This is a genomic window from Pseudomonas sp. PDM19, from assembly GCF_014852215.1.
In the GTDB taxonomy this organism is placed as follows: domain Bacteria; phylum Pseudomonadota; class Gammaproteobacteria; order Pseudomonadales; family Pseudomonadaceae; genus Pseudomonas.
In genome coordinates, this window is the sequence record NZ_JACVBG010000005.1 from 673,719 (window position 1) to 731,389 (window position 57,671).

General features: G+C 64.8%; 44 protein-coding genes and 1 pseudogene (2 of these 45 cut by a window edge). 28 read left to right on the plus strand and 17 right to left on the minus strand.

Annotated elements, in window-relative coordinates; all coding sequences use genetic code 11:
• Positions 1 to 1,233: the 3' portion of an MFS transporter gene (locus IB273_RS29595; RefSeq protein WP_192225664.1), read on the plus strand. The gene continues 57 nt to the left of window position 1, outside the view; 1,233 of the gene's 1,290 nt are visible here — the last part of the coding sequence; the start codon falls outside the window, past its left edge; it ends in the stop codon at positions 1,231 to 1,233.
• 124 nt (positions 1,234 to 1,357) lie between these two features.
• Positions 1,358 to 1,909, plus strand: coding sequence for a GNAT family N-acetyltransferase (locus tag IB273_RS29600; protein WP_081519008.1), 552 nt, complete (start codon positions 1,358 to 1,360; stop codon positions 1,907 to 1,909).
• Positions 1,910 to 1,934: 25 nt separating this feature from the next.
• On the opposite strand, the gene IB273_RS29605 is transcribed toward IB273_RS29600, so the two are convergent.
• On the minus strand, positions 1,935 to 3,308 hold the full coding sequence (locus tag IB273_RS29605; RefSeq protein ID WP_192225665.1) for a M16 family metallopeptidase: 1,374 nt from the start codon (positions 3,306 to 3,308) through the stop codon (positions 1,935 to 1,937).
• Between the two features lie 207 nt (positions 3,309 to 3,515).
• Between IB273_RS29605 and IB273_RS29610 the strand changes: the two genes are divergently transcribed.
• The gene (locus IB273_RS29610; protein ID WP_151188821.1) at positions 3,516 to 4,472 is read left to right on the plus strand and encodes an NAD-dependent epimerase/dehydratase family protein; all 957 of its coding nucleotides are present in this window, start codon (positions 3,516 to 3,518) and stop codon (positions 4,470 to 4,472) included.
• Positions 4,473 to 4,556: 84 nt separating this feature from the next.
• On the opposite strand, the gene IB273_RS29615 is transcribed toward IB273_RS29610, so the two are convergent.
• Positions 4,557 to 5,591 (minus strand): AraC family transcriptional regulator, encoded by a 1,035-nt coding sequence (locus IB273_RS29615; RefSeq protein ID WP_081519011.1) that lies wholly within the window; start codon positions 5,589 to 5,591, stop codon positions 4,557 to 4,559.
• A gap of 98 nt (positions 5,592 to 5,689) precedes the next feature.
• Entirely contained in the window at positions 5,690 to 7,414 is a 1,725-nt protein-coding gene (locus IB273_RS29620) for a Na/Pi cotransporter family protein (protein ID WP_081519012.1), read from the minus strand.
• A 339-nt stretch (positions 7,415 to 7,753) separates the two neighbouring features.
• On the opposite strand from IB273_RS29620, the gene IB273_RS29625 reads away from it, so the two are divergent.
• Positions 7,754 to 9,061 (plus strand): PQQ-dependent sugar dehydrogenase, encoded by a 1,308-nt coding sequence (locus IB273_RS29625; RefSeq protein ID WP_192225666.1) that lies wholly within the window; start codon positions 7,754 to 7,756, stop codon positions 9,059 to 9,061.
• Between the two features lie 17 nt (positions 9,062 to 9,078).
• A complete protein-coding gene (locus tag IB273_RS29630) occupies positions 9,079 to 9,552 on the plus strand; it encodes an LEA type 2 family protein (RefSeq protein WP_081519014.1) in 474 nt (157 codons plus the stop codon).
• A gap of 90 nt (positions 9,553 to 9,642) precedes the next feature.
• On the opposite strand, the gene IB273_RS29635 is transcribed toward IB273_RS29630, so the two are convergent.
• The 6 genes from IB273_RS29635 to IB273_RS29660 form a co-directional block, all read right to left on the minus strand.
• On the minus strand, positions 9,643 to 10,401 hold the full coding sequence (locus IB273_RS29635; protein WP_081519015.1) for a TerC family protein: 759 nt from the start codon (positions 10,399 to 10,401) through the stop codon (positions 9,643 to 9,645).
• Between the two features lie 17 nt (positions 10,402 to 10,418).
• The gene (locus IB273_RS29640) at positions 10,419 to 11,723 is read right to left on the minus strand and encodes a CitMHS family transporter (RefSeq protein WP_081519016.1); all 1,305 of its coding nucleotides are present in this window, start codon (positions 11,721 to 11,723) and stop codon (positions 10,419 to 10,421) included.
• Positions 11,724 to 12,011: 288 nt separating this feature from the next.
• Positions 12,012 to 12,548, minus strand: a complete 537-nt coding sequence (locus IB273_RS29645) for a hypothetical protein (RefSeq protein ID WP_218035500.1) — start codon at positions 12,546 to 12,548, stop codon at positions 12,012 to 12,014.
• A gap of 109 nt (positions 12,549 to 12,657) precedes the next feature.
• Positions 12,658 to 13,632, minus strand: coding sequence for an AEC family transporter (locus IB273_RS29650; protein ID WP_192210497.1), 975 nt, complete (start codon positions 13,630 to 13,632; stop codon positions 12,658 to 12,660).
• A 79-nt stretch (positions 13,633 to 13,711) separates the two neighbouring features.
• A complete protein-coding gene (locus IB273_RS29655) occupies positions 13,712 to 16,105 on the minus strand; it encodes a carbohydrate-binding family V/XII (RefSeq protein ID WP_192225667.1) in 2,394 nt (797 codons plus the stop codon).
• Positions 16,106 to 16,245: 140 nt separating this feature from the next.
• On the minus strand, positions 16,246 to 16,425 hold the full coding sequence (locus IB273_RS29660; protein WP_139791602.1) for a hypothetical protein: 180 nt from the start codon (positions 16,423 to 16,425) through the stop codon (positions 16,246 to 16,248).
• On the opposite strand from IB273_RS29660, the gene IB273_RS29665 reads away from it, so the two are divergent.
• From IB273_RS29665 to IB273_RS29680, 4 genes are all read left to right on the plus strand, one after another.
• Positions 16,424 to 17,398: an ABC transporter substrate-binding protein gene (locus IB273_RS29665; RefSeq protein ID WP_138213492.1), complete on the plus strand. Its 975-nt coding sequence runs from the start codon at positions 16,424 to 16,426 to the stop codon at positions 17,396 to 17,398. The two genes, IB273_RS29660 and IB273_RS29665, sit on opposite strands and share 2 nt — an antisense overlap.
• A gap of 58 nt (positions 17,399 to 17,456) precedes the next feature.
• Positions 17,457 to 18,263 carry an ABC transporter permease gene (locus IB273_RS29670; protein WP_024764976.1) on the plus strand — a complete coding sequence of 269 codons (807 nt, stop codon included), beginning with the start codon at positions 17,457 to 17,459 and terminating at the stop codon, positions 18,261 to 18,263.
• Positions 18,251 to 19,084 carry an ABC transporter ATP-binding protein gene (locus tag IB273_RS29675; protein WP_081519020.1) on the plus strand — a complete coding sequence of 278 codons (834 nt, stop codon included), beginning with the start codon at positions 18,251 to 18,253 and terminating at the stop codon, positions 19,082 to 19,084. The genes IB273_RS29670 and IB273_RS29675 overlap by 13 nt, the downstream gene beginning before the upstream one ends.
• Before the next feature lie 140 nt (positions 19,085 to 19,224).
• On the plus strand, positions 19,225 to 20,853 hold the full coding sequence (locus IB273_RS29680; protein ID WP_192225668.1) for a GMC family oxidoreductase: 1,629 nt from the start codon (positions 19,225 to 19,227) through the stop codon (positions 20,851 to 20,853).
• A 216-nt stretch (positions 20,854 to 21,069) separates the two neighbouring features.
• On the opposite strand, the gene IB273_RS29685 is transcribed toward IB273_RS29680, so the two are convergent.
• The gene (locus IB273_RS29685) at positions 21,070 to 21,540 is read right to left on the minus strand and encodes a DUF1348 family protein (RefSeq protein WP_192225669.1); all 471 of its coding nucleotides are present in this window, start codon (positions 21,538 to 21,540) and stop codon (positions 21,070 to 21,072) included.
• Between the two features lie 201 nt (positions 21,541 to 21,741).
• Entirely contained in the window at positions 21,742 to 22,701 is a 960-nt protein-coding gene (locus IB273_RS29690; protein ID WP_081519023.1) for a GlxA family transcriptional regulator, read from the minus strand.
• A 228-nt stretch (positions 22,702 to 22,929) separates the two neighbouring features.
• On the opposite strand from IB273_RS29690, the gene IB273_RS29695 reads away from it, so the two are divergent.
• The 11 genes from IB273_RS29695 (at position 22,930) to IB273_RS29745 (ending at position 42,147) form a co-directional block, all read left to right on the plus strand.
• On the plus strand, positions 22,930 to 23,868 hold the full coding sequence (locus IB273_RS29695) for a choline ABC transporter substrate-binding protein (protein ID WP_081519024.1): 939 nt from the start codon (positions 22,930 to 22,932) through the stop codon (positions 23,866 to 23,868).
• Between the two features lie 87 nt (positions 23,869 to 23,955).
• Complete coding sequence (locus tag IB273_RS29700) at positions 23,956 to 24,840, plus strand: 3-keto-5-aminohexanoate cleavage protein (RefSeq protein WP_151188814.1); 885 nt, start codon at positions 23,956 to 23,958, stop codon at positions 24,838 to 24,840.
• A 124-nt stretch (positions 24,841 to 24,964) separates the two neighbouring features.
• Complete coding sequence (locus IB273_RS29705) at positions 24,965 to 25,930, plus strand: L-carnitine dehydrogenase (RefSeq protein WP_192225670.1); 966 nt, start codon at positions 24,965 to 24,967, stop codon at positions 25,928 to 25,930.
• Between the two features lie 100 nt (positions 25,931 to 26,030).
• Entirely contained in the window at positions 26,031 to 26,504 is a 474-nt protein-coding gene (locus IB273_RS29710; protein WP_192225671.1) for a thioesterase family protein, read from the plus strand.
• 6 nt (positions 26,505 to 26,510) lie between these two features.
• Positions 26,511 to 27,440: an alpha/beta hydrolase gene (locus IB273_RS29715; protein WP_192225672.1), complete on the plus strand. Its 930-nt coding sequence runs from the start codon at positions 26,511 to 26,513 to the stop codon at positions 27,438 to 27,440.
• 13 nt (positions 27,441 to 27,453) lie between these two features.
• Positions 27,454 to 28,632 (plus strand): gamma-butyrobetaine dioxygenase, encoded by a 1,179-nt coding sequence (locus IB273_RS29720; RefSeq protein ID WP_192225673.1) that lies wholly within the window; start codon positions 27,454 to 27,456, stop codon positions 28,630 to 28,632.
• A gap of 278 nt (positions 28,633 to 28,910) precedes the next feature.
• On the plus strand, positions 28,911 to 29,159 hold the full coding sequence (locus IB273_RS29725; protein WP_081519030.1) for a hypothetical protein: 249 nt from the start codon (positions 28,911 to 28,913) through the stop codon (positions 29,157 to 29,159).
• Between the two features lie 167 nt (positions 29,160 to 29,326).
• The gene (locus IB273_RS29730; protein ID WP_225610322.1) at positions 29,327 to 31,027 is read left to right on the plus strand and encodes a ShlB/FhaC/HecB family hemolysin secretion/activation protein; all 1,701 of its coding nucleotides are present in this window, start codon (positions 29,327 to 29,329) and stop codon (positions 31,025 to 31,027) included.
• A 56-nt stretch (positions 31,028 to 31,083) separates the two neighbouring features.
• On the plus strand, positions 31,084 to 41,163 hold the full coding sequence (locus IB273_RS29735; protein WP_225610323.1) for a filamentous hemagglutinin N-terminal domain-containing protein: 10,080 nt from the start codon (positions 31,084 to 31,086) through the stop codon (positions 41,161 to 41,163).
• Between the two features lie 421 nt (positions 41,164 to 41,584).
• Positions 41,585 to 41,830 carry a hypothetical protein gene (locus IB273_RS29740; protein WP_192225674.1) on the plus strand — a complete coding sequence of 82 codons (246 nt, stop codon included), beginning with the start codon at positions 41,585 to 41,587 and terminating at the stop codon, positions 41,828 to 41,830.
• Positions 41,827 to 42,147: a hypothetical protein gene (locus IB273_RS29745; RefSeq protein WP_192225675.1), complete on the plus strand. Its 321-nt coding sequence runs from the start codon at positions 41,827 to 41,829 to the stop codon at positions 42,145 to 42,147. Before IB273_RS29740 ends, IB273_RS29745 begins: the two co-directional genes overlap by 4 nt.
• A 43-nt stretch (positions 42,148 to 42,190) precedes the next feature.
• On the opposite strand, the gene IB273_RS29750 is transcribed toward IB273_RS29745, so the two are convergent.
• Entirely contained in the window at positions 42,191 to 42,517 is a 327-nt protein-coding gene (locus tag IB273_RS29750) for a hypothetical protein (protein ID WP_192225676.1), read from the minus strand.
• A gap of 479 nt (positions 42,518 to 42,996) precedes the next feature.
• Here IB273_RS29750 and IB273_RS29755 point away from each other — a divergent pair.
• The 4 genes and pseudogenes from IB273_RS29755 to IB273_RS29770 all read left to right on the plus strand — a co-directional run.
• Positions 42,997 to 47,241 (plus strand): annotated as a pseudogene (locus tag IB273_RS29755) (hemagglutinin repeat-containing protein); the annotation flags it as partial.
• Positions 47,238 to 47,828 (plus strand): hypothetical protein, encoded by a 591-nt coding sequence (locus IB273_RS29760; protein ID WP_192225677.1) that lies wholly within the window; start codon positions 47,238 to 47,240, stop codon positions 47,826 to 47,828. The pseudogene IB273_RS29755 and the gene IB273_RS29760, both read left to right, overlap by 4 nt.
• 185 nt (positions 47,829 to 48,013) lie before the next feature.
• Positions 48,014 to 48,427: a hypothetical protein gene (locus tag IB273_RS29765; RefSeq protein ID WP_192225678.1), complete on the plus strand. Its 414-nt coding sequence runs from the start codon at positions 48,014 to 48,016 to the stop codon at positions 48,425 to 48,427.
• Positions 48,428 to 48,599: 172 nt separating this feature from the next.
• On the plus strand, positions 48,600 to 49,061 hold the full coding sequence (locus IB273_RS29770) for an SMI1/KNR4 family protein (protein ID WP_151188809.1): 462 nt from the start codon (positions 48,600 to 48,602) through the stop codon (positions 49,059 to 49,061).
• Positions 49,062 to 49,260: 199 nt separating this feature from the next.
• Here IB273_RS29770 and IB273_RS29775 read toward each other — a convergent pair whose 3' ends face one another.
• Complete coding sequence (locus tag IB273_RS29775; RefSeq protein WP_192225679.1) at positions 49,261 to 49,665, minus strand: type II TA system antitoxin MqsA family protein; 405 nt, start codon at positions 49,663 to 49,665, stop codon at positions 49,261 to 49,263.
• 2 nt (positions 49,666 to 49,667) lie between these two features.
• Positions 49,668 to 49,967, minus strand: a complete 300-nt coding sequence (locus IB273_RS29780; RefSeq protein WP_192225680.1) for a type II toxin-antitoxin system MqsR family toxin — start codon at positions 49,965 to 49,967, stop codon at positions 49,668 to 49,670.
• Between the two features lie 108 nt (positions 49,968 to 50,075).
• Between IB273_RS29780 and IB273_RS29785 the strand changes: the two genes are divergently transcribed.
• Together IB273_RS29785 and IB273_RS29790 are read left to right on the plus strand one after the other, a co-directional pair.
• Entirely contained in the window at positions 50,076 to 50,474 is a 399-nt protein-coding gene (locus tag IB273_RS29785; RefSeq protein WP_151188804.1) for a VOC family protein, read from the plus strand.
• 537 nt (positions 50,475 to 51,011) lie between these two features.
• Positions 51,012 to 51,491 (plus strand): Bro-N domain-containing protein, encoded by a 480-nt coding sequence (locus IB273_RS29790; protein ID WP_225594831.1) that lies wholly within the window; start codon positions 51,012 to 51,014, stop codon positions 51,489 to 51,491.
• A gap of 62 nt (positions 51,492 to 51,553) precedes the next feature.
• Here IB273_RS29790 and IB273_RS29795 read toward each other — a convergent pair whose 3' ends face one another.
• The 3 genes from IB273_RS29795 to IB273_RS29805 form a co-directional block, all read right to left on the minus strand.
• Positions 51,554 to 53,017, minus strand: coding sequence for a hypothetical protein (locus tag IB273_RS29795; RefSeq protein ID WP_192225681.1), 1,464 nt, complete (start codon positions 53,015 to 53,017; stop codon positions 51,554 to 51,556).
• A 165-nt stretch (positions 53,018 to 53,182) separates the two neighbouring features.
• On the minus strand, positions 53,183 to 54,289 hold the full coding sequence (locus tag IB273_RS29800) for a GlxA family transcriptional regulator (protein ID WP_024766695.1): 1,107 nt from the start codon (positions 54,287 to 54,289) through the stop codon (positions 53,183 to 53,185).
• A gap of 382 nt (positions 54,290 to 54,671) precedes the next feature.
• Positions 54,672 to 56,048, minus strand: coding sequence for an L-serine ammonia-lyase (locus IB273_RS29805; RefSeq protein ID WP_081519041.1), 1,377 nt, complete (start codon positions 56,046 to 56,048; stop codon positions 54,672 to 54,674).
• Between the two features lie 335 nt (positions 56,049 to 56,383).
• Between IB273_RS29805 and IB273_RS29810 the strand changes: the two genes are divergently transcribed.
• Both IB273_RS29810 and IB273_RS29815 read left to right on the plus strand, forming a co-directional pair.
• Positions 56,384 to 57,322 (plus strand): choline ABC transporter substrate-binding protein, encoded by a 939-nt coding sequence (locus tag IB273_RS29810; RefSeq protein WP_081519042.1) that lies wholly within the window; start codon positions 56,384 to 56,386, stop codon positions 57,320 to 57,322.
• 241 nt (positions 57,323 to 57,563) lie between these two features.
• Positions 57,564 to 57,671 carry the 5' portion of a choline ABC transporter substrate-binding protein gene (locus IB273_RS29815; protein WP_045213872.1) on the plus strand. It continues 834 nt past the right edge of the window, so only the first 108 of its 942 coding nucleotides appear in the window; it begins with the start codon at positions 57,564 to 57,566; its stop codon lies beyond the right edge, outside the window.

Here is a 57,671-nt window from a genome sequence, read left to right on the forward strand (position 1 = left end):
CTCGAGATGTATGACTTCATGGTGTATGGCTTCTATGCCACCGCCATTGCCAAGACCTTCTTCCCCGGCGATGACCCCTTCGCCTCCCTGATGCTGTCGCTGGCGACCTTCGGCGCCGGTTTCCTGATGCGCCCGCTCGGCGCCATCTTCCTTGGCGCCTATATCGACCGCCACGGCCGCCGCCAGGGGCTGATCATCACGCTGGGCCTGATGGCCATGGGCACCCTGCTGATCGCCTTCGTCCCGGGCTACGCCACGCTCGGTGTGGCAGCGCCGCTGCTGGTGCTGTTCGGCCGGCTGCTGCAGGGCTTCTCCGCTGGCGTCGAGCTGGGCGGCGTGTCGGTGTACCTGGCGGAAATCGCCACTCCCGGCAAGCGCGGCTTCTTCGTCAGCTGGCAGTCGGCGAGCCAACAGGTTGCGGTGGTCTTCGCCGGCCTGCTGGGGGTGATCCTCAACCACTGGCTGAGCCCGCAGGACATGGGCGAGTGGGGCTGGCGCGTGCCCTTCTTCGTCGGCTGCCTGATCGTCCCGGCGCTGTTCATCATCCGCCGCTCGCTGGAGGAAACCCCCGAGTTCCAGCAGCGCAAGCATCGTCCGACCCTGAGCCAGGTGCTGCGCTCCATCGGCCAGAACTTCGGCCTGGTGCTGGCCGGCACCGCCATGGTGGTGATGACCACGGTGTCCTTCTACCTGATCACCGCCTACACCCCGACCTTCGGCAAGAACGAACTGCACCTGTCGGACTTCGACAGCCTGCTGGTGACCATGTGCGTGGGCCTGTCCAACTTCATCTGGTTGCCGCTGATGGGCGCGGTATCCGACCGTATCGGGCGCAAGCCGCTGCTGCTGGCCGCCACCGTGCTGGCGCTGGTCACCGCCTACCCGATGTTGTCCTGGCTGGTGGCCGAGCCGAGCTTCGCGCGTCTGCTGGAAGTGGAGCTGTGGCTGTCCTTCCTCTATGGCAGCTACAACGGCGCGATGGTCGTCGCGCTCACCGAGATCATGCCGGCGGACGTGCGCACTACCGGCTTCTCCCTGGCCTACAGCCTGGCGACCGCGACCTTTGGCGGTTTCACCCCCGCGGTCTGCACCTGGCTTATCCACACCCTGGACAACAAGGCCGCGCCGGGCATCTGGCTCAGCGGTGCAGCGGCCCTGGGCCTGCTCGCCACCCTGGTGCTGTTCCGCAAGGGCGCCCGCGTGCGCCCCGGGGCCCTGGCCGCCAGTGCCTGAGTTCAGCTGCGACGTTCTGCCCCAGTACGGTTCCGGGCGGCATTGACCCAGGTCAGGCCCGCCCGGCATCCGTGGGAGAAGGATAGGGTCATCCCAATCCCTCTTCGCCAGCGGAGAACGCGTCATGATGACCCACACCACCGCCGAGCTCGCAGCCCTCGGGGCTGTTGGCGCCGATCACTGGATAGAAACCCTCGACGACGGCAGCCATGTGCTGATCCGCCCGTTGCGCGCGGAAGATCGCGAGCGCGAACGCCTGTTCCTCGAGCGTCTGTCCCCGATGACCCGCAAGTTCCGCTTCCATGGCGAAGTGAAGATCGACGACAAGCTGCTCGATCGCCTCATGGATGTCGACTACCAGACCACCATGGCCTTCATCGCCCTGACTCATGTGGACGGCGAACTGCGCGAAGTCGGCATCAGCCGTTATGCGGCTGTGGATAACCAGCAGTGCGAATGCGCGGTGACCGTCGCCGACGAGTTCAAGCAACTGGGCCTCGGTCTTGCGCTGATGCGCCACCTGATCGACGTGGCCAAGCGCAACGGTTTCCACCAGATGTACTCGATCGACTCGTCCATGGACCGCGACATGCGTGACATGGCGCGCGAGCTGGGCTTCCGCGCCCAGGTCGACCCGGATGATTCCTGCCAGGTCATCCGCCGCCTCGCACTCTGAAGCCTGAAGGCGTTCCGACGGGGTTTCAGCCCCGTCGGCGCCACAGCGCCAGCCCCACCAGTACTGCCAGCAACACCGCGCCCAGCGCCGCCAGCGGATAGACCATGTCGTCATCCAGCAGCGGTTTCTCGATGCGCAGATAACCCTCATCCTTGAACAACTGCTTCGCCACGTCGTTGGCGTGGGCCAGGCTGACCTTCGCCAGGCGCTTGTCCTCGTCCGGGAACTTGCCGTCGTCGAAGTCCGCCAGCGCGCCCCAGTAGTAATCCGCCAGTGTCGAATTGCCCGGCGTGCTCCAGGCCAGTTGCGCCCGCGCCACGCGCTGGATGCGGGCAAAGCGCTGAGGGTCGAGGCCGTCGTGGCGGATCTTTTCCACCAGCTCCCTCAGGGCCTTTTGCGCCACCTCCTGCTCATCCCGTTCGACATTCGCGTTGAGGCTCATGAAGCCCTGGTTGGCCCAGGCGGTGCGTTCGCTCCAGGGGCCGTACGACAGCTCGCGGCGAACGCGCAGCTCGGTGTAGAGCGCATCGTTCAGGTAGGCCTGCAGCAGGTCCAGCGTGGCGCCGTCGGCATCCTCGGGCTCGGGGAATATCCAGTGCAGGACTGCAATTTCGCCGAACAACCCGGTGGCCAGGCTGCGCTGGCGCTCGGCGGCTTTCTTCATTTGCGGCAGGTCGCGGCGCTCCGGCGTGTCGTGATCGACGAGAGCGCCATAGGTGCGGCCCAGGTAGACCGGCAAACGCGGGTCGAGGTCGCCGACGATGATCAGGGTCATGTTGCTGGGGACGTACCAGTCCTTGCGCAGCTGCTCCAGCTGGGCCTGGGTGAGGTTATCCACAGGCGCGCGCTCATCGCAGGACAGCCCCAGCTCCACGGCCAGTTGTTCCTGGCCGGCGCGGCTGACGTTCTGGTGATCCAGCCAGCGCTGCAGGTGCGAATAGTGGCCGCCGTCCTCGCGCACCAGCACCTGCTTGGCGGAGTCGATCTTGCGCTGGTCGAGCTGGGTGCGGGTGATGATTTCCAGCAGCAGGTCCAGCACCTGGCGCTGGGTGGCCGCGGGGGATTCGACGACGAAGGCGGTGTCGCCCTCGCTGGTGTAGGCGTTCCACTGACCGCCCAGGGCCTGCATGCGCGCTTCCAGGTCGGCCTCGTCGCCGCCGTCCAGGCCACTGAAGAACAGGTGCTCCATCAGGTGCGGAAGCTGCCGGTCGCGGCAGCTGAAATCGCTGAAGCCGACACCGACGATCAGGCGGATCGACACGTGGCCCTTCTCGCGGGTGGGCTTGAACAGCACGCCCATGCCGTTCGCCAACTGGTAGGCCTCGACCGTCTGTCGCTGGTCCGCATGGGACCAGGCGCTGAGCAGCAGGGACAACAGGGGGACGAACAACCAACGCATGAGCGGTGTGCCTGAACGCAAAGCCGTGAGGATAGCGGATTGACCGGCGCGAACCCACCGCGTTCAACCTTTGTCGGGTGGCATCTTCGGTCATGGGCACTGGCTTGCATGGTCACTGTCGCTGCCGGACCACGACACTACGCTCAGATCATCTAACCTCACTGATGGACCCGTTGTTCGTTCCGCGCGGAGCGATCTGGAGGCTACATGCGTGTCCTGGTTACCGGCGCCGCGGGAATTCTCGGGCAGAGCCTGCTCAATGAGCTTGCTGTTCAGCATCTGGACTGGACGCTCATTGCCGCCGATATGCAGCGGATCAAGTCCCAGGGCCTGCGGCCGAACATCGAGCCGGTAGCGCTGGACCTCAGCGTGGCCGCCAATACGCGGGCCTGCGTGGAACACTGGAAGCCCGACGCGATCGTGCATTTGGCCGCGGTCGTGAATCCGCCGCGGGAGATGACGCCGCAGAAGCGCCATGCCATCGAGGTCGGCGGCACCCGCGCGCTGATCGAAGCGGCGCGGGACACCGGTGTCCAGCAGCTGATTGTGACCAGTTCCGGCGCCGCCTATGGCTTCCACCGCGACAACGCCGAATGGATCGACGAATCGCATCCACTGCGTGGCCATCCCCACCTGCTCCACGCCCGCTGCAAGCAGGAGATCGAGCAACTGCTGGCCAGCGCACGGGAGCGTTATCCACAGCTCAAGCAGCTGATCCTGCGCCCCGGAACCATTCTCGGCCGGCGTGTGCATAACCCGTTGGCCGAGCTGTTTGCCCGACCCACCCTGGTGGGAGTGCTCGGGCATCGCAGCCGCTTCGTGTTCATCTGGGACCAGGACGTGGTGAACGTGATCCGCCAGGGGCTGGAACGCGGCAGCGAGGGCATCTACAACCTCGCCGGTGACGGCGCATTGTCCATGCGCGAGATCGCCGGCCTGCTCAACAAACCCTACCGGCCCATGCCGGCAAGCCTGATGCGCGTAGGGTTGGGGCTGCTCAAGCCGCTGGGGCTGTCGCGCTTCGGGCCCGAGCAGGTGGACTACCTGCGCTACCGGCCGGTGCTGGACAACCGACGGCTGAAAGAAGAGTTCGGTTACGAACCGCGCTACTCCAGCCGCGAGGCGTTCCTGGCCTATCTGGCCGCGCGGGGCCCGAACGGCTGATTCGCGGTTCTGTGGAAAACCTGTAGACAAGTCTGTTGAAAAACCTGTGAGCCGATCTCCGGGATCGGCCCCTGGCAGCTCTCGTCAGCTCTCCGACTGGCGCCGCCGCTGGCGATACTCGCCCGGCGTCAGCCCGGTCCAGTGGCGGAAGGCACGGAAGAACACGCTGGGCTCGGAATAACCGAGCAGGGCGGCGATATCCGTGGCCGGCAGGTTGCCTTCCCCCAGGTAGCGCTCCGCCAATTGCCGCCGGGTATCGGCCAGCAGCTGTTGATAACTGCTGCCTTCCTCCGCCAGCCGGCGTTGCAGCGTGCGTTCGCTCAGGCCCAGTTCGCTGGCGACGGCAGCACGGCCGGGTTCGCCGCGGGTCAGTTGCTCGCCGAGCAGGGCGACTACCCGGCCACTGACACTCGCGCTGGGCAGGCGGGCGAGCAGGCCCTCCGCGTGCTGGCGCAACAGATCACGCAGCGGCGGGTTGGCCTGCGGCAGCGGAGTATCGATGAGCGCCCGGGGCAGGCCCAGGGCATAGTCCGGTGCGTCGAATTGCAGAGGGCAGTCGAAGGCCTTTTCGTAGTCCGCGAGGCTTTCCGGCTGGCTGTGGATGAAACGGCAGCCGGCCAGTTGCAGGCCGCTGAGCAGGGCGCGCAACTGCCGTGACCAGAACCCCAGCAGCGCCAGCGCGCGGGCGCGGGTGGCTGGCGGTTCCGGGTTCAGCGGGCGGTAGCTCACCCAGATGATCTCGGCCTGGGCCTCGATGGATACCTGGCCGCCTTCGCCCACCAGGCGCTGGTAGCGCATGGCCGACTCGAGGGCGTCACCCATCGTGGTGCTCGACTGCAGCAGGTAGCCCAGCGCGCTGAAGGATGCCGGTGACAGCGCACGGCCCATGGCCAGGCCGGGCTCGTCATGCTTCAGGTCGGTCTGGATCACCTGCCACATGCGCTCCTGCAACGCGAAGTCGATGCGCGCGTCCGGGTCGCTGAGCTGGGATTCTTGAATGCCGCTGGCGGCGAGCAGGGCGTCGCGGTTCAGACCGAGACGCACAGCCGCCAGCAGGATGGCCTGGGTCAGACTGGCGCTGACCGAGGGAGGGCGTTGGGATTGAGTGCATGCTTCCATGGCGGCGGATTCTGCCCGAACCCTGGGCGTCGTGATATCAGGACTTTGTAGGGGCTGGCGAAGGTTCCGACGGAACGTTCGCACAGGCCCCCTGGCCATCAACCCGTCGCGCTGGAGCCGGGGGGAGCCGGCCGCTGGTGATCCTGTACCGCTTCGACTTCGCGTTCGACGAAGTCTTCGTCTTCCACAGGTTCGCCGATTGCCGAACTGCTGGCATCGGGGTTGTCCAGCACAGCATAGGCGATGGCGCAGAACAGCGAGTTCAAGCGTTTCATGTCGCTGATCAGATCAAGGTGCAGCGAGCTGGTCTCGATGCTCTGCACCACCTGCTGGCGCAGGCGGTCGACGTGGGAGTGGGCGAAGCGTCGTTCCTGCAGGCGGAAGCGCTGCTTGGCGCGGCGCAGGCGCTTGGCGCCTTCCTGGTCGCCATTGAGGAACACCGAGAGCGACAGGCGCAGGTTGGCCACCAGTTGGCCGTGCAGCACGGTGATCTCCTCCAGGCCGTTGTCGGAGAAGGAGCGGCTGCGCGAAGTCTTCTTGTCCTGCACGGCGCCGAGCATGTGCTCGATGATGTCGCCGGCCTGTTCCAGGTTGATCGCCAGCTCGATGATCTCCGCCCAGCGGCGGCTGTCGGCTTCGCTCAGGTCCTCGCGGGGCATGCGTGCCAGGTACAGCTTGATCGCGGTGTAGAGCGCGTCGACATCGTCGTCCTGCTTGCGGATTTCCTTGCCCAGCAGCGGATCGCCGCTGTGGATAACCTGCATCAGGTTGTTCAGCATCTGCTCGACGATATCGCCCATGCGCAGGGTTTCGCGCACCGCGTTGACCAGCGCCAGGCTCGGCGTATCCAGTGCTGCCGGGTCGAGGTGGCGCGGGCGCACGGTGTCTTCCGGGGAGTGGCGGTCGGGCATGATGCGGGTGCAGAACGCCGCCATCTGCCCGGTCAGCGGCAGGCAGGCGAGGCAGCGGGTGGCGTTGTAGAGCACATGGAAGGCGATCACCAGTTCGGCGGTGCTGAACTGCCAGTGGTCGATCCACTCGGCCAGCGGACCCACCAGCGGCAGCACCAGGGCGCAGCCGGCGACCTTGAACAGCAGGCTGCCCAGCGCCACGCGGCGACCGGCGGCGTTCTGCGAGGAAGCACTGATCATCGCCAGGATGCCGCTGCCCAGGTTGGCGCCGACCACCAGGCACAGCGCCACTTTCAGCGAGATCACCTTGGAGGCCGCCAGCGTCGCGGTGAGCAGCACGGCGGCCAGGCTGGAGTAGGAAATCATCGCGAACAGCGCGCCAGTCAGGGCATCCAGCATCACGTCGCCGGTGAGGCTGGAGAACAGCACCTTCACGCCCTTGGCCTGGGTCATGGGCTCGGCGGCGGCGACGATCAGCTGCAACGCGAGGATGATCAACCCCAGGCCGATGAACACCCGGCCCAGCTGGCCTAGGCGCGTCTGCTTGCGGCCGAGGAAGAAGATCACTCCGAAGAAGATCAGCAGCGGCGACAGCCAGGACAGGTCCAGGGTCAGCACCCGCGCCATCAGTGCCGTGCCGACGTCGGCGCCGAGCATGATCGCCAGCGCCGGCGCCAGGGCCATCAACCCGGTGGCGACGAAGGAGGTGGCCAGCAGCGCCGTGGCGTTGCTGCTCTGCACCAGGGCGGTGACGCCGATGCCGGCGGCGAAGGCCAGCGGGCGCTTCTCCACGCTGCGGCTGAGGATTTTTCGCAGGTTACTGCCGTAGACCCTGAGGATGCCGGTGCGGACGATATGTGTGCCCCACACCAACAGGGCGACGGCAGAGAGCAGATCGAGCAGTTTGAGCATGTCGGGCCCCCTCGCACTCAAGCGGGCCCGTGGGCGGTGCGTCCGTCAACGGACCCTGTAACGACCTCGCCCGCGGCTCCGTACAGACAGCGCGGAGGGCCGAGAAGGACACGGCAACGCTCAGGCGATTGTCACAAGACTGTCATGGTAGACCCCCGTTCTTCCTTGAGGGTTCGCCAAATCTCTGATTTGCCGGCAATCCTGTCTGTCAGTAAAGCCGATCAAAAGCGGATGCGAGCGCCTTTGCATCGGTTATTTCGCACGGAATGGCGAGCGGTAATGTCTAGACTGCCTGTCCACTTGCTGAAAGAAACACACCAAGGGTCGAGGAGTAGTCCCATGCGTTGGTCGTTCCCCCTCCTGATTGCGCTGGCGGTTACCGGTTGTGGCGACAAGTCGGCGTTGCCATTCACCGCCGGTACCGGGCCGCAACCGCAGCTGCCGGAACCGCAGAGCAGCCTGCTGCCTACCGTCAACATCGCCAATGCCACCGGCTGGCCTGCCGACCAGAAGCCGCGAGCGGCCGAAGGCCTGGAAGTGCAGCGCTTCGCCGACAAGCTCGAACACCCGCGCTGGCTTTACGTGCTGCCCAACGGCGACGTGCTGGTGGCGGAAAGCTCGGCGCCGCCCAGGGAAGAGTCCGGCGGACTGAAGGACTGGGTCGCCGGCAAGGTGATGGAGAAGGCCGGCGCCAACGTACCTAGCGCCAACCGCATCACCCTGCTGCGCGATGCCGATGGCGACGGCGTGCCGGAGCAGCGCAGCGTGCTGCTCGAGGGTTTGTTCTCGCCCTTCGGCATGGCCCTTGTGGATAACTGGCTGTACGTCGCCAATGCCGACGCGGTGGTGCGTTTCCCCTACAAGACCGGCGAGACGACGATCAGCGCCAAGGCCGAGAAGGTCGTCGACCTGCCGGGCGGGCCGATCAACCACCACTGGACCAAGAACATCCTCGCCAGCCCTGACGGCCATTACCTCTACGCCACCGTCGGCTCCAACAGCAACGTCGGCGAGAACGGCCTGGATGCGGAGAAGAACCGCGCGGCGATCCTGCAGATCGACCTGTCCAACCGCAACGTGCGGGTGTTCGCCTCCGGCCTGCGCAACCCCAACGGGCTGGATTGGGAGCCCAACAGCGGCGCCCTGTGGACAGCCGTCAACGAACGCGACGAACTGGGCAACGATCTGGTGCCCGACTACATGACCTCGGTGAAGGACGGCGGCTTCTACGGCTGGCCCTGGAGTTATTACGGCCAGCATGTGGATAAACGCGTTGAGCCGCCGCTCCCGGACAGGGTGGCGGAGGCGCTGGTGCCGGATTACGCCCTCGGCGCGCACACCGCTTCCCTCGGCCTTGCCTTCTATCAGGGCAGTCTGCTGCCGGAGCGCTATCGTGGCGGGGTATTTATCGGCCAGCACGGCTCGTGGAACCGCAAGCCGCGCAGCGGCTACCAGGTGGTGTTCATCCCCTTCGGCGGCGGCAAGCCCAACGGCCAGCCGGTGACGGTGCTGGACGGCTTCATCAACGACAACGACGAAGCCATGGGCCGGCCGGTCGGCGTCGCTGTGGATAAGTTCGGCGGCCTGCTGGTGGCCGACGATGTGGGTAACACCGTCTGGCGCCTGCGCCCGGCGACCCTGAAGTGAATCGACAAGGAGAAAGCATGGCGATTGCCCGGCGTATTGCCCTGATGACCTTGCTGCTGGCGCTGGGCGCCTGCAGCAGCCTGTTCGGCACGCGCGACCCGCTGAACATCGATCTGGTCGGCCTGGAGCCGGCCACCGGGCAGGGCATGGAAGCGCGCTTCACGGTCAAGCTGCGGGTGCAGAACCCCAATGACCAGGCCATCGACTACAACGGCATCGCCCTGGACCTGTCGGTGAACGGCCAGCCGCTGGCCAGCGGGGTGAGCGACGCCAGCGGGCAGGTGCCGCGCTTCGGCGAAACAGTGATCAGTGTGCCGGTGAGCATCTCGGCCTTTTCCGCCTTCCGCCAGGCCTGGGGCCTGTCCGGCGGGCCGCCGCGTCAGGGCATGCCCTACGAGATCAACGGCAAGCTGGCGGGTGGCCTGTTCGGCACGGTGCGCTTCAACGACAAGGGCGTGCTGAACTGGCCGGAGCCGGTCGCACGCCCTTGACGTTGGGCTGCTGTGGATAAGCCGGGCTGTGGATAGCCCGGCTTTTTATTGCCCGGCTGTTATTCAGCACCGGTGGATAACACTTATGAATTACTGCCCCGGAATGTCCTTGCGCAGTTTCACCGGGTCTTCCTTCTTGCCGCGCGCGGTGCGCATGCGAATGTTCAGCGCTTCCACCGCCAGCGAGAAGGCCATGGCGAAGTAGACATAGCCCTTGGGCACGTGGACTTCGAAGGCTTCGGCGATCAGCACGGTGCCGACCACGATGAGGAACGACAGCGCCAGCATCTTCAGCGACGGGTGTTTGTCGATGAAGTCGCTGATGGCGCCGGCCGCCAGCATCATCACCAGCACCGCGACAACGATCGCCGCGACCATCACCGGCACGTTGGAGACCATGCCCACGGCGGTGATCACCGAGTCCAGCGAGAACACGATGTCGATGATGGCGATCTGGATGATGGTGCCGATGAAGCCGCCCATCACGCTCTTGGGTTCGCCCTCGGTTTCGTCCTCGCCTTCCAGGCCGTGGAAGATCTCGCTGCTGCTTTTCCACAGGAGGAACAGGCCGCCGAAGAACAGGATCAGGTCGCGCCCGGAGATGCCCTGGCCGAACACTTCGAACAGGTCCGCGGTGAGGCGCATGACCCAGGTGATCGAGAGCAGCAGCAGGATGCGCGTGACCATCGCCAGCGCCAGCCCGAAGAAGCGCGTGCGCGGCTGCATGTGCTTGGGCATGCGGCCGACCAGGATGGAAATCATGATGATGTTGTCGATGCCCAGGACGATTTCCAGGGCAGTCAGGGTGAAGAACGCAATCCAGATTTCAGGGCTGGTCAGCCATTCCATTTGAGCGGTACTCGAAGTCAGTCGTTAAAGAGAGGAAAAAGGCCCAGCAGCAGGGCCGCGGCGAGGATCGCCAGGCACACCAGCACGGCCCACTTGAGGGTGAAGCGCTGGTGGTCGCCGAAGTCCACCTTGGCCAGCCCCACCAGCAGGTAGGTCGAGGGCACCAGCGGGCTGAGCAGGTGTACCGGCTGGCCGACAATGGAGGCGCGGGCCATTTCCACCGGGGTGATGCCGTACTGCGCGGCGGCCTGGGAGAGTACCGGGAGCACGCCGTAGTAGAAAGCGTCATTCGACATGAAGAAGGTGAACGGCATGCTCACCAGCGCCGTGATGGTCGCCAGGTACGGCCCCAGCGCCGGCGGGATCACCGCCAGCAGGCTTTTCGACATGGCTTCGACCATCCCCGTTCCGGAAAGAATCCCGGTGAAGACCCCGGCGGCGAAGATCAGCGAGACCACCGCGAGGACGTTCTCGGCATGGGCGCCGATGCGCTTTTTCTGCTCCATGATGCAGGGATAATTCACGATCATCGCGATACCGAAGGCGATCATGAAGAGAACCGGCATCGGCAGCAGGCCGGCGATCAGGGTGCCCATCAGGACCACCGTGAGCACCGCGTTGAACCACAGCAGCTTAGGCCGGCGCGCTTCGGGGAACTGCGAGACGCTGACCTCGGCCATGGCGTCGTGGTCGGTCGGCAGGTGCAGCTCGCCCAGGCGGGCACGCTCACGTTTGCCGTAGACCCAGGCCAGGCCGAAGATCGCCGCGATGCCGGCAAGCATGGCCGGGATCATCGGCACGAAGATGTCTGCCGGGTCCACGTGCAGTGCGCTGGCCGCGCGGGCGGTCGGGCCGCCCCAGGGGGTCATGTTCAGCACGCCGCTGGAGAGCATGATCAGGCAGGCCATCAGCAGCGGGCTCATGCCCAGCCGGCTGTACAGCGGCAGCACGGCCGCCACGCAGATCATGTAGGTGGTCGAGCCGTCGCCATCCAGCGAGACGATCATCGCCAGCGCGGCGGTGCCCATCGATACCTTCAGCGGGTCGCCCTTGACCAGCCTGAGGATGCGCCGCACCGCCGGGTCGAACAGTCCGGAGTCGATCATGATGGCGAAGTAGAGGATGGCGAACATCAGCATCACACCGGTCGGCGCCAGGGTGCGGATGCCGTCCAGCATCATCGGCCCCAGGCCCTTGGCGAAGCCGCCGAGCAGGGCGAAGGCGATCGGGACCAGGATCAGCGCGATCAGCGCCGACAGACGCTTGGTCATGATCAGGAACATGAAGGTCGCCACCATGGCGAAGGCAAGGAAAGTCAGCATGGGGATAACTCCGGGTCGGCGCGGGGGATTCAGCAGCGGCTGTGGATAAGTACGCGCGGTGCGGACGGAGTCGGGGCGGGTAGGGACAGGAAGCGGGGCATGGGCAATCACCGATTGTTGTTTTTGTACGCTGCGCGAACGCAGGTCCGGCCGGGAGGACCGAGGCGGCGATGCTAGGGGGTCAAGCTTTCAGCAGGCTTTCGCGGACGATGACCGCTGATCGGAGCGATTTCTGTCGGAGCGGGCCCTGCCCGCGACAGCCTGGCAGCGAATCGTCCCCGCGCTGATTCAGCGGCGCTGGAAAGCTTTGGCCGGCGGCTGCCAATCCATCAGCTCGTTCTCCCGCGCCTCGGCGTTGGCCTTGAGCCAGGCGCTCATGCTTTCGCCAATCGCCTTGCCGTAGAGCCTGTGGGAGTAGATCACCCCCGTGCCCACGCCGTTCTCCAGCCGGAGGCGGGTGAATACCGCTTCGATGAAGCTCGGTTGCGGGAACACGGCGGCAATGAAATAGACCGCGGGCTGACTGCCCCGGGCGGGGCTGGCGTCGACCTTGAGAATCATCGCGCCCTGCTGCTTGTAGTTGTCCAGCACAGCGTTGGCCACGGCCGCCATCTGCTCGGCATTCGTGGCCGCCGTGTAGCGGTGCAGGGTGAGCATGTCCTGCCATTTCGCCAGGTCCGTCTGGCCTTGCGGTGTGAACTCGTGCTGATCCTCCCGCGACCAGCGATGGAAATAGTCAGTGCCGGCGAAGGTGAAGTCCTTCGCCGCATCCGTCGCCCAGCACAGAGGAGCGACCAGAGCCAGCAGAGTCAGCCAGTTGCGCACGGAGTTGCCTCGTTACGAGAGAGAAGCCGAGATCAGCTCAGCCCGATCACACCAGGATCGCCTGCAGCCATTGTGGATCACTGTATTGGCGATAGGCAGCGTCAGCGGATCAGCCGAGTGACTGGATCAGACCCATCACCACCAGCAGACTCGCGCCGGCCAGCAATGTCTGCAGGGTAATGATCCCGGCCATCAGCCCGCTTTCGCCACCCAGTTGGCGAGTCAGCACATAGGCGGTCGGGGCTGTGGGCAAGGCGAAGAACAGCACCAGCAGCGCGCTTTCCAGCGGCGGCAGGGCCAGCAGTCGGGCGATGGCGAAGGCCAGCAGCGGCATGGCCAGCAGGCGGATCGCGCAGTTCCAGCCCAGCGCCGAGACTTCCGCGCGCAGTTCCTGCGGCTGCAGCGCGGCGCCGACGCAGAGCAGGCCCAGCGGCAGGCTGGCCACGGCGAGCAGGTTGAACAGCCGGTCGGTGCCGCCAGGCAGGCCGATACCCGTGACATTGAGCAGAGCGCCGGCCACGCATGCGAGGATCAGCGGGTTCTTCACGATCGGTAGCAGCAGCGAGCGCAGGCTGATGCCGCGCTCGGCGGTCAGCGCCCACACCGACATCACGTTCACCGTCGGCACCATCAGCGCCAGCATCAGCGCGGCCAGGGTCAGCCCCGGCTTGCCGTACAGGCTGCCGACAGCGGCAAGTCCCAGGTAGGTGTTGAAGCGCAAAACGCCCTGGGCTATGGCGCCGAAACGTGCGGCGTTCCAGCCGCGCAGGCGCTTGACGACCAGCAGGGCGACCCAGGCGATGCCCAGGCCCAGCACCACCGCCAGCGCCTGGCGGGCGAGGCCGGGGTCGTTCAGCGGTGCACTGGCCAGGCTGCTGGCGAGCAGCGCGGGGAACAGGATGAAGTAGTTGAGCCGCTCCGCTGCCGGCCAGAAGGCGTCGCCGGGGAAACCTTTGCGGCGCAGCACGAAGCCGCCGACGATCAGCGCGAACAACGGCCAGAGGGCCTGGAACAGAGCGGTCACGGCAACCCCGCGATGGTGGTGGGAGCGGGCATCTTGCCGAGGGCGTGCGGGAAAGGGCAAGGCGTGTGGATAAGTTTCTCACCTTGCCCGGAGCGGTTTTCCACAGTCATCAGCGCTGTGGAAAACCTTGTCCACAGGCTCAGCGGCGGAAGCCGCCTCCACCGAAATGGCCCCCGCCGAAATGCCCGCCACCGAAGCCGCCACCGCCCCACTGCCGCTGGGTCTGGTTGAAGCGCTGCTGGCCGATCTGCCGCGACTGGTATTGCTGGTCCAGCTGGCTGCGGACGTTGGCCTGGTTCTGCTGCACCGGTTGCCAGCCGTTGCTGGTGTGCTGCTGCCAGCCGCTGTCGGTGTGCTGGTAGACGTTGCCGTCGTGGCCGGCGTAGACGTCGCCGTTCTTCCAGGCCACGGCGTTGCCAGTGCGCCGGTTGTAGCTGATGCCCTGGTTCTGCTTGTCGTAGCTGCCGCGTCCGTCGTCCACGTCGCCGGAGACGCCCCGCTCGGCGATGGTGGTGCGGCCGGTCTGGGCGTTGTGCTGGATGCCCTGCTGGCCGGCCTTGAAGTCACCGCTGTCGGTGTCGTAGGCCACGCCGCTGCGGCCCGCGCCGGACATGCCGGTGGATGCATTGGAGTAAGCCCCGCGCCGCCCGGCCGCGCCCTCGTCGGTGTAGGGATTGAAGGCCGAACCCTGGGCGCCCTGGAAGTGCGTCCCGGTGCGCGGGTTGTAGCCCACCGCCGAGCTGCCCTGCCACTGGGTGCCGGTCCAGCCGTTGTAGCCATAGGCGTGGGTGACCGTGCCCTGGCCCCAGCGGCCGTAGAAGTTCGCCTGGTTCACGTTGGCGTAGCTCCAGCCGCCGTGCGGATAGGGGCCCCAGTACGGGCCCCAGTAGGGTTCCGGAGAGCCCCAGTAGGCGCCCGCCGCGTAACCGAAGGCGAAGCCGGTCAGCGCGCCCACGGCAAAGCCTGCGCCGTAGCCGTAGGTCGGCGGATAGCCGTAGTAGACGGTCTGGCTGACGTAGGCCGGGTAGGTGTAACCGGTGCCGTAGACCACCGTGCCGTCGCTGTTCACCACCACGCCCAGGTAGCCGGGGGTGTAGCCCACCACCACGGTCTGCGGGGTGACCGAGTAGATGTGGACGTAGGTCACGTAGTACACCGGCGAGCTGGGCGGGATGCCGTAGATCGCCGCCGGCACCTCGGTTGCCACCTGCCAGGGCCCGGTGGGGCTGGGGGCAACGAACCAGACACCGTTGGTGACGGCGAAGAACTGGTTGGCGGCGACCTCGATCACCGGTGTCGGCGTGTTCACCGCGTACTGCAGGCTGGTGCCGCTGATGGGCTGGAAGCTGGGCGCGCCGTCGTAGCTGACCTTCATGGTCGCCTTGCTGCGCGAGACCGAGGCCGTCTGCGGGATGCTCGCGGCGATGGCCGCTTCCTTCGCCTGCGGGGTGCCGGGCACCGATACCAGTACGTTGGCCTTCGGGTCCCTGGGCGAGATTTTCGCGAAGTCGGCGGGCAGGTCCTTGCCCTCGACGAACTGCCACGGCCCCTGCTCGCCGGGGCCGCTGAACCAGCGGCCGGAGAGCAGCACGTACCAGGTGTTGTGGGTCGGATCGACGAACACCGCGTGGTCGGCATTCTTCATCGTCAGCAGGCTGACGCCGTCCACCGGCTGCATCTGTGCGGTGCCGTCGCTGACGATCAGCTCGGTGGGGCGGGTCGCCACCAGGATCGCCGGCGCCTTGCCCGGCACCTTGCCGTCCTTGGGCAGCAGGGCGTCCACCGGGCCGGCTTTCTCCGCCACCTGCTGCGCATTGAGCAGCGCCTTGGGTGGCTGGCTCAGTACCAGCCAGCTGCCATCCAGTGCCTGGGCCGTGTACCAGTTGCCGGCGGCATTGAGGTAGTGGTTGCCCTGGGCGTCGCGCAGGACCAGTACGCGGCTGTTGAGTACGCGCTGGAAGTCGCTGCTCGGCAGTGCCTGCCAGTTCGGCTGGCCATCGATCATCACCAGCACCGTCGGGGTCGCGGCGAAGACGATCTGCGGCGCGTCGTTCTTCACCTGCACATGGCGCAGCTGGTCGAGCTGCTGGTTCACCGCGTAGCTGGCCTGCAGCTCATCGAGGGAGACGGTCAGGCCGTCCCTGGGCAGGCGCGCCACCAGCGCGTCGCGCACCTTGCCGGCGCTGTCCGGGGCGGTGGGTACTTCTACCTTGTCGATGCGCAGGTCGGTGAGCTGCACCAGCCCCGTGGCCTTGTCGATGGCGGCGGCCGCAGAGAACTGCGCCACGCCGTAGGTCGGTGCGCCGTTGGCGGGGCCGATGGCGATGGCCGCGCGGCCACTCATACGGGTGCCGTCCCAGCCCTCGATCTGCGGCTGGAAGATCTGCACGTGCTGCTCGCCCAGGGCGAAATCCCGCGGCCATTTCAGCTCGGTGACGGCGGGGGCCTGGGGATCGGCGGCGACGGAAAGAGCGGGGTGCAGCGACAGCCCGATGGCGAGCGCCAGGGCCGACAGAACGGGACGTAAAGCCATGTTGGAAACCTTCCTTGAGGAGAGCTGCGTTCAACCTTAGTGCAGCGCGAAACAACCCGCGCGTGTCCGAGTTCTCCCCTGCGCCATGCTGGTGCAATTTCGCCGGCAAGGCAGCTTTTTCTTATGGCGCAACGACATATTTAATAATTTTCCGAGCCTCCCGCTTCGGCGACCATCGGTCTGTCAGACATGTCGCGAGACAAAGCCTTCAGACGCTGAGCCATAGAGCTCGATGCCGCGCATGTCCCGGTTTTACCGGCCTTCTGGCCACTGCCGCAGTAAATCAACAAAAAAGCCAAACGGCTGTGGGAGTGCTTCATGATCAAGTCCTTGCTCGTGCGTTCCATCGCGTGTTCCGCCCTGGCTCTCGCCGCCGTTTCTGGCGCGCAGGCCGGCACCCTGTCCATCGGCCACACCACCTGGGTCGGCTACGGCACCCTGTACCTCGCCCGCGACCTGGGCTACTTCAAGGAACAGGGCCTGGATCTGCAGCTGACCACCATCGAGGAAGCCTCGATGTACATGGCAGCCCAGGCTTCCGGCCAACTGTCCGGCTCCGCCTCCACCATCGACGAAATCCTCAAGTACCGGCCCAAGTTCTGCTTCAAGGCCGTGGCCGCGCTGGACGACAGCCATGGCGGCGACGGCGTGCTGGTGGGCAAGGACGTCACCTCGCTGGCCCAGCTCAAGGGCCAGGAAGTGGCGGTCAACGAAGGCTCCGTCTCGCAATTCTGGCTGGCCTACCTGCTCAAGCACGCCGGCATGAACATGAGTGACATCAAGGTGCAGAACATGACCGCCGATGACGCCGCCAGCGCCTTCATCGCCGGCCGCGTGCCCGCCGCCGTGACCTGGGAGCCGCATCTCTCGCTGGTGCGCGAGAAGCAGCAGGGCAAGGTGCTGGTGGACAGCTCCACCACCCCCGGCGTGATCGTCGACGTGGTCGCCCTCAACTGCGACGTCATCGAGAAGCAGCCCGAGGACGTGAAGGCCCTGGTGAAAGGCCTGTACAAGGCCGTGCAATACACCAAGGAGCACCCGGACGAGGCCTACGCGATCATGGCCAAGGGCGTCGGCGGCTACCTCTCCGATCCCAAGGCCCTGGCCGATGCCGCCAAGGGCGTGCGCTTCTACGACAAGGCGATGAGCGAGCAGCTCATTGGCACCCCCGGCAAGCCCGGTGACATCAAGGGTTTGATCCGTCTCGCCAACGAGACCTGGAGCGGCCTGCAGGGCAAGCGCCTGGAAGTCAGCTACGACGACCTGGTCGATCCGCGTTTCGTCTCCGAGTAACCGTCTCACTCTCTGTCCCCGCGGGCGGCCCGGCGCCGCTCGCCTGGAGGAATCCGCGATGCCTCGTCGTTCGCAATCCTGGCTCAGCCGTTGCCTGACGCCCAAGGTCGACCTGCCGTTGAAGCTGGTCTGGTCCGCCGGCACGCTGTGCTGGCTGCTCGTGTTCGGCCTGTGGGCCGGGCTTTCCTACGGCGGCGTGGTGCCGGCGATGTTCCTGCCGACCCCGGACGCGGTACTCGCGGCCGGCGTGCGCCTGGCCAGCGACGGCACCCTTGCCACCCACGTGATGGCCAGCGTCAAGGTGGTGATGATCGGCTTCATCATCTCCTCGCTGGTGGCGGTGCCGCTGGGGCTGCTGATGGGCAGCTTCCGCATCGTCCAGGCCTTCCTCGAACCGCTGGTGAACTTCATCCGCTACCTGCCGGTGACCTCCTTCGTACCGCTGTTCATCCTGTGGATCGGCATCGGCCTGGAGCAGCGCGTCACCGTGATCATCTTCGGCGTGTTCTTCCAGCAGCTGGTGATGATCGCCGACGTCTCCCGCGGCGTCGCCAAGGACCTGGTGAACGCCTCCTACACCCTGGGCTGCAACCGCCGCGACGTGGTCCTCCATGTGCTCGGCCCGGCCTCGCTGCCCGGCGTGCTCGACACCCTGCGCGTGACCATGGGCTGGGCCTGGACCTACCTGGTGGTCGCCGAACTGGTCGCCGCCTCCAGCGGCCTGGGCTACATCAGCCTCAAGGCCATGCGCGGCTTCCAGGTCGACGTGATCTTCCTGGCAATTGCCATCATCGGCCTGCTGGGCCTGATCACCGACCAACTCTTCCGATTCATCCGACTGAAGGTGGCGTCATGGGCGCAGTAGCGATCAAGCAGGAAGAACAGGCCGTGACCGGTCAGCAACCTGCCAACCCGGCCCGCCTGCGGGTGGAGAACGTCAGCCTGCGCTACCGCACGCCGGACGGCGGCACCTTCAGCGCGCTGGAAAACGTCTCCTTCGAGGTGCCGGACCAGCAGTTCGCGGTGATCGTCGGGCCATCGGGCTGCGGCAAATCGAGCCTGCTCTACCTCACCGCTGGCCTGTCCGAGCCCACCGAGGGCGATATCTACGTCGGCGGCCAACTGGTCGACGGCCCCGGCGCCGACCGCGGCATGGTGTTCCAGAGCTACACCCTGTTCCCCTGGCTCACCGTGCGCCAGAACGTCGAGTTCGGCCTCAAGCGCCGCGGCATGCCGGCGGCCGAGCGCCGCGAGATCGTCGACTACTACCTCGACGAAGTCGGCCTGCGCCGCTTCGAGAACAACTACCCCAAGCAGCTTTCCGGCGGAATGATGCAGCGCGTGGCGATTGCCCGCGCGCTGGCCAACGACCCGCAGATCCTGCTGATGGACGAGCCCTTCGGCGCGCTCGACAGCCAGACCCGCATGCAGATGCAGCAACTGCTGCTGCGTGTGTGGGACCACAGCAAGAAGACCGTGGTGTTCGTCACCCACGACATCGACGAGGCCATCCTGCTGGGCGACCGCGTCTACGTCATGGGCGCCCGCCCCGGCCGCATCAAGCAGATCCTCGACGTGCCCATCGAGCGACCGCGCTCGCTGGACATGGTCATGGACCGCCAGTTCATCGAGATGAAGCGCGAAATCCTCGGGCTGCTGCACGACGACCTGGAAGAAGCGCACTGACCTGCCGCCGGCTGGCGCCTCCTGCAGGGTGCCGGCCGATGCGGTGATCCGCTGCAGCACCGTTCGGCCCCCTCTTCCTCCGGGAGAGGGTTGGGGTGAGGGGTTCTGCGATTCACGCAAGACTCACTGGGAGCCTCCTCTTGTCTTCAAACCACGACTCCACCTACGACTACCTCATCGTCGGCGCCGGCTCCGCCGGCTGCGTGCTGGCCAACCGCCTGAGCGCCGACCCATCGGTGCGCGTCTGCCTGCTGGAAGCCGGCGGCAGCGACGCCAGCCCGCGCGTGCAGACCCCGGCCGGCACCATCACCCTGTACAAGAGCAAGGTGTTCAGCTGGAACTTCTACTCCGCGCCGCAGAAGCGCCTGAACAACCGATCACTGCACTGCCCGCGCGGCAAGGCGCTGGGCGGCTCCAGCTCGATGAACAGCATGATCTACATCCGCGGCCACGCTTCCGACTACGACCGCTGGGAGGCCGAAGGCTGCCCCGGCTGGGGCTGGAAGGATGTGCTGCCGTTCTTCAAGAAATCCGAGCGCAACCTGCTCGGCCAGGACCCGGCGCTGCACGGCACCCTGGGCGAACTGGTGGTGGACAAGCCGCGCGACCCCAACCCGCTGTCGCACCTGTTCATCAAGGCCGCCGCGCACCTGGGCCTGCGCCGCAACGATGACTTCAACGGCCGCGAGTTCGAAGGCGTTGGCATCTACAACGTGACCCAAAAGGACGCCAAGCGCCTGAGCAGCTACCGCGCCTTCGTCGCGCCGCTGCAACGCCCGAACCTCACCGTGCTGACCGAGCGCCAGGTGGGCCGCCTGCTGTTAGAAGGCGAGCGCGTCACCGGCATCGAACTGCGCAGCGGCGAACGTCTGCTCGCGCGTCGCGAGGTAATCCTCACCGCCGGCGCCCTCGGCTCGCCGCAGATCCTGCTGGCCTCCGGCATCGGCCCGGCGGCCGAGCTGAAAGCCGCCGGCATCCCGGTGAAACACGACCTGCCGGGGGTGGGCAAGAATCTCCAGGACCACCTCGACGGCCTGGTCACCGTGCGCTCGCCGAGCCCGCTGAGCCTGGGCTTCTCCCTCGGCTCGCTGCCGCAGATCCTGCTTTCGCCGTTCAAGTACCTGCTGGCGAAGAAGGGCTGGCTGACCACCAACTACGTCGAGGCCGGCGGATTCGCCCGTACCCCTCTGGCGGACGAACTGGCCGACGTGCAGTTCCACTTCGTGCCCGGCTACCGCAGCCATCGGGGCCGCCTGTTCGAATGGGGCCATGGCTACGCCGTGCACACCTGCGTGCTGCGACCGAAAAGCATTGGCGAGTTGCGCGTGAAGCCCGGTGGCGACATCGAGATCGACTACAACTTCCTCGCCAACGAGGAAGACGGCCGCGTGCTGGTGGAAGGCGTGAAGCTGGCGCGCAAGATCCTCGCCCAGCCGGAGTTCGACAGCATCCGTGGCGCCGAGATGCTCCCCGGCCCGCAGGTGCAGACCGATGAGCAACTGATGGAACACCTGCGCGAATACGCCGCCACCGTGTTCCACCCGGTGGGCACCTGCAAGATGGGCGAAGACCCGCAGGCGGTGGTCGACCTGCGCCTGCGCGTTCACGGCCTGAAGGGCCTGCGCGTGGTGGACGCGTCGATCATGCCGACACTCATCAGCGGCAACACCAACGCACCCTGCATCATGCTCGGCGAGCGCGCGGCGGCGATGATCCTGGAAGAGAGCAGCGCGACGTCGGCCGCTCCCGCCCAGGCAGTCCCGGCCTGATAGCGCAGTGGTAGGGCGAATAACCTGGAACAGGTTATCCGCCGTTTTCTGCGCCCTACGACGGCATCCCCATTGGCTCTGCCGTCACCGGGAAGCTCATTCGTAGGATGGGTGGAGCTTGCGATACCCATCGTCGAGTTTGCCGGTGATCGATGGGTATCGCTTCGCTCCACGCCATCCTACGCGGTGCCCCGGTCAATCTTGTGGATAACGGATCTAGAGCCCCAGATCGCTGAGCGACGGATGATCGTCCGGCCGGCGGCCCTGCGGCCAGCGGAACAGGCGCTCGTCCTCGCTGATCGGCAGGTCGTTGATACTGGCGTGACGCTCGAACATCAGGCCGTGCTCGTCGAAGGCCCAGTTCTCGTTGCCGTAGGAACGGAACCAGTTGCCCGAATCGTCGTGCCACTCGTAGGCGAAGCGCACGGCGATGCGGTTGTCGGTGAAGGCCCAGAGTTCCTTGATCAGCCGATACTGCTGTTCGCGCACCCACTTGGCAGTGAGGAACTGGACGATCTGCTCGCGGCCCTGGACGAAGGTCGCGCGGTTGCGCCAGCGGCTGTCCGGCGTGTAAGCCAGCGACACGCGATGCGGATCGCGGCTGTTCCAGCCGTCCTCGGCGAGGCGGACTTTCTGGATGGCGGTTTCGCGGGTGAAGGGCGGCAGAGGGGGACGGGCTTCGCTCATGGTGGTCTCCAAAGGCAGTGAGGGTTTGAACCTGATCTGCATACTCCGCCCGGCCCCGAATGGGGTAAATGACGGTAATCCCACAGATATTGCCAACTTGCTTTTCGTAGCAGCGGAACTCCAGAAACGTAGGGCGCATAACCCGGAACGGGTTATCTGCCATGGCGGATAACGCCGTAGGCGTTATGCGCCCTACAGGTTTCAGGCTTTGGCAGCGACCTTGCGCAACCCCACCCGGTCCTGGCTCGGGCACACCCCGAACTTCGCCCGGTAGCTGCGCGACAGGTACGAGGGCGTCTCGAAGCCGCAGGCCACGCCGATCTCCAGCACGCTCATGTCGGTCTGGCGCAGCAGCTGGCGTGCCTTGTCCAGGCGCAGGCCGAGGTAGAAGTTCGATGGCGTGTCGTTGAGGTGCAGGCGGAACAGGCGCTCGAGCTGGCGCCGGGTCACCTGGATGCGTTCGGCCAGCTCCAGCGTCGACAGCGGCGGCTCGGTGTGACGCTCCATCTCGCCGATCACCTGCACCAGCTTGCGGTTGTTCACCCCGTAGCGGCTGGCGACCTGCAGGCGCTGGTGGTCCTGGCGGGTGCGGATGCGCCCGACCACGAACTGCTCCGAGACCTGCACCGCCAGCTCCGGCCCGTGGGCCTGGGCGATCAGGTCGAGCATCAGGTCGATGGATGCGGTGCCGCCGGCTGAGGTGATGCGCGGCCCGTCGATCTCGAACAGCTCCTGGGTCGCCTGCACCTGTGGATAAGTCTCCCGGAAGGCGTCCAGCGCCTCCCAGTGCACCGTGCAGCGCTGGCGCTGCAGCAGCCCGGCCTCGGCCAGCACGAAGCTGCCGGTGTCGATGCCGCCCAGGGTCACGCCGTCGCGGTCCAGGCGCTTGAGCCAGTGCAGCAGCGCCGGGGTGCAGGCGCGCAGCGGCTCGAAGCCGGCCACCACCAGCAGGGTGTCGCCCGCGCGCAGCGCTTCCAGGCCACTGTCGGCGTTCATCGACATGCCGTTGCTGGCCAGCACCGGCCCACCGTCCAGGCTCATCAGGTGCCAGCGATACAGCTCGCCGCGAAAACGGTTGGCCACCCGCAGCGGCTCCACGGCGGAGACGAAACCCATCACCGAAAAACCGGGCAACAGCAGGAACCAGAAGTCTTGGGACATGGCGGGTACCGTGCAATTGGGGGCAGCGTAGTGGCCGCTGAGCCCATGCTTATGAACCAAGGACGTCGCCCTGGCAATCGGGGAGGTCGCTGCTGTGCAAGAGCTGGTCGCCGCAGTGCGATCCACCACCCCTGCAGCTGCGTAACTTGATCACCACAGCCCCCCGTGAGGGGCCGCATGACACACAACAACGATAACCAATGCCGCAAAGGCCTTGAGGGAGAAGTCATGAAGCTATCGATCCAAGCGCTCGGCTGTGCCGCGCTCATGCTCGCCGCCAGCACCAGCTGGGCCGCAGAGCCCGCCCAGTGCCAGAACGTGCGCATGGGCACGGTGAACTGGACCGACGTGGTGGCCAGCAGCGCCGTGGCCGAGGCCGTGCTCGACGGCCTGGGCTACAAGGTCAAGCAGACCAGCGCCTCGCAGCAGATCATCCTGGCCGGCATGGCCGACAAGCAGCTCGACGTCTTCCTCGGCTACTGGCAACCGACCATGCAGCCGGTGGCCAAACCCTACCTCGACAAGCAGCAGATCGACGTGATCACCCCGCCGACCCTGCCCGACGCGCAGTCCACCTACGCCGTGCCCAGCTATGTCTACGACGGCGGACTGAAGACCTTCGCCGACATCGCCAAGTTCAAGGACAAGCTGAGCAACAAGATCTACCTGATCGAGCCCGGCAGCGGCTCCAACCGCATCACCGCGAAGATGATCGCCGACGACAAGTTCGGCCTGAAGGGCTTCCAGATCGTCGAGTCCAGCGAGGCCGGCATGCTCACCGCGGTCAAGCGCGCCATCAAGCGCAAGCAGTGGGTGGTGTTCTTCGGCTGGAAGCCGCACCCGATGAACCTGCAGATCGACATGAAATACCTCACCGGCAGCGACGACGTATTCGGCCCCGACGAAGGCTCCGCCACCGTCTCGATCATGACCGCCGGCGGCTACCAGGCGCAGTGCGGCAACGTCGCCAAGCTGCTGCACAACCTCAAGTTCAGCAGCGAGCAGGTGAGCCAGGTGATGGTGCCGATCCTCGACCGCAGCCAGCCGGTGGACGCCGCCAAGGCCTGGCTGAAGCAGAACCCCGAGCCGCTCAAGGCCTGGCTCGACGGCGTGACCACCTATGACGGCAAGGATGGCCTCGCCGCCGTCCAGGCCTCGCTGAAATAGCGCCCGGACAAACAACTCCCACCAGCAACTCCCTGCGCGCCGCCCGGCGCGCAGTGGGTTCGTTCGACCCGAAGAAGGACAGCCACCGTGAACCATGAAGTGATAGTCACCTGCGCGGTGACCGGCGCCGGCGATACCGTCGGCAAGCACCCGGCCATTCCCGTCACCCCCAAGGAAATCGCCGCCGCCGCCATCGAGGCCGCCAAGGCCGGCGCCACCGTCGCCCACTGCCACGTCCGCGACCCGCAGACCGGCAAGCCCAGCCGCGACGTGAACCTCTACCGCGAAGTGGTCGAACGCATCCGCGAGAGCGACACCGACATCATCATCAACCTCACCGCCGGCATGGGCGGCGACCTGCAGATCGGCCAGGGCGAGCAGCCGCTGGAGTTCGGCGCCGGCACCGACCTGGTCGGCCCGCTGGAGCGCCTCAAGCACGTCGAGGAGCTGCTGCCGGAAATCTGCACCCTGGACTGCGGCACCCTGAACTTCGGCGACGGCGACTTCATCTACGTCTCCACCCCGGCCCAGCTGCGCGCCGGCGCCAAGCGCATCACCGAGCTGGGGGTGAAGGCCGAGCTGGAAATCTTCGACACCGGCCACCTCTGGTTCGCCAGGCAGATGCTCAAGGAAGGCCTGCTGGAAGACCCGCTGATCCAGATCTGCCTCGGTATCCCGTGGGGCGCCCCGGCGGACACCACCACCATGAAGGCCATGGCCGACAACATCCCCGACGGCCTGACCTGGGCCGGCTTCGGCATCGGCCGCTCGCAGATGCCGATGGTCGCTCAGGCCATGCTGCTGGGCGGCAACGTGCGGGTCGGCCTGGAGGACAACATCTGGCTGGACCGCGGCGTGCACGCCAGCAACGGCCAACTGGTCGAGCGCGCCATCGAGATCATCGAGCGCCTCGGCGGCCGCGCCCTGAGCCCGGCCGAGGGGCGCAGGAAGATGAACCTCAAACCCCGTTGATTGCGAACCGTAGGGCGAGTAACCCGGAACGGGTTATCCGCCGCCGAACTGGATCGGCGGATAACGCTGCGCGTTATGCGCCCTACGAAGAACCCGACGCCCCGCCCACTTTCCGGAGCCACCCATGTCCTTCATCACACAAATCAAGACCTTCGCCGCCCTCGGCAGCGGCGTCATCGGCAGCGGCTGGGTCGCCCGCGCCCTGGCCCATGGCCTCGACGTCATCGCCTGGGACCCGGCTCCCGGCGCCGAAGCCGCGCTGCGTGCGCGCATCGCCAACGCCTGGCCTGCCCTGGAAAAGGCCGGCCTCGCCCCCGGCGCTTCGCCCGATCGCCTGCGCTTCGTCGCCACCATCGAAGAATGCGTGCGTGAGGCCGACTTCATCCAGGAAAGCGCCCCCGAACGCCTCGACCTGAAATGCGAGCTGCACGCCAAGATCAGCGCCGCCGCCAAGCCCAACGCCCTGATCGGCTCCAGCACCTCGGGCCTGCTGCCCAGCGAGTTCTATGCCGACGCCACGCACCCCGAGCGCTGCGTGGTCGGCCACCCGTTCAACCCGGTCTACCTGCTGCCGCTGGTGGAAGTGGTGGGCGGCGCGAAGACCGCGCCGGAAGCGGTGCAGGCCGCCATCCAGGTCTACCAGTCGCTCGGCATGCGCCCGCTGCACGTGCGCAAGGAAGTCCCCGGCTTCATCGCCGACCGCCTGCTCGAAGCCCTCTGGCGCGAAGCGCTGCACCTGGTCAACGACGGCGTTGCCAGCACTGGCGAGATCGACGACGCCATCCGCTTCGGCGCCGGCCTGCGCTGGTCCTTCATGGGCACCTTCCTCACCTACACCCTGGCCGGCGGCAATGCCGGGATGCGCCACTTCATGGCCCAGTTCGGCCCGGCGCTGCAACTGCCCTGGACCTACCTGCCCGCCCCGGAGCTGACCGACACCCTGATCGACCGCGTGGTGGAAGGCACCGCCGAGCAGCAGGGCAGCCGCAGCATCGCCGAGCTGGAGCGCTACCGCGACGACTGCCTGCTGGCGGTGCTCGGGGCGATCAAGGAGACCAAGACAAAACACGGCTTCGCCTTCGCCGACTAACCTCTCATTTCACCGCCCGCTCCGGACGGCCCCCTCTCTCTTCAGGGGGGGACGCCTAGTTAGAGGGTTGGGGAGAGGGGACCTGAATAGAGAGCCGAAAATGCACGCCCTGAAAACCTACGAAACCCCCATCCTCGCCGAGTGGACCGACTACAACGGCCACCTGCGCGATGCCTTCTACCTGCTGCTGTTCAGCTACGCCACCGACGCCCTGATGGACCACCTCGGCCTCGACGCGGATCACCGCGCGGCGACCCACGATTCACTGTTCACCCTCGAAGTGCACCTCAACTACCTGCACGAGGTGAAGGAGGGCGAGAAGGTCGAAGTGCGCACCCAGCTGATCGCCCACGACCGCAAGCGCCTGCAGGTTTTCCACAGCCTGCACCGCGCCGGAGAAGACCTCGCCCTGGCCGCCAGCGAACAGATGCTGCTGCACGTGAACCTCGAAGGCGGCGCGCGCTCGGCACCCTTCGAAGGCGTGGTGCTGGAGCGCGTGCTGGCGCTGGCCGAGGCCCATCGCCCATTGCCGCGCCCGGATTACGTGGGCCGCGTCATCGGCCTGCCGGGCTGATTCGCCGTGAGCCGGCGCTATCCGCTGTCCGATGCCATGCAGGCCTTCGTCGCCGAGACGGAGGCCCACCCACTGGAAGGCCCCACGCTCGCCGCCCAGCGGGAAAACTACGAGCGCATGGCCGCCGCCTTTGCGCCACCGGTTCCGCCGGGCCTGCTGGTGCGCGACGTACAGCCTGACGGCCTGGTCGCGCTGCGCCTCTACCGGCCCGAAGGCGCGCAGCCGGCGAATGGCTGGCCGACAATTTTCTACATCCACGGCGGCGGCTGGGTACTGGGCAACGCCCGCACCCACGACATGATCTGCATTCCCCTGGCCGCCGAACTGGGCGCGCTGGTGATCGCCATCAGCTACCGGCTGGCGCCCGAGCACCCTTATCCCGCGGCCCTCAATGACTGCCTCGACACCTGGCGGCGGATTCACCGGGACGGCCTCGGCGAGCCTGTGGATAAAACCCGTATCGCGGTCGCCGGCGACAGCGGCGGCGCCAACCTCGCCGCCGCGCTGTGCCTAGCCCTGCGCGGTAGTGGTGAAGCGCTGCCGCTGGCCCAGGCGCTGATCTACCCCGCGCTGGGCAACCTCGACACACCCTCGCGCACCACCTGCGCCGACGCACCGCTGATGACCAGTGCGGCGGTGGACGACTACCTCGCCGCCTACCTCTCGCGCCCCGCCGACCGGCGCGACCCGCTGGCGCTGCCGCTGCTCGCCGAAGACCTCGGCGGCCTGCCGCCGGCCTTCATCGCCGTCGCCCAGTTCGACCCGCTGCGCGACGACGGCGCGCTGTACCGCGACCGCCTGCGCGAAGCCGGCGTGGCGGTGGATTACTTCCCCGGTGCCGGGCTCGTCCACGGCTGCCTGCGCGCCCGGCGCGTGGCAGAAGTGGATGCCCTGCGCGGCGCCCTGATCGCGGCCCTGCGCCGCAGCCTGAGCTGACAAGGAGAAGAGCATGGAAACGACGCTGGAACGTCCCACCATCGCTGACTGGCGCACTTATCCACAGACCGCTGCGCTGACCTCGTTGCGCCCGCAGGCCAACCGCCTCGACCTGGTATGGGACGACGGCCGCGTCAGTCCCTTCCATCACCAGTGGCTGCGCGACAACTGCCCGTGCGGCGAATGCGTCTACGCGGTCACCCGTGAGCAGGTGCTGGAGATCATCGACGTGCCCGCCGATCTTGCGCCCGAACGGGCCGCCATCGAACTGGGCTATCTGTGTGTGCACTGGAGCGATGGCCACCGCAGTCAGTACGACCCGGGCTGGCTGCGCGCCCACGCCTACGACGATGAGTCCCGCGCCGAACGCCTCGCTGCGCACCAGACCACCCGCGTCTGGCGCCGCGACTTCGAGGTGCCGGTATTCCAGCACGACCAGTTGATGGATGACGACTCGGCACTGCTGGAATGGATGCTCGCGCTGCGCGACCTCGGCCTCAGCCGCGTGGATGGCGTGCCCACCGCGCCCGGCTCCCTGCACCGCATCGCCCAGCGTATAGCCTTCATCCGCGAGACCAATTTCGGTGTGCTGTTCGATGTGAAGTCCAAGGCCGCGGCCGCCGACAGCAACGCCTACACCGCATTCAACCTGCCGCTGCACACCGACCTGCCGACCCGCGAACTGCAACCGGGGCTGCAATTCCTGCATTGCCTGGTGAACAACGCCGACGGCGGCGACAGCGTGTTCGTCGACGGCTTCGCCATCGCCCAGGCACTGCGCGACGAAGCGCCGGAAGACTTCCGCACGCTCTGCGAGATGCCCATCGAATTCCGCAACAAGGACCGCCGCAGCGACTACCGCTGCCTGGCGCCGGTGATCGCCCTGGACGCGCGGGGCGAGATCAGCGAGATCCGCATCGCCAACTTCCTGCGCGGCCCCTTCGACGCCCCGGCCGAGCGCATGGATGCGCTGTATCACGCCTGGCGGGCCTTCCTCTCGCTCACCCGTGACCCGCGCTTCCGTCTGCAACAGAAGCTGCGCGCCGGGCAGATGTGGTGCTTCGACAACCGCCGCACCCTGCACGCCCGCACCGCCTTCGACCCGGCCAGCGGCGAGCGGCACCTGCAGGGCTGCTACATCGACCGCGACGAACTGCTGTCACGCATCCTGGTGCTGCAGCGCGAGCGGTGAAGCGGCGCAAGCCGGACAAAAAAATCCCCTGCGGCGCCCGACGCGCGGCAGGGGACAAATCGAGCCGGTTCGGGCTCTCAGTGTGCGAGGCCCCGCAGCTGGCGCCGGTGCCGGCCGCAGGGTATGGAAGCCAGTCTGCGCGTCGCGCCGCCGCCTCGGTTAGCCGAAAACGACCTGCGCTTGCCCGCCGCGGACATTCCGTCGGACAGATGCTTGCCGCGCCCCGCCGGGCTTACCAGAATCGATGCAGACCCCTGCCGCTCCCAAGGAGACCCGCGATGATGCACGCCGACCTGATCGACCAGGACGATTTCCGCGAACGCCTGCAAGCGCTGGGTTTCGCCGTGCCGCCGGGCATTACCGCCGAGCAGGCCTGCGAATACGCCGTGCGCGGCCTGACCCCGGAGCGCTCGCTGGCGCTGCGCCGCCTGGTGGAGGAAATGCTCGCGGGGAATGCGACCCTGCTGCCCGCCGTGCGCGAGGCGATCTCCCGGCAATTGCTGCCGGCGCTGGTACCCAAAGTGTGACAATCAGGCGCACAGGCAAGCTTCGTTTGTGCGCGGCATCTCCCAGAAAATGGGAAATGGCTTACAGTTCGTCGGGGTAATGGCCTAAGGGCATCATGTATCAAATATGATCCAATTCGTCTTTTTGGATGAACTGGCCGCCTGGCCAGAAGACAGGGATCGTAAGGATGCATGCTCTCTACCGTGGCTGGATGCCCGTTCTGGCATTCTGCTGTGCCTCGGCAAGCTTTGCCGCGCCACTCCCCTCACCGGGTGACAACGACCTTCAGCGCCAGCGCCAGGAACAATTGCTGCGCGAACAGCAGAAGCGCCTGGAAGAGCTCAAGCAGCTCCCCGGCAAGGCACCGATCGAGGCGCCGCCGACCACCGCGCCGGACACCCGTTGCTTCACTGTCCGCAGCATCAGCCTCGAAGGCGCCGAGCACCTCGACGCGCGTTCGCGCGAAGCGCTGCTGGCGCCGTACCAGGGTCAATGCCTGGGCGTGAACCAGCTCAACGAGCTGCTCAAGGGCATCACCGACCACTACCTCTCGCGCGGCTTCGTCACCACCCGCGCCTACCTGCCGCAGCAGGACCTCTCCAGTGGCGAGCTGAAGATCATCGTGGTCGAGGGCCGCCTCGAGGGCTTCGACCAGTCCGAGCTGGCCAGCGAACGCGAGCTGGCCATGACCTTCCCCGGCGCCACCGGCGAAGTCCTCAACCTGCGTGACCTGGAGCAGCTGGTCGACCAGATCAACCGCCTGCCCTCGCGCCAGGCGCAGATGGAACTGGTGCCGGGCAAGGAAGTGGGCGGCAGCCGCGTGCAGCTCAAGGGTGAGCGCAGCAAACCCTGGCGCGTCTCCGCCAGCCGCGACAACAACGGCGACGCGACCTCCGGCGAACAGCAGGCCGGCGTCGGCCTCGACTGGGACAGCCCGCTGGGCCTGGCCGACCAGTTCGGCCTGCGCTACGGCGAGGACGTGGTCAGCGACCACTGGAAGCACTCCGACAACCAGAGCCTGTGGTACAGCGTTCCCTACGGCTGGTGGACCTTCAACTACAGCTACAGCCGCAACTACTACCGCACCCGCAACGAAGACGCCGGCTTCGCCTTCAAGTACGACGGCGACAACGAGACCCACCAGCTGGGCGCCGAGCGCGTGCTGCACCGCGACGACGTGAGCAAGACCGGGGTGAACTTCGGCCTCAGCCACCAGCGCACGCGCAACTACATCGACGACACCCTGCTCGACGTCTCCAGCACCCACCTCAGCGAATTCAACCTGGGCTTCAACCATGGCCGGCGCATCGGCAGCGCCTTCGTCAACGCCGACATCGGCTGGCAGCGCGGCATCGGCGCCTTCGGTGCGCAGGACGACTATCACGACGCCCCGCACGGCAGCCCCACCGCCCGCTACAACAAATACAGCCTGACCCTGAGCTACCTGCAGCCGTTCACGCTGTGGGAGCAAGCCTTCAGCTTCGAAAGCCTCGCCACCGGCCAGCACAGCGAAGACGTGCTCTACAGCCCGCAGCGCATCAGCCTGGGCGGCCTCAGCTCGATCCGCGGCTTCAAGGACCAGACCCTCTCCGGCGACTCCGGCTACTACTGGCGCAACCAGCTGCGCTGGCGCCGCGCCGTGACCTGGGAGCCGCTGCTGCCCTGGGTGCAGGAGTACGGCGTGGCCTACGCATACGACTTCGGCGCCATCGAGCACGGCCAATACAACCCGGACCTCTCCGGACGCATGAGCGGCCACGGCCTGGAGTTCAGTGCGCGCGGGCAGTACGCCGCCGCCTCCGTGACCCTGGCGCGCTCCCTGGAGCGCCCGGACATCATCGAGCGACGCGAGCACCCGATGTATTTCCGCGTCGACCTCTTCTTCTGAACCGATTCGCTCTTTAGCTAGTAGCTGGCATCTGCCGGCACTTGGGAGATTCCCACATGGACGTACGCCACCCGTTGTACCAGGCCATTGCCAGCGTGCTTGCCGGCATCCTGATCCTCAACCCCATCGTCGCGGCAGCGGCCGAGCTGGCGGTGGACGCGGCAGCCGGTGGCAATACGCACCTGGGCGCGGCGGGCAATGGCGTGCCCGTGGTGAACATCGCCACGCCCAACGGCGCGGGGCTCTCCCACAACAAGTTCAGCGACTACAACGTCGGGCAGAACGGCCTGATCCTCAACAACGCCACCGGCAAGACCCAGTCCACCCAGCTGGGCGGGATCATCGTCGGCAACCCGAACCTCAAGGGCGGCGCGGCCAACAAGATCCTTAACGAAGTCACCGGGGCCAACCCCTCGCAACTGCGCGGCTACACCGAAGTGGCCGGGCAGGCCGCCCACGTCATCGTCGCCAACCCCCATGGCATCACCTGCAACGGCTGTGGCTTCATCAATACCCCGCGCGCCACCCTGACCACCGGCAAGCCGCTGATGGATGGCGAGCGCCTGCGTGGCTACGACGTCGACGGCGGCGAGATCAGCGTCGAAGGCGCCGGCCTGAATGCCAGCAACCTCGACCAGTTCGAGCTGATCACCCGCAGCGCCAAGCTCAACGCCGACCTCTACGCGCAGCAACTCGCCGTGGTGACCGGCCGCAACCAGGTGGACGCCGAGACCCTCGCCGCCACCGCCAAGGCCGACGACGGCAGCGCCAAGCCGCAGCTGGCCATCGACAGCTCCGCGCTGGGCGGCATGTACGCAGGCGCCATCCGCCTGGTGGGCACCGAGCAGGGCGTGGGCGTAAAACTCGCCGGCAACATGGCCGCCAGCGGCGGCGACATTCAGATCGACGCCAACGGCCAGCTGACCCTGGCCCGCACCAGCGCCGCCGGCAACCTGCGCGCCAAGGCCAGCGACATTGCCGTCACCGGCCCGGCCTACGCCAGCGGCGTCGCCGAGCTGAACGCCAGCGGCCAGTTGAGCAACAGCCAGAGCCTCGCGGCTGGCCAGCGTGTCGCGCTCACCGCCGCACAGGTCAGCAACAGCGGCGTCGTCGAAGCCGGCGTCAACCCGGACAACAGCCGCAACGCCCAGGGCGACGTGGCGATCACCGCGCAGACCCTGCGCAACAGCGGCAGCGTGGTCGCCAGCCGCAACCTGGACGCCAACGCCAGCGGCACCCTGGACAACCAGGGCGGCGCGTTCAAGGGCGCCACCACCCGCGTCAGCACTGCCAGCCTGGACAACCGCCAGGGCCGCCTGCTCGCCAGCGATCAACTGACGCTCAACGCCGCGCGCCTGGACAACCGCAACGGCCAGGCCGTCGCCAACCGCCTGCAAGTCAGCGGCGGCGCGCTGGACAACCGCCTCGGCCTGTTCTCCGCCGAGCAGTCGCTGGACTTCACCCTCGACAGCCTGGACAACAGCGGTAAGGGCACCCTGGTCAGCAACGGCACCCTGCAGGCCCGCGTCCAGCACAAGCTCGACAACCGGGCCGATGGCCTGCTCTCGGCCAAGGGCGCGCTCGGCGTGCAGGCCGGCAACCTCGACAACCGTGGCGGGCTGGTGGTCGGCGATGCCGGCGTGACCCTTTCCGGGGCCAGCCTGAACAACAGCGCGCTGGGCGTGATCAGCAGCCTGGGCGACCTGAAGCTCGACGTCGGCCAGCTGGACAACAGCCAGGGCGGCGCCCTCGACAGCGGTGCGGCACTGCGCCTGACGGCCAGCCAGGTGAACAACGCCCAGGGCAGCGTGAATGCCAAGGGCGACCTGCAGGCCAAGGCCGACAGCTTCAGCCAGCAGGGCGGCGAACTGCTCGCCCAAGGCGCGCTGAACCTCGACGCCGGGCTGCTCGACAACCGCAACGGCGGCCTCATCGCCGCCAACAATGGCGTCAGCGTCAAAGGCACCGACCTGCTCAACCAGGGCGGCGAAATCTCCAGCCGCGCCAAGGTCGCTGTGCAGGCTGCCAGCCTGGACAACGGCGCCGGCAAGGTCATCGGCGACGCCGGCCTCGACCTGCAGGTGCAGCGCATCGCCAACCGCGCCGGCACCCTGGCCGGCCGCGACGGCCTGAGCATCACCGGGCAGAGCCTGGACAACAGCCAGGGCGGCCGGGTGAACAGCCAGAACAGCCTCTGGCTGCAACTGGCCGGCGCGCTCGACAACAGTGGTAACGGCGCCCTGCTCAGCCAGGGCAGCCTGACCCTCAACGCCGGCAGCCTCGACAACCGTGGGGGCGCGGTCTCCAGTGCCGGCCTGCTGTTCTCCCGTCTCGCCGGTGCGCTCGACAACCGCGGCGGCAAGCTGCTCAGCGATGGCAGCATCGACCTCGCCGGCGCCGACCTGAACAACGCCGGCGGCATCCTCAGCGCCGCCGGCGATATCCGCCTGCAAGGCGCAAAGCTCGACAACAGCCAGCAGGGCCGCATCGTCACCGACGCCGCCATCCACCTTGCCACCGCCCAGCTGGACAACAGCCAGGGCGGCAGCCTCTCCGCGCGCGGCGTCATCGACGGCCGCATCGCTGGCCTCGACCAGCACGGCGGCGGCCAGCTGATCGGCCAGGGCGGCGTCGACCTCGACCTCCAGGGCGGCGCCCTGAACAACGCCGGCGGCCTGCTCGGCAGCCCCGGCCAGCTGGCGCTGCGCAACGTCGCCAGCCTCGACAACCGGGGCGGCGAAATCTCCAGCGACCGCGGCTTTGCCCTCACCACCGGGGCCTTGCTCAACCAGGGCGGCAAGATTCTCTCCGGCGACCGCCTGACCCTCACCAGCGGCGCACTGAACAACAGCAACGCCGGGGTGCTCTCCGGCAGCAACGGCCTCAGCGTCAGCGCCGCCAGCCTCGACAACAGCCAGGGCGGCACCCTCGCCAGCCGCGGCGACCTGCTGGTGCGCAGCCAGGGTGCGCTGGACAACCACGGCGACGGCGCACTGGTCGCCAGCGGCAAGCTCGATGTCGGCAGCGCCAGCCTGAACAACCAGGGCGGCCTGCTGTCCGCCACCGGCGACCTGCTGCTGGCCACCGGCACCACCGACAACCGCGACGGCCGCCTGCTCGCCCAGGGCCGTCTCGACGCCAACACCGCCGACCTCGACAACCGCGATGGCGTAATCAGCGGTGCGCAGGGCCTCGACCTCGGCGCCGGCAACGTCCTCAACGGCGCCAGCGCCACCGGCAAACCCGGTGGCCTGATCACCAGCCAGGGCGCGCTGACCCTGCGCGGCGGCAAGCTCGAATCCACCGGTGGCGGGGAAATCTCCGCCAAGGGCGACCTGCACCTGATCGTCGCCCAGCTCATCCAGCGCCAGGCCGCGCTGATCGGCGAAGGCAAGGTCACCCTCGACCTGGGCAACGGTGCCCTGCGCGGCGACTTCGACAACCGTGGCGGCCTGCTCAGCGCCACCGGCGCCCTGCAGATCAACGGCCTGCGCAACCTCGACAACCGGGGCGGGGAAATCTCCGCCAGCCAGGGCTTCGCGCTCACGGCCAGCGGCCAGCTCGACAACGGCGACAGCGGCCGGATCATCAGCGCCGGCCAGCTCGAACTGAACGCCGGCGCCCTGCGCAACGTAAGCCAAGGCCTGCTCTCCGGCTGGCAAGGCCTGGTGGTCAACGCCGCCAGCCTGGACAACAGCAGCAGCGGCACACTCTCCAGCCGCGATGGCGCGCTGACCCTGACGGTCAGCGGCGCGCTCGACAACCACGGCGCCGGCGCGCTGGTCAGCAAGGGCAACCTCGGCCTTGGCGCCGGCAGCCTGAACAACGCCGGCGGCATCGTTTCCACCCAGGGCGGGCTCGGCCTGACCGTGGGCGGCGACGTGGACAACAGCAACGGCGGCCTGCTCAGCGCCCAGGGCAGCCTGACCGGTAGTGCCAAGGCTGTGGATAACCGCGCCGGGCAGATCAGCGCCGCCAGCGTCGACTACGACGCCAGCAGCCTGAACAACAGCGGCGGCAGCCTGGTCAGCCAGGGCGCGCTGCGCCTGGGCCTGCTCGGCGCCCTGCTGAACAACGGCGCCGGCTCGAAAATCGCCAGCGGCGGCCCGCTCAACCTGAGCGTCGGCAGCCTGGAAAACCGTGGCGGCCAGCTCGCCAGCCAGGGGCTGCTCAAGGTCCTCGCCGGGCGCTTCGACAACAGCGTCGGCGGCACCGTGGCCGCGCAGGACGACCTGACCCTGCAACTCACCGCCGAGCTGCTCAACGGCCAGGACGGCCTGGTCTTCAGCAAGGCCGGCCAGCTCAACCTCAGCGCCGCCAGCATCGCCAACGGCGGCGGCACCCTGCAGGGCCAGGGTGATACCACCCTCAAGGCCACCGGCGCCCTCGGCAACCAGAACGGCCGCATCATCAGCCAGACCGGCCAGCTCGACCTGGGCAGCGCCAGCCTCGACAACAGCAACGGCGGCGTCATCAACGCCGCCAACGGCAACCTCAAGCTGGTCACCGGCACCTTCAGCAACAACGCCGGCACCACCCAGGCCAAGGGCCTCGACATCACCGCCACGGGCGGCATCGACAACCGCGCCGGCCACCTCTCGGCGGTCAGCGGCGACAACCGCATCAGTACCACCGACCTGAACAACCAGGGCGGCGGCCTCTATGCCGGCAGCCTGCTCTACCTGCGCGGCAACCAGCTGCTCAACGACGGCGCAGCACTTGGCCAAGGCGGCAAGATCGGCGCCGGCCACATCGACGCCAGCCTGAACGGCGCACTGAACAACCAGTTCGGCCTGATCGAAAGCAGCGGCAACCTGACCCTCGGCGCGGCCAGCATCAACAACGTGGTCGGCGCCATTCGCGCACTCGGCCAGACGCCCGTCAGCCTGCTGCGCGCAACCAGCCCCAGCCAGATGAAGATCGTCAGCGGCGGCCTGCTCAACAACAACCTCGGCCGCATCGAAGGCGCCACCCAGGACCTGATCCTGCAGACCGGCGCCCTGCAGAACGGCGGCGGCAACGTGCTGCACGTCGGCACCGGCACCTTCGGCGTCGACCTCGGCCAGGCCGGCCAGGCCGGCGGCAACTTCACCTCCAACGGCAGCCTCACCTACCAGGCCGCCAGCTGGGCCAACAACGCCATCATCCAGGCGCGCAACCTGAACCTGGACATCGGCCAGCTCGACCAGGGGCAGTCCGGCCAGCTGCTGGCCGCGCAGAGCCTCATCGGCCGCGGCGGCAACTGGGCCAACGCCGGCCTGATCGCCAGCGATGGCACGCTCGATCTCGATCTGAGCGGCAACTACACCGCCGATGGCCGCCTGAGCAGCTTGGGCAGCCTGTCCCTCGGCGCTGGCTACATCGGTATCGGCCAGAGCGGCAGCATTGGAGGCGGTGGCGCGACGACAGTCATCAACAGCAGCGGCACCCTCGACAACGGCGGTCGCCTGACTGCCACCCAGGACCTGCGCGTCAGCGCCGCCAGCCTCAACAACCGCGGCACCCTCGGTGCCGCCGGCAACCTCTACCTCGGCACGCCCAACCTGCTCAACGAGAACGGCCTGATCTTCAGCGGCGGCAACATGCAGTTGCGCACGCAGAATTTCATCAACCGCAACGCCGACCTCTACAGCCTGGGCACATTGCATATCGCCGCCAACGACCAGGACGGCTGGGCGAGCAGCGTGCAAAACATCTCCGGCAGCTTCGAAAGCGGCGGGGCCATGACCCTGCTGGTGCAGGATTTCGACAACCGCCGTGCCGACGACTTCCAGATCGGCGAGCGCATTGTTGCCGGCAATTTCCGCATGTATGCCGACGACGTCTGCGATGGCAAGGGCTGCGAATTCAAGTTCCAGTCCTGGGAGCGCTATGAGGACATCATCCTCAAGGACGCGCCTCAAGCCTCGATCACCGCCGGCGGCGACTTCCGCTTCCGTGGCGACTCCTTCGACAACCTCTACAGCAGCATCGCCTCGGGCGGCAATATCGACATCCAGACGGCCACCTTCCGCAATCAGGGCGCCGCGGGTGGGGAAGAGCGTCACCTAGATGGCAGCTTCTATTCGCGTGATGACAACCTGTATTGGGCCGTTCGGAACAACAAAGACCTCTACAACCGTTACAACGATCCCAACTCATCAGACTACAGTCCCGGCGCACTGACTCGACTGCAGATTCTTGAGTCTGGTGGCTATCCGGAGGGAAAAGCCTTTCGGAGCATGACCGAGTCCGTCATCCCTGTCTCCGGCACGCCCGCCGCCTCCGCGGTGATCCAGGCCACCGGCAATGTGACGATCAATGCCAGCGACAGCTTCGACAACAGCGTGGTGAAGCGCGACGCCGGCGCCCAGACCATCAGTCCGCGCGACGTCGGCGTTGCCAACGGCGCCACTACCGTCCAGCTGGCGATCACCTCGCAGTTGCCGCCGGACCTCGCGCAGAAACAGGTCAACCCCGTCACCCTGCCGGGCTTCAGCCTGCCGCAGGGCGAAAACGGCCTCTTCCGCCTGAGCGGGCAGGGCGGCACCGGCGGCAGTACCGGCACTGTGCAGGGTGCGGGCGATCTCAGTTTCAGCGGCCAGAGCATCAGCGCCGCGCAGCGCGAGCGAAGCCTCGACGGCGCTGCGGCTGGCGCGGGCAGCGTTGCTCCGGGTGGCACTGCCGCCGCCGCTGATGCTCAGTCTGGTGCGGCCATCAACGTCCCGCGCGTGCAGGGCCTGCCCAGCAGCGCTACGCCGGACAACAGCCACAAATACCTGATCGAGACCAACCCCGAGCTGACCAACCTGAAGAGCTTCCTCGGCTCCGACTACCTGCTCGGCCAGCTCGGCTACGACCCGGACAAGGCACAGAAGCGCCTCGGCGACGGCCTCTACGAACAGCGCCTGATCCAGCAGGCAGTGGTCGCCCGCACCGGCCAGCGCTACATCGACGGCATGGCCACCGACGAAGCCCTGTTCAAGTACCTGATGGACAACGCCATCGCCTACAAGGACAGCCTCCAACTGCAATTGGGCGTCGGCCTCTCCGCCGAGCAGGTCGCCGCGCTGACCCACGACATCGTCTGGCTCGAAGAAGCCACCATCAACGGTGAAAAAGTCCTGGTGCCGGTGCTCTACCTCGCCCAGGCCGATGGCCGTCTGGCGGCGAACGGCGCCCTGATCATGGGCAACGACCTGTCGCTGATCAGCGGCGGCAACCTGACCAACCAGGGCACCCTGCGCGCCAGCGGCGACCTCGCCGCCAGCGCCGCCAACATCAACAACAGCGGCCTGATCGAAGCCGGTAACCGTCTCGATCTGCTGGCCATCGACAGCATCCGCAACGCGGCTGGCGGCATCATCAGCGGCCGCGACGTCAGCCTCACCGCGCTGACCGGTGACGTCATCAACGAGCGCAGCATCACCTCGGTCGACGCCAGCAACGACGCCCACCGCATCCACAAGGAAATCGCCAACAACGCCGCCCGCATCGAAGCCCGCGGCGACCTGGAGGTTACCGCCGGCCGCGACCTGATCAGCGCCGGCAGTGTCATCCAGGCCGGCGGCAATGCCGACCTCACCGCCGGGCGCGACCTGCGCCTGGAGGCCGCGCAGGAAGTCGACAGCATCGACTTCCAGAGCCGCCGCATCACCGGCAACGTCACCAGCGTCACCCAGCACGGCAGCGAGGTGCAGGTTGGCGGCAACCTCGAACTCAACGCCGGCCGCGACCTCAGCGCCGTCGCCAGCCGCATCGACGCCGCCCGCGACATCGCCATGAGCGCCGGGCGCGACGTAGTCCTCGCCTCCGCCGCCAACGAAGAGCACAGCGACGCCAAGTACAAGGGCGGCGGCAAGAAGGTCACCACCCAGGAAGACCACGTGGGCCAGCAGGCCACCGAGGTCAACGCCGGTGGCGATGTCCTGATCAGCGCGGGCGAAAACCTCACCCTCGTCAGCAGCAAGATCGGCGCTGGTAACGAAGCCTACCTGGTCGCCGGCGACAAGATCGAACTGCTCGCCGCCAACGACAGCGACTACTCGCTCTACGACATGGAAGAGAAGGGCGGCTGGGGCAAGAAGAAAACCCAGCGTGACGAAGTCACCGACGTCCGCGCCGTGGGCAGCGAAATCAGTGCCGGCTCCGACATCACCCTGCTTAGCGGCGGCGACCAGAAGTACCAGGGCGCCAAGCTGGAGGCGGGCAATGACATCGCCATTCTCAGCGGCGGCGAAGTCACCTTCGAAGCGGTGAAGGACCTGCACCAGGAAAGCCACGCCAAGAGCGACAGCGACCTCGCCTGGAGCCGCTCCAAAGGCGAAGGCAAGACTGACGAGACACTGCGCCAGACCCAGATGATCGCCCAGGGCAACATCGCCATCAAAGCGGTGGACGGCCTGAAGATCGACTACAAGCACATCGACCAGAAGAGCGTCAGCCAGGCCATCGATGCGATGGTGCAGGCCGATCCGGGCCTGGGTTGGTTGAAGGAAGCTGAAGCTCGGGGGGATGTGGACTGGCAGCGAGTTAAGGAAATACATGACTCCTACAGCTACAGCCACTCGGGCATGGGGCCAGCGACACAACTCATCGTGGCAATTGTGGCGGCTGCGGCTGGCGGCATCGCTGCAGCCGGAGCTCTGAGCGCTGCAGGCGCTGGAACCGTTGTCACCGGTATTGGCGTGGGCGCTGCGGGAAGTTTGGCGGGAACCGCTGGCGTCAGCTTTATCAACAACAAGGGCAACCTTGGTCAAACCCTAAGTGACACCTTTGGCAATGACAGCTTGAAGCAGGCCGCGATTGCCGGTGCTGTCGGCGGTGCCACAGCGGGTTGGTTCAACGATTGGAGCGGCGCTGACACGCACATCAAGATCGTCAACGGAAAGACCGTTGCTGATCTAAGTAGCTGGAGTGGCATAGGTAGTTTTGCGGCAAACCAGGCAATGCAGAACACCACCTCTGCTCTACTGAGTCAGGCGCTGGGACAAGGCGGTGGACTGGGCGACGCACTGCAGAACAGCCTCTACAACACTTTCGCTGCCGCCGGTTTCAACGCTGTAGGCGACTTTGGCGGCACCTATGATCTGCAGTCTGGCAGCCCGTCCATGATTGCTCTTCATGCCTTGATGGGCGGCATGGTTGCGGAAGCCAGTGGCGGTAGCTTTGCCACAGGTGCTGCAGCTGCAGGCGCCAACGAAGCTCTCGTGGCAAGCCTGGATGGGGTCTTTAAGAACTTAAGCCCAGATAATCGCGAAGCACTGGTCACCATGAGTGCACAGGTCGTAGGTGTCCTCGCCGGAGCCTTGCAGAGTCCTGATGCGGATAGCAAAACCCTTGAGAGTGCGGCTTGGGTAGCCAAAAACTCGGCGCAATACAACTACCTTGCGCACGAGCTGGAAGACTTTGAACGTGAAGCCGCAACGTGCCGAGCAAAGAACAATTGTGATGAGGTGAAGGAGAGGTTTAGGCAGCTGAGTGTCGCCAATGATGACCAGTTGGCAGCCGTCTGCTCTGTGAACCCGGGCGGATGTGTCAACGCGTTCGGCTACCTTGTCACTGAGCGGCTGGAGCTCCAACAGAAAATTGAGGCTCTGTACGCCAACGATCAGATTCCACTTGATATGAAGGCGGATCTGCATCGATACAACATGCAGAACATCGCCGCTGTCGGGCAGTTGATCAAGGCAAGCAAGACGCTTGACCTAGAGTCCATGGGGATCTCGGCGGAAAAAGCTGATTGGGGTGCAAACTTAGCAGCTGCTATTGTAGGCGTTGCGCTAGGTAACAAGGGCGGTGCTGCAAAAGGTAGCTCCGGCGCAGAAAGTGCTATCAATCAAGGCAGGCTTAATTCTCAGCTCCTGTCTGAGGAGGTTGCGAATGGCCACGCGTTCCAGAAACATGTAGTCGAACGGCAAGAGTTTGTTGATCTTGGTATCAGCACAAAAAGTCAGTTCCAAAATTTTGTAGAAAAAATTGTTTCCAATCCAGCAGTTGAGCGTCGCCAAGCTGTTGATGGTACGACCTATTATCTTGATAGCTCAACGAAGACTATTGTTATTCGAGGGCAGAGAGGCGAGGCTACGGCATTCAGACCTGATATGGGTGGCGTTGGCTGGGAGAATTACATTAAGTCGCAGGTGCCAAAAAAATGACAGAGCTCAATAGTAAAACCGAGCCTATTCATATCGAAATCACGCATAAGGAGTTGCGATACTTTATTTCGTGCGGATTGGCTCTGGTGCAGAATGTTCCGGAGGACTCACTTCCAACATATTGTGGATTGAGCAAGGAAGAGATATTGGAGGTCTCTCTGCGCCTGAGGGAAATTGCGGATCAGCTTCATGTAAAAATGTAGCTGACGGGGTGGCGGCTAATCCTTAGCCGCTTACCTTTGCTGCAAAAGGGGCTGCTATTCCCAAAGGTTTCTCGAATGCTGATGATTTCGCGCGCTTTGGTACAGATGCGCGAGATGGTTTAGCGAAAGCTGGCTATGGGAACGTAGAACCCATTCTTCAAGGAAGCGCTGTAACGGGGCAGAGTTTTAAAACTGGGCAAGCATTTGACGTTGGCAGGGTGAGTGACTTCGATATTGCCTTGGCAGGCCCTGAATTGTTGCAGCGTGCACAGTCGTTAGGAATAGGTTTGAGAAGCGGTGGTACTCGCACAGGTCCTCTGAGCGCAAGAGATTTGCAAGCGCTTGGATTAAAAGATTTGGCTAGCAAGCTAAGTGAACAAGCAGGGCGTGAAGTGAACTTTATGATTTATGATTCTGCGGCAACGGCGGCAAGCCGCGCTCCGAGCTTGGTACTTCCTAAATGATTGCATATGACTTGTACGGGGCGAAAAGTCTCAGCCTTGTGTTGGCAAGAGAGCATATAGAGGAAATTCTTGGGATATCTCTCGATGAAAGAAATAGCTCTTATCAAGGAGGGAGTTACTACATGTTTGGTAGTAATGATTCTGAGAATTTTATTTTGAAGGTTAATCTTGATCCTTTTGATGATGAACCGGTGGAGCTGAATTTTCCTGAATACCCTGTTTTGCTCTATATAAATGCCACGGTCCGCTCATCTGATATAGAAGGGTCAATCAAGAAAGGAGCATGTTTTAAGCTGCTCAGGCATGAAGTGTTCTAGAAAATCCCCGACAAATGCCGGGGATTTTATTTCAGCGCCTCAACTATCGCCGCTTCCCTCGCTGCTCGTGGTCGGCTTGATATAACGACTGCGCATCGGACACCAGCAACAACAGCGCGCGGCTGATCTGGAAAACGTTCCTGATGGGTGTGTCGTCCACATCGACTCTTTCCAGCACGGCGAGCAGGTCGAGCACGGCGCCGAGCCGATCTTCCGCCGCGTCATACAACGCCTCGGCGGGCGCATCGGTGTTCAGGAACAGCGTGGCGTCACGCGGGAAGTGACTGTGCTGTGAAGCCGTCGCCAGCGGGATAAAGTCGTGGACGGCGGGACGTGTGGACGGGTGTGACGTATGATTCGCGTCAGCCATTTTCAGCTCCTTGTTAGCTGCTTGTGGTTAGCGGGCCGGCGGTGTTGACGCACCGTCGGCTCGCGTCTTTTTCGTTCTGTTGAAACTCCTTTACGTGATCCGCGCCGTTCGGCAGTTCAGGATCATGTTCTGTTTGGCCAAAGAGTCGATCTTGCGATAAACGGTCGCCAACCTGCTGCGTACTGTCGAAAATATGTGGTGATTTTATCGTTTTCAGATGGCGGCTTTCTACGCCTCTGCGCGCAATCCACCACGTCCCGCAAGGTCTTGGGAAACGGCTGACGGGTTTCCCGATCGAGTTCGCTAAGGTCGGAAATTCGTCTTTTCGATCTATAACAATCAGAGCTTTTAAAGGGGGCAGAAAGCGCGGCGCAGACATCCCTGTCGCAACCCCGGCGTTCTCCTGCACCCCCGGCCCCGCCATCCTTGGCGGGTCGCTCGCCGGGGCAACGCATGCGTTGCCAAACCCCGGCTCGCCCTACAAGGACAGCCTGCAGCTCTCCGTCGGCGTCGGCCTCTCCGCCGAACAGGTCGCGGCCCTGACCCACGACATCGTCTGGCTCGAAGAAGCCATCGTTAATGGCGAGAAGGTCCTCGTCCCGGTGCTCTACCTCGCCCAGGCGGAAAACCGCCTCGGCCCCACCGGCGCGCTGATCCAGGGCCAGGACGTCAGCCTCATCAGCGGCGGCGCACTCAACAACGCCGGCACCCTGCACGCCAGCAACAACCTCAGCGCCAGTGCCAGCAACCTGAGCAACAGCGGGCTGATCCAGGCCGGCAACCGCCTCGACCTGCTCGCCGACGACAGCATCCGCAACGCCGCCGGCGGCATCATCGCCGGGCGCGACGTCAGCCTCACCGCACTGACCGGCGATGTGATCAACGAACGCAGCGTCACCCGCATCGACAGCGCGCAGAGCGCCAACCGCACCTGGACCACCAGCTTCGCCGACAGCGCCGCCCGCATCGAGGCCGCCAACAGCCTCGACATCAGCGCCGGCCGTGACGTCAGCAACCTCGGTGGCGTGCTGCAGAGCCGTGGCGACCTGTTCATCGGCGCCGACCGCGACGTCAACATCGCCTCGGTGGAAGTCACCAACGGCCAGCTCAACGGCCGCCGCTACTACAGCGAAACCACCACCCAGCTGGGCGCTGAAGCCAGCGCCGGGCGCGACCTCGACATCAGCGCCGGGCGCGACCTCAACGCCGTCGCCAGCCGCCTCGACGCAGCACGCGACGCGGCCCTGAGCGCCGGCCGCGACGTCACCCTCGCCTCGGCGGCGGATGAGAGCCATAGCTATAGCAACACGCGCAAGATCAGCAGCCAGAAGGACCACGTCGAACAGCAGGGCACCGAGCTGACCGCTGGCGGCGACGTCAGCATTGCCGCCGGGCAGGACCTGGCCCTCAAGGCCAGCAGCGTCAGTGCCTCCGGCGAGGCCTACCTCTATGCGGGGCGCGACGTCAGCCTGGTCTCCGAGCAGGACAGCGATTACAGCTACTACCGCAAGACCAAGACCAGCAGCTCCGGGCTTTCCAGCAGCACCAAGACCCGCGTCGACAGCAGCAGTAGCACCACCCAGGCCGGCTCCCTGGTCAGTGCCGACAAGATCGCCATCCGCGCCGGCCAGGACATCGCCGTGCAAGGCAGCGACGTCGCCTCCACCAACGGCACCAGCCTGTTGGCCGGGCGCAACGTGCTCATCGATGGCGCTACCGAAAGCTTCGAGACCAGCCACGCCGAGTCCAAGAAGAAATCCGGCCTCATGAGCAGCGGCGGGATCGGTGTGACCCTCGGCTCCAGCAGCCTGAAGACCACCCAGGACGACCACACCGAACAGACCCGTGGCAGCACTATCGGCAGCGTGCTCGGCAATGTCGACATCCAGGCCGGCAAGGGCCTCACCATCCGCGGCTCCGACCTTGTCGCCGGCAAGGACATCAACCTCATCGGGCAGAACGTCAGCATCCTCGAGGCGCAGAACCGCAACCGCAGCGAGGAAACCCGCGAGCAGAAGAAAAGCGGCCTGACCCTGGCCCTGTCCGGCAGTGTCGGCAGCGCGGTCAATACCGCCTACCAGTCGTCCAAGGAAGCACGCCATGAAGACGACAGCCGTCTCGCTGCGCTCAAGGGCATCCAGGCTGGCCTGACTGGTTACCAGGCCTGGCAGGCGGCGGAGCAGGGTGGCATGACCACCGACAATGCCGGCAACTTCGTCGGCATCGCCATCTCCCTCGGTTCGCAGCAATCCAAATCGAAAACCGTTCAAGAGCAGAGCATCGGCCAGGGCAGCACCCTGACCGCCGGCAACAACCTCAACATCCTCGCCACCGGCGCGGGCAAGGTCGGTGAAGACGGCGACATCCGCATCCAGGGCAGCCAGCTCAAGGCCGGCCAGGACGTCATGCTGGCCGCCAACCGTGACCTCATTCTCGAGGCCGCCTCCAACACCCAGAAACTCGACGGCAAGAACAGCAGCAGCGGCGGCAACGTCGGCGTCAGCATCGGCTTCGGCAGCGGAGGCGGTGGGCTGAGTGTCTTCGCCAACGGCAACAAGGGCACCGGCTTCGAACACGGCAACGGCACCACCTGGACCGAAACCACCGTCGATGCCGGCCGCCAGGTCACCCTCGTCAGCGGCCGCGATACCAGCCTCATCGGTGCCCAGGTCAGTGGCGAGCAGATCACCGCCAAGGTCGGCCGCGACCTCACCCTGCGCAGCCTGCAGGACACTGACGAGTACAAGTCCGAGCAGAAGAATGTCAGCGGCGGCGTCAGTGTCGCCATCATCGGCTCCGGCGGCAGCGCCAGCCTCTCGGTCGACAAGAGCAAGATCCACTCCAACTACGACAGCGTGCAGGAGCAGACCGGGCTCTACGCCGGCAAGGGCGGCTACGACATCGACGTGGGCAAACACACCCAGCTCGACGGCGCCGTCATCTCCAGCACCGCCAACGCCGACAAGAACCACCTGAGCACCGACACCCTCGGTTGGCGCGACATCCGCAACGAGGCCGACTTCAAGACCCAGCAGCAGGGTGCCACCGCCAGTAGCGGCGGGAATGAAGGCGGCAACTTCCTGGGCAATGCGCCCAACGGCATGGTCACCGCCTACACCCATAGCGACAGCGACAGCGGTACCACCCGTTCGGCCATCAGCGCCGGCACGATCGACATCCGCAATGGCGAAGCCCAGCAGCAGGATGTCGCCAGCCTGAGCCGCGATGTCGAGCACGCCAACGGAAGCATCAGCCCCATCTTCGACAAGGAGAAGGAACAGCGCCGCCTGCAGGAAGTGCAGCTGATCGCGCAGATCGGCAGCCAGTCGATGGACATCATCCGCACCAATGGGGAGATCAAGGCGACCAAGGCAGGGCAGGAAGAACTGGACGAGAAGGGCACACCGCGTCCGGGCGCTAATGCAACTGCCAAAGAGATCCAGGACTACAACGATGCCTTGGCCAATACCAAGGCCTACCAGGATGTGATGCGTGAGTACGGCACGGGCAGCAACTACCAGAAGGCCGCCCAGGCCGTCACGGCAGCACTGCAATACCTGGCCGGTGGTGATATCGGCGGGGCCGTGGCGGGAGCCTCAGCGCCCTATGTGGCAACGCTGATCAAGCAGCAAACCGGCAACAACGACACTGCCCGCATCATGGCCCAGGCGGTGCTCGGCGCCATTGTGGCCAGCGCCCAGGGCAACTCTGGTGTGGCTGGTGCAGCGGGTGCTGCGACGGGGGAGCTGATTGCACAACAGCTGTACCCCAACAAACCGCACGACCAACTTACGGAAAATGAACGGCAGATCGTCTCTGCTCTTTCGACTCTGGCTGCGGGTATGGCCGGAGGCCTCACTAGCGGCGATAGCGCCGGTGCTTTCGCGGCCGCCGGAGCTGGCAAAACAGCTGTGGAAAACAATGATCTAGGCAGTCGTCTCTACCTAGACAGAAAAGTCGAAGAGTTTGCCGCCGCCGGCAATTGCGGTGGTATGTCGACAGAAAGTTGCCGAGCCAAATATGCCGAAAAAGTCTTTGAAGAAGGCGGCGGTGCGAATGGCGTGATGCTTTCCGTCCTAATGGGCGTAGGGGCTCCGGTAGCAGCGGCTCTAGGCCCGGAACTGCTAATGGCCTGTATAGCCAACCCGGCTGTCTGCACTGAAGCGAGTTTGGCGGGGGCCGAGGTTCCCTTCGGTGCGGCAACGGCTGGTGGTACTGCGCTAGGCATGGGAGGCTTTGGTGGCCTGATTGGTAAGGAGGTATCGGCAGGTACAGGAGGGGCAGCAAAGCCCACAATTGAATTGTTTGGAGGAAAAAATGCTCAAACTCCAGGTGCGATCAATATTGATATAACCTCTGGGATTCAATCTGGTATCCGTGCGGATGCAAGAAGCTTGCCTTTGAGGGATAGTTCAGTAGGAGAGATTGTGGCTAGCAATCCATTCATTCCTAAAAGCGAAGGGGGCACATTCTCTATGATGGACTATCTGCCTGAAGCAACTAGGGTGATCGAGCCAGGTGGAAAGATTTTTATAAACTCTAACGCTGCAAACCCATATGGTAAATTACCAAGTTTTTCCGATCTTGAGTCGTTAGGGTTGAGAGTTATTCAAGACGGGCCTCTCGATGCACGTTTCTCGGGGCAGACTTTCCTTCGCACAGATGGAAGTGTGATTACAGATTTGGAAAGTATGAAGACTATAGTTTTGGAGAAGATCAAATGATGATTTCAGTAGACTTTGATTGTCTCGTTACATTTGATTGTGTCTATGGAGAGTGGATTCATGAATATGGGGTTTCTCGAGTGTATGTCGAGAAGGGATTAGTTATTAAGAGGTCCGCTTTTATTAATGACGAGGAAGGTGCGAGAATTTTCGAGTGTGTTAGTGATGAATTGCCTAGAGGCGAGAGCGCTTTTCCAGTTCACTATATCTATGATCCTGTGAAAGACGCCGAGTATACAAGCTGGAAGGTTTTAAATGGATTTTTGTTTGCTATTAGTAATGATGGGAGGGTGGTTGAATATAGAAGTAAGACTGAAAGCTCATATGCAATGCATGAGTATGTTGGGGGATGTTGGTTTGTCTTCTCAGGTGTGACATTCGCGAAAAGGGTTGTTGACGAATACGCATCAGATAGAAAGTCGTCGTCAGGTAAAAAAACATCTGATGAGATTGGATGCCGGACCACTCTTGACTCGCTAACTCATGAGTATGTTCTGGAAGGAGTCACTAACGCTTCGCCAGGGCCTGGGTGGATGTCTTTGGTGATACATGCCGAATCGTTTTTTATAGATATTCCAGGAAAATAAAAAATTTAAAAGGGGAAAAATTTATTTTTCTATTCTAAAACTGGCTGGCGAGTCGGGATTAGAGTACAGAAAATAAATCTGTCCCCTTTTTCTCAGATAAGGTTGGAAATAAGTTATTGGGTCAGGATGGGGTTTTGTATAGAAAACCATCCAATTTGACACATATCCCGGTGGATTTTTGAGAAATGAAATCTTCTAATTACTATGAAGCTCTGCCCGAGTCCATGACCGCGGAGGATATAAAAGTTGAGTTTTTAGAAGTCCTGAAGCGTTTAAAGTCTGGAAGTTTATCCAAAGAGAGTGCACTTAAGGCTCTTTTGGAATTGAGTGATAGGCAATGGAATACTTATTGTGCTCTGAGTGATGATATAAAGTCTTCAGTAACTGATGCCTTAATTGCACTGTGGGATGGCCGATGTATCGAGTCAGCAGAGACGACGGTTGCTATAGTTTCGAGACTGGGGCTTGGGCGGGTTCTTAGATTCTTAAGTGAAATTGACGCCGGCCAGACATCTCCTGACGTATATGCAGAAATTCATGAGGCAGTAGAAGAGTTGAGGGATACTGTAGAAGATCCTTATAGTGGGATGCAAAACTAAAAAAGTTTGGACCAAAAAGGGGACAGATTTATTTTTCTACTCTAAAGCTGGCTGGCGAGTCAGGATTAGAGTGCGAAAATAAATCTGTCCTCTTTTTCTCCTTCTTCTTGGTCCCCTTTTTCTTGAAAGCTCAATATTGGGAGCAGAGAGCTGCTGTCTATGGTGGTGTCCTATGAGTAAATTCGGCTTTCGTGAAGTTGAAGAGTTGGTGGATTTGCATCGAGGAATAGTTAATTTCGGTGATGAAAGTAGCTCGGTGGGTGATGATTGGGTGGAGAAGGCAGAGCAGGCGCTGGGCGCGGTCTTTGCCGATTCGTATAAATGGTTTTTAAAGAGATATGCTGGTGGGGAAGTTGGCGGTGAAGAAGTCTATAGCCTTTACGGAATGGATTTCGACACAGTAAATGGTGGGGATATTGTTTTTCAGCATTTGGTGGGGTTGAAAAACAATACAGTGGATAATTCAAGGTTAGTTATAAGTGAGACGGATTTGGGAGAGGTGTTCTTTTTTGATTTGAACTCCTATGAGGGAGGGGAATATTCGATAAAAGTCAGAATTCCTTCCGGTGAGTTTTTAAACTATGCAGGTAACTTCTATGAGTTTCTCTGTAAGAGGATATTAGCTCATATTTGATGTTTTTGTTCTGTTGTCTGTCCCGTCCAAGTGTCCAAACCGCCTTCCCCGCCTCACGGCGGGGTGGAATGTCGAGTGTTTGTTCGAATTTCTGCCTCACGGGACCAAAAAGGGGACAGATTTATTTTTCTACTTTAAAGCTGGCTGGCGAGTCGGGATTAGAGTACAGAAAATAAATCTGTCCCCTTTTTCACTTCGCTTATTCCTGGCGCACTTCCTCCGCCAGCTCGGGGTGTGTCTTGAGGATGCCGAACAATTTGACCAGAGCGACCGGGGGCTCGGTTTCGCCACGTTCGTAACGGCTGAAAGCGTTTGGGCCGCCACCGAACAGCTCTCCCGCTTCACGCTGGGACAGGTGCAGCAGTTCCTTGCGGACTTCGCGGATCAGCGTCTGGTGGCCGGTAGCCTGATTCACCTGGCGGCGATGCTCGGCCATGGCCCGCATGACGCGCTCGCTCTCGGTTGGCCCGGTGATGGACTCGCCGCAGGCGTCGCACCAGTCAGCCTCGACCTGGGGGATGGTGGTGAACTGCCCCTTGTACGTGTAGGGCAAGTCGCGGATGGCGTGGACCAGGTCGGCCTGGCCGCAGACCGGACATAGCATGGTCACTTCTCCTTGAATGAAACGATGAGCAAGTCGCCCCGCAGGGTGAGCTTTACGTACGCCTGCCGGCCGTTCACCCACGGGCGATAGACGTCCTGCCAGATGCTGTGGTCGGCGTAGGTGGCCATGCTCTTGTAGAAGTCCGCCGAGGTTAGGCCGGTAATGACCGCCAGGACCTGTTCTGTGGACTCCAGCCCCAGTTCGAGGGCGCCTTCCAGTGCCACGCGGGTGAAGCGATATCGCCGCTCGGCAATGGCGAGCCTGATCAGCGGAAGCTTGTGGTGAGGCGTGCGCTTTTCCATCGAACGAAATTAACCTTATAGGTTAATTTCAGCCACGGCAATCCGGTCGTTTCGGAATCACCTTACCGATGTCCTAGACTGGCCCCTTCCCTTCGCAGGAGAGCCGTCATGACTACAGCCACTCCCTTCCTCATGTTCCAGGGCGGCGTCGCGCAGGCGGCGCTGGATTTGTATCTCGCTACTTTTCCCAACTCCCGCGTGGTGCACGTGGAGCGCTATGGCGCCGGTGAGCCGGGGCCGGAGGGGACGATCAAGGTGGCGCGGTTCGAGGTGTGCGGGCAGGCATTCCTGTGTTCGGACAGCCCGGTGAAGCATGACTTCGATTTCACGCCGTCCAGTTCGATCTTCGTGGAGTTCGAGTCGGGGGAGGTGCTGGAGCGGATTTTCGCGGTGCTGGCGGAGGGTGGGCGCGTGTATATGCCCTTGGGCGACTACGGCTTCAGCCCGCGATTTGGCTGGGTGAGCGACAGGTTCGGGGTGTCGTGGCAGCTGAGTCTGGTGCGCTGAGGGGCAACCCGCAGGAGCGCCCCATGGGCGCGGTCGCGGGCATGGCCCGCTCCTGCAACGGCTCCGTGGCTCGATAGCCTGGGTAGGGCGAATAACGCCTGAGGCGTTATCCGCCGTCCTGGCGGATAACCCGTTCCGGGTTATGCGCCCTACGCGTCTGTCGGCGGGTTCCTGAGACGGCATTCACCGGGTTAGGCAATTCCCTGAAGGGCGCGGGTTTCTGCTCCGGTCAACGCGGGAGTTTCCCTACACTGCGCCGGCGTTGCGGTCCTACAAGCCCTCTGCGTAGCGTTCCTGGCACCACGTTTCGGCGTGGTCAGGTGTGGAAACCTGAATTTACCGAGAGACGCTGTAGCAGAGTTCGACCGGCCCATGGGCCGGTCGTCTCGGGCTCTATGGCGGACCGTGTGAGGCGGACTTACGTCCGGCCGGTTCTCACGGTTGTTCTCGGTTGCCGGTTTTCCACCCTTGCACGGTCCGCCTCCCATTTCGGATGTTTCGGGCGGCGGCTTCCTGTCTTGAGCAAGGAGCTTCTGCATGATGACGTCGATGTCCTTCCCGGCCGAACATGGCCTGAATACCCAATCCTTCGTGCGCTACAACCGCCAGTTGCGCGGTGTGCTGCTGGATCAGCAGCCGTGGTTCGTGCTGCGCGACCTGACCAAGCTGACCGCGAGCAAGCGCGGGGCGGAGCTGGTGCGCAAGCTGGAGCCGGACCAGTCGCGCCGGGAGCGCCTGGCCGGCGCGGCGGAGGATGAGTGGCTGGTGAGCGAGAGCGGGGTATATGCGTTGCTGTTGCTGCACCTGTACCACCCGGAGAACCGCAGCCTTCGGCAGTGGCTTAGCAACGAGGTGGTGCCGGCGCTGCGTGCGGCGCAGCAGGACAACGCGCTGTTGCCGCGCCACAAGTTCCGGGAGGTGCAGGGGCAGCACATTGCCTTGCTGGATTGGCAGGGGCGGTTGTGGGTGCGGTTTACCGATGCGGCGCGGTTGATGGAGCTGGACGGGCGGGGGTAGGGCTGACCGCTCCAGCAACAGCACCCTCTCCGGTGGGCGAGGGTGTGTCTCGGGCTCAGGTATCAGGGCGGGTCGGCGGCCACTTCCAGTGGGGTGAGCGCGAAGGTGTTGCCGGCCGGTTCTCCCAGCAAGGCCATGTAGTGTCGGCCCTGATCTTCCACCGTGACCTTTCGGCCCGCCTCCAGCGGGAGTGTCGGGCAGAGCACGCGGAGTGGGTTCGTGTCGGGTAGCAGCAGGGCGTGGTGGGGAGCGCTTTCCTGGAATTTGCTGCGCAGGCTGAGGCGGCAGTGGCGTGGTTGTGCGGACAGCCACGCGCTGCGCAGTTCATAGCGGTCGCCGCCGAGCAGGCGGAGGCTTTCCACCTGGGCCAGTTGCCAGGCGCCGCCGGGAGTCAGGAGGAGGCCCAGCAGTTCGCCAACGGCCGGTGGCGGCGAGTCTTCCCAGTGCCCACTGAAGTGTTGCCCGCTCGTGTGGGGCTGGTCCAGCGGTAGGGTGGGCGGAAGGCTGGGGACGGGCGTGGGGGGGCTGAACTCGATGTCGCCCTGGTGCGCGACCAGCTCGTCCAGCCCGCCGCGGCCGCTGGAATGGTGGGACCAGACGTCGCTCTGGTGTTGCTGGCGCTGGAAGTGGCGGGCATCGAGGCTGCTGTCCTCGGTGACGCCGAGGTGGGCGAGCAGGGCCGGGATGCCTCGGCAGACCTGCCAGGGACCCGGGGCCGCGTCTGCCGTGCCCCAGCAGGCGAGCAGATGGGCGTTGAGATCGAAACCCGCGTCGCCGTTGCTGGCCGCAACGAAGCGCTTGAGCATGTCCAGCAGTTCGTCGAGCTTCAGGGCGAGGCCGCTGCTGCTGCTCGCGGCGCCCGGATCGCGGAAGGGACGGTCGCTCTCGCGATCGAGCCGCCAGGCGTTGCCCGGCTGTTCCGGCTGGATGTGGACGATGGAGGCGAAGACCTGGGTGGATTCGATCAGCGCCGGCAGGCTCTCTGCGGGGATTTCCAGCGGCCGGGAGCCGGCGATGAGCAGGCAATGCAGGTAGCCCCCCGCGATGGTCTGGCTGCGCGGTTCGAAGGCTTCGCCGTCGCTGATGGGCAGGTGCTGGACTTCCAGCCGCAGGGCGCGCCCGTACAGCTGGTGCAGCAGGTGCCACAGGCCGGGCGGTGCCGGGTGCTGGTTCTGCAGGCAGTTGCAGTGGACTTCCTGGAGGCTGCGCACCATGCGTTGCATCAGCAGGGCGGCGGTCTTGCGCTCGGCGCGGCGGGTCCGCAGCAGGTGCCAGTAGCCACTGAGCAGCCGGCGGTGAAGGGCGAGGATGAGCTTCTGCGCCTTGTCGGCCCGGGCCTGGGCGAGCGCGTCGGTCTGTTCGCCGAGTAGGTCGGCGAGCTGGCGGCTGACGTCGAAGATTTCCGGGCGCAGGCGTTCGAGTTGGCGCAGCAGCTGGATGCCGGTCAGCGTCGAGCGGTTCAGTTCGATGGCCGTGCGATACAGCTCCCGCGTACGCCGCGCCAGGTATTCGAGGGCGGTATCCATGTGTCTCGTGGCTCCAAAGCTTGCCGGCTGGGGCCGACCGTTCGGAGACTGCGAGATTCTCGGCGTTTTGCGATTCAGACGAATCTGAATGATGGGGAGTCATGCGTCACAGGAATGAAAAAGGGGAGGCCGGTGGCCTCCCCTTCGTGTTGCTCCAGGGTGTCGTCAGAGCACGCGCACGCTGGCGAAGGTGGATTCGCCCTGGGCCTGGCTGAGGGCCGAGATGGCCGAGGAGTTGGGCATGAGGGCGAGGTCCTGCGGGATGGGCATGACCATGACCGGCTGGCCGATGGGCTGGCCCTGGCGCTCGTCGCGCGGCGGGATGCCGAAGTATTCGCGGTAGCACTTGGAGAAGTGCGGGGTGGAGACGAAGCCGCACACCGAGGCGACTTCGATGATCGACATCGAGGTCTGCTTGAGCAGCTGGCGCGCGCGGATCAGGCGCAGCTTGAGGTAGTAGCGCGACGGCGAGCAGTGCAGGTACTTCTGGAACAGGCGTTCGAGCTGGCGGCGCGAGACGTTGACGTAGACGGCCAGTTCGTCGAGGTCGATGGGCTCCTCGAGGTTGGCTTCCATCAGCGCGACGATTTCCTGCAGCTTGGGCTGGTTGGTGCCGAGCATGTGCTTGAGCGGTACGCGCTGGTGGTCCTGTTCGTTGCGGATGCGCTCGTAGATGAACATTTCGGAGATCGCCGCCGAGAGTTCGCGGCCGTGCTCGCGGCCGATCAGGTGCAGCATCATGTCCATCGGCGCGGTGCCGCCGGAGGAGGTGAAGCGGTTGCGGTCGATGGAGAACAGCCGGGTGCTCATGGCCACGCGGGGGAAGGCTTCCTGCATGGCGGCCAGGCATTCCCAGTGCACCGAGCAGTCGTAGCCGTCGAGCAGGCCGGCGCGGGCCAGGGCCCAGCTGCCGGTGCACACGGCGCCGAGCTTGCGACCCAGGCGCGCCTGGGCCTGGAGGAAGGTGGTGTGTTCGCGGGTGACGCTGCGCTGGATGCCGACGCCGCCGACCACGATCAGCGTGTCCATCTGCGGGGCGCTGTCGCAGGCTGCGTCGGGGGTGATCTGCAGGCCGTCGCTGGCCCAGACCTGGCGGCCGTCGAGGCTCAGGGTGTGCCAGCGGTAGAGTTCGCGTCCGGAGAGCTGGTTGGCCATGCGCAGCGGTTCCACCGCCGAGGCCAGGGAGATCAGGGTGAAGTTGTCCAGCAGCAGGAAGCCGATGGACTGCGGAGCTCGGTTTTGCGGGGGAACTCCGGGGTTGAACGCGTTCATTCAGTCACCTCACGCTAGTCACAGTCGCCTCACGGGAGGCGTTTCTTATGCTTGTTGTTCTGTTCGGGAGTCGGCCTCGGGGTTGGCCCGGGCGGTTCCTCTTTTCTCGCTGCCTATGACAAGGCAAATGCCGTGCCTAGGTTGAATGGGCGTTCAACTAAAAAAGAAAACGGCATAGGAATGCCGTTTTTGCAGGTCCGGAATGCGACGCCTCGAAGGTCGCAAATACGCATGGATCGTGGCCTGGGGTTTTTGGTAGCACTCACCGGTCACGGCGCCGGTGGTGCTGTGCCCGGAACGGTAACGCCCGCTGTCTGGTCGGGACGGGCGTACCGCTTGCGCCATCAGGGGGCGCGCCGGCTCTGGCGTGGTCGATTGAGGGTCAGCACTCGATGATGCTGACGGCCAATCCGCCGCGCGAGGTTTCCTTGTACTTGTCGTGCATGTCGGCGCCGGTGTTGCGCATGGTGCGGATCACCTGGTCGAGGCTGATGAAGTGCTGGCCGTCGCCGCGCAGGGCCATCTGCGCGGCGTTGATGGCCTTCACCGCGGCGATGGCGTTGCGTTCGATGCAGGGCACCTGGACGAGGCCGCCGACCGGGTCGCAGGTGAGGCCCAGGTTGTGCTCCAGGCCGATCTCGGCAGCGTTCTCCACCTGTTCGGGGGAGGCGCCGAGCACTTCGGCAAGGCCCGCCGCGGCCATGGCGCAGGCGGAGCCGACTTCGCCCTGGCAGCCGACTTCGGCGCCGGAGATGGAGGCGTTCTTCTTGCACAGGATGCCGACGGCGGCGGCGGCCAGCAGGTAGTTGGTGACGTCGTCGTCGCTGGCGTCGGGGTTGAAGCGCATGTAGTAGTGCAGCACCGCCGGGATGATGCCGGCCGCGCCGTTGGTGGGCGCGGTGACCATGCGCCCGCCGGCGGCGTTTTCCTCGTTCACGGCGAGGGCGAAGAGGTTGACCCATTCCATGGCGGAGAGGGTCGAGCCGATGACGTTGGGCTTGCCGATTTCCTGCAGATTGCGGTGCAGGCGTGCGGCGCGGCGCTGCACGTTGAGGCCGCCGGGGAGGATGCCTTCGTGGCGCAGGCCGTTTTCCACGCAGTCGCGCATGGCCTGCCAGATGCTCCTGAGGCCTTCGCGGATGTCGGTTTCGCTGCGCCACATGCGCTCGTTGGCCATCATCAGCTCGGACACGCGCAGGTTGTGGCGGCGGCAGAGCATGAGCAGTTCGGCGGCGCTGGCGAAGTCGTAGGGCAGCACGGTGTTGTCGGTGTCGAGGCTGCCGGAGGCGGCCTGTTCCTCGTCGACCACGAAGCCGCCGCCGATGGAGTAGTAGGTGTCGCTGTGCAGCACGTGGTCGCCTTCGATGGCGGTCAGGCGCATGGCGTTGGGATGGTAGGGCAGGTTTTCTTCGAGCAGGCGCATGTCGCGGACCCAGTCGAAGGGGATCGCCCGGCTGCCGGCCAGCAGCAGTTCGCCGCTGCTGCGCAGCTGCGCCATGCGCGGTTCGATCTGGCTGGGGTCGATGCGGTCCGGCCATTCGCCCATCAGGCCCATGATGACGGCGCGGTCGGTGCCGTGGCCGACGCCGGTGGCGGACAGCGAGCCGTACAGGCGCACCTCCACGCGGCTGGTGCGTTCGAGCATCTGCCGTTCGCGCAGGGCGCCGACGAACAGCGCGGCGGCGCGCATGGGGCCGACCGTGTGCGAACTGGAAGGGCCGATACCGATCTTGAACAGGTCGAACACACTGATTGCCATGCCGGACTCCGGGCGAGCTGCACGTCCATGAGAGAGGGGGGATAGGCACGTCCCTGTGCCCGCGATGCCCGGCCATCATCGACCCAAGTCCGGCGCCGGCTGCGTCCATCGGCGACGCGGCCGTATCCAATAACGCCGCCTGCGCACCCCGTCGGTGCGGGGCGCGAAGCCACCTGTTCCGGGGCCGACGAAAGCTTGCCTCTTTACGACGCGAGCGCCGTGAACCACGACCGGTCGATAGGCGTGGGCGGCTTCGCTGTTCCATGATCCGCCACCGACGAACGGCCGCGTTCGCCCGTATCCACTCCCATTCTCCGCAGTCAGAGGCTGGTCTCATGAAGAGTCTTGTGTCGTCGCTGTTGGCGTTATCCGTGGTACTTCCGGGCGTCGTGCGCGCCGCCGAACCCGAATCCTGCGCCGTGGTGCGCTTCGCCGATGTCGGCTGGACCGACATCACCGTGACCACCGCGGTGACCCGCCTGGTGCTCAGCCACCAGGGCTACCGCACGCAGGTGGTGCGGCTGTCGGTGCCGGACACCTACAAGGCGATGTCGGAGAAGAAGATCGACGTGTTCCTCGGCAACTGGATGCCGAGCATGGCGAACGACATCAAGCCTTTCGCCGACAAGGGCCAGGTGGAAACCGTGGGCGCCAACCTCGAAGGCGCCAAGTACACCCTCGCGGTGCCGCGCTATGCCTATGAGGCGGGCCTGAAGACTTTTGCCGATATCGCAAAATTCAAGGAGCAGCTGGGCGGGCGCATCTACGGTATCGAGCCGGGCAACGACGGCAACCAGCTGATCCAGAAGATGATCAAGGAGAAAGCCTTCGGCCTGGGCGACTTCAAGCTGGTGGAGTCCAGCGAGGCCGACATGCTGGCCTACGTCAAGCGAGCCGGGGCCTTGAAGCAACCCATCGTGTTCCTGGGCTGGGAGCCGCACCCGATGAATACCCGAATCCAAATGAACTATCTGGAGGGCGGGGATTCCTACTTCGGTCCCAACTATGGCGGTGCGACGGTCTTCACCAACGTCAGAGCAGGCTATCTTCAGGAGTGCCCCAATGTCGCGCGGCTGCTGAAGAACCTGAAATTCGACCTGGCGATGGAGAACCAGCTGATGGATGCGGTGCTCAACGAGCGACGCAATCCCCGCCAGGCCGCCAAGAGTTGGCTGAAGGCCAACCCGCAGGTACTCGACGGCTGGCTGCAGGGTGTCGCTCCGAGCGCATCGGGTGCGGCGCCAGGGGGCCAGAAAACCGCCGCCATGGAATGATCCGGGCCTCTGCAAGTCGCTGGAACCGGGCCTTTCCACTGGATGCGACATGGCTGGTGCTGAATACGACTTCGCCTGCACTGGATGCGACCCACCCGGTAGGCGACGAAATTTTCCTGCTCCATGATCGTTTACGAAATGACAACAAAAGGACCTGTACCTGAGGTCCCACCAATAATTTTCAGACCGCCGCGCCCCATGCGCGCAGCGCCGTCGCCCCACCCCGCAGAGGAGTACGCTCATGAAAGGTTGCAAGTCTTTGCTGCTGGCTGCTGTGTCCGTTTGCGCACCGCTGGCGGTTCAGGCCGCTGAACCTGAGTCGTGCGGCACGGTTCGATTCTCCGACGTC

Bases quoted from the DNA above. Each gene is read 5' to 3' on its own strand.
- IB273_RS29810 (WP_081519042.1), top strand. From the start codon at position 56,384: ATGAAGAGTCTTGTGTCGTCGCTGTTGGCGTTATCCGTGGTACTTCCG.
- IB273_RS29750 (WP_192225676.1), bottom strand. From the start codon at position 42,517: ATGGCTGACGCGAATCATACGTCACACCCGTCCACACGTCCCGCCGTC.
- IB273_RS29785 (WP_151188804.1), top strand. From the start codon at position 50,076: ATGACTACAGCCACTCCCTTCCTCATGTTCCAGGGCGGCGTCGCGCAG.
- IB273_RS29670 (WP_024764976.1), top strand. From the start codon at position 17,457: ATGCCTCGTCGTTCGCAATCCTGGCTCAGCCGTTGCCTGACGCCCAAG.
- IB273_RS29660 (WP_139791602.1), bottom strand. From the start codon at position 16,425: ATGAAGCACTCCCACAGCCGTTTGGCTTTTTTGTTGATTTACTGCGGC.
- IB273_RS29770 (WP_151188809.1), top strand. From the start codon at position 48,600: ATGAGTAAATTCGGCTTTCGTGAAGTTGAAGAGTTGGTGGATTTGCAT.
- IB273_RS29625 (WP_192225666.1), top strand. From the start codon at position 7,754: ATGCGTTGGTCGTTCCCCCTCCTGATTGCGCTGGCGGTTACCGGTTGT.
- IB273_RS29640 (WP_081519016.1), bottom strand. From the start codon at position 11,723: ATGCTGACTTTCCTTGCCTTCGCCATGGTGGCGACCTTCATGTTCCTG.
- IB273_RS29685 (WP_192225669.1), bottom strand. From the start codon at position 21,540: ATGAGCGAAGCCCGTCCCCCTCTGCCGCCCTTCACCCGCGAAACCGCC.
- IB273_RS29665 (WP_138213492.1), top strand. From the start codon at position 16,424: ATGATCAAGTCCTTGCTCGTGCGTTCCATCGCGTGTTCCGCCCTGGCT.
- IB273_RS29795 (WP_192225681.1), bottom strand. From the start codon at position 53,017: ATGGATACCGCCCTCGAATACCTGGCGCGGCGTACGCGGGAGCTGTAT.
- IB273_RS29760 (WP_192225677.1), top strand. From the start codon at position 47,238: ATGATGATTTCAGTAGACTTTGATTGTCTCGTTACATTTGATTGTGTC.
- IB273_RS29730 (WP_225610322.1), top strand. From the start codon at position 29,327: ATGCATGCTCTCTACCGTGGCTGGATGCCCGTTCTGGCATTCTGCTGT.
- IB273_RS29610 (WP_151188821.1), top strand. From the start codon at position 3,516: ATGCGTGTCCTGGTTACCGGCGCCGCGGGAATTCTCGGGCAGAGCCTG.
- IB273_RS29615 (WP_081519011.1), bottom strand. From the start codon at position 5,591: ATGGAAGCATGCACTCAATCCCAACGCCCTCCCTCGGTCAGCGCCAGT.
- IB273_RS29690 (WP_081519023.1), bottom strand. From the start codon at position 22,701: ATGTCCCAAGACTTCTGGTTCCTGCTGTTGCCCGGTTTTTCGGTGATG.
- IB273_RS29695 (WP_081519024.1), top strand. From the start codon at position 22,930: ATGAAGCTATCGATCCAAGCGCTCGGCTGTGCCGCGCTCATGCTCGCC.
- IB273_RS29605 (WP_192225665.1), bottom strand. From the start codon at position 3,308: ATGCGTTGGTTGTTCGTCCCCCTGTTGTCCCTGCTGCTCAGCGCCTGG.
- IB273_RS29710 (WP_192225671.1), top strand. From the start codon at position 26,031: ATGCACGCCCTGAAAACCTACGAAACCCCCATCCTCGCCGAGTGGACC.
- IB273_RS29775 (WP_192225679.1), bottom strand. From the start codon at position 49,665: ATGCTATGTCCGGTCTGCGGCCAGGCCGACCTGGTCCACGCCATCCGC.
- IB273_RS29745 (WP_192225675.1), top strand. From the start codon at position 41,827: ATGATTGCATATGACTTGTACGGGGCGAAAAGTCTCAGCCTTGTGTTG.
- IB273_RS29735 (WP_225610323.1), top strand. From the start codon at position 31,084: ATGGACGTACGCCACCCGTTGTACCAGGCCATTGCCAGCGTGCTTGCC.
- IB273_RS29630 (WP_081519014.1), top strand. From the start codon at position 9,079: ATGGCGATTGCCCGGCGTATTGCCCTGATGACCTTGCTGCTGGCGCTG.
- IB273_RS29765 (WP_192225678.1), top strand. From the start codon at position 48,014: ATGAAATCTTCTAATTACTATGAAGCTCTGCCCGAGTCCATGACCGCG.
- IB273_RS29635 (WP_081519015.1), bottom strand. From the start codon at position 10,401: ATGGAATGGCTGACCAGCCCTGAAATCTGGATTGCGTTCTTCACCCTG.
- IB273_RS29675 (WP_081519020.1), top strand. From the start codon at position 18,251: ATGGGCGCAGTAGCGATCAAGCAGGAAGAACAGGCCGTGACCGGTCAG.
- IB273_RS29790 (WP_225594831.1), top strand. From the start codon at position 51,012: ATGATGACGTCGATGTCCTTCCCGGCCGAACATGGCCTGAATACCCAA.
- IB273_RS29655 (WP_192225667.1), bottom strand. From the start codon at position 16,105: ATGGCTTTACGTCCCGTTCTGTCGGCCCTGGCGCTCGCCATCGGGCTG.
- IB273_RS29780 (WP_192225680.1), bottom strand. From the start codon at position 49,967: ATGGAAAAGCGCACGCCTCACCACAAGCTTCCGCTGATCAGGCTCGCC.
- IB273_RS29800 (WP_024766695.1), bottom strand. From the start codon at position 54,289: ATGAACGCGTTCAACCCCGGAGTTCCCCCGCAAAACCGAGCTCCGCAG.
- IB273_RS29805 (WP_081519041.1), bottom strand. From the start codon at position 56,048: ATGGCAATCAGTGTGTTCGACCTGTTCAAGATCGGTATCGGCCCTTCC.
- IB273_RS29720 (WP_192225673.1), top strand. From the start codon at position 27,454: ATGGAAACGACGCTGGAACGTCCCACCATCGCTGACTGGCGCACTTAT.
- IB273_RS29725 (WP_081519030.1), top strand. From the start codon at position 28,911: ATGATGCACGCCGACCTGATCGACCAGGACGATTTCCGCGAACGCCTG.
- IB273_RS29705 (WP_192225670.1), top strand. From the start codon at position 24,965: ATGTCCTTCATCACACAAATCAAGACCTTCGCCGCCCTCGGCAGCGGC.
- IB273_RS29600 (WP_081519008.1), top strand. From the start codon at position 1,358: ATGATGACCCACACCACCGCCGAGCTCGCAGCCCTCGGGGCTGTTGGC.
- IB273_RS29620 (WP_081519012.1), bottom strand. From the start codon at position 7,414: ATGCTCAAACTGCTCGATCTGCTCTCTGCCGTCGCCCTGTTGGTGTGG.